The sequence below is a fragment of the Nocardioides sp. BE266 genome (genome assembly GCF_031457855.1).
Classification (GTDB): Bacteria; Actinomycetota; Actinomycetes; order Propionibacteriales; family Nocardioidaceae; genus Nocardioides.
The window spans coordinates 674,498-732,168 of the sequence record NZ_JAURTI010000001.1 but is presented as its reverse complement, the minus strand read 5'-3'; the positions used below and the strand labels follow the sequence as shown (position 1 = coordinate 732,168).

At 72.1% G+C, this 57,671-nt stretch carries 47 protein-coding genes (2 of these 47 running past the window's edge); 32 read left to right on the top strand and 15 right to left on the bottom strand.

The annotated features are described in order from the left end of the window. Positions 1-428, bottom strand: partial view of a helix-turn-helix domain-containing protein gene (locus J2X46_RS03495; RefSeq protein ID WP_310246930.1) — the start only. 1,882 nt of this gene lie to the left of the window's left edge; 428 of the gene's 2,310 nt are visible here — the first part of the coding sequence; the start codon lies at positions 426-428; its stop codon lies off the left edge, out of view. Positions 429-571: 143 nt separating this feature from the next. Here J2X46_RS03495 and pulA point away from each other — a divergent pair, with 143 nt between their 5' ends. Further along, positions 572-6,277, top strand: coding sequence for a pullulanase-type alpha-1,6-glucosidase (pulA, locus tag J2X46_RS03490; protein WP_310246928.1), 5,706 nt, complete (start codon positions 572-574; stop codon positions 6,275-6,277). A 57-nt stretch (positions 6,278-6,334) separates the two neighbouring features. On the opposite strand, the gene J2X46_RS03485 is transcribed toward pulA, so the two are convergent. The 3 genes from J2X46_RS03485 to J2X46_RS03475 all read right to left on the bottom strand — a co-directional run bounded on the left by J2X46_RS03485 (position 6,335) and on the right by J2X46_RS03475 (position 9,074). After that, a complete protein-coding gene (locus J2X46_RS03485) occupies positions 6,335-7,639 on the bottom strand; it encodes a citrate synthase (RefSeq protein WP_310246924.1) in 1,305 nt (434 codons plus the stop codon). Between the two features lie 110 nt (positions 7,640-7,749). Continuing rightward, the gene (locus J2X46_RS03480; RefSeq protein ID WP_310246920.1) at positions 7,750-7,896 is read right to left on the bottom strand and encodes a hypothetical protein; all 147 of its coding nucleotides are present in this window, start codon (positions 7,894-7,896) and stop codon (positions 7,750-7,752) included. A gap of 26 nt (positions 7,897-7,922) precedes the next feature. Beyond that, on the bottom strand, positions 7,923-9,074 hold the full coding sequence (locus J2X46_RS03475; protein ID WP_310246917.1) for an FAD-binding oxidoreductase: 1,152 nt from the start codon (positions 9,072-9,074) through the stop codon (positions 7,923-7,925). A gap of 236 nt (positions 9,075-9,310) precedes the next feature. Between J2X46_RS03475 and rplM the strand changes: the two genes are divergently transcribed. From rplM to J2X46_RS03455, 4 genes are all read left to right on the top strand, one after another. Further along, entirely contained in the window at positions 9,311-9,754 is a 444-nt protein-coding gene (gene rplM / locus J2X46_RS03470; RefSeq protein ID WP_310246914.1) for a 50S ribosomal protein L13, read from the top strand. A gap of 17 nt (positions 9,755-9,771) precedes the next feature. Beyond that, on the top strand, positions 9,772-10,272 hold the full coding sequence (gene rpsI, locus J2X46_RS03465) for a 30S ribosomal protein S9 (RefSeq protein ID WP_310246911.1): 501 nt from the start codon (positions 9,772-9,774) through the stop codon (positions 10,270-10,272). A gap of 106 nt (positions 10,273-10,378) precedes the next feature. After that, positions 10,379-11,725, top strand: a complete 1,347-nt coding sequence (gene glmM, locus J2X46_RS03460) for a phosphoglucosamine mutase (RefSeq protein ID WP_310246910.1) — start codon at positions 10,379-10,381, stop codon at positions 11,723-11,725. A gap of 106 nt (positions 11,726-11,831) precedes the next feature. Next, complete coding sequence (locus J2X46_RS03455; protein WP_310246907.1) at positions 11,832-12,824, top strand: hypothetical protein; 993 nt, start codon at positions 11,832-11,834, stop codon at positions 12,822-12,824. A gap of 7 nt (positions 12,825-12,831) precedes the next feature. Here the strand turns inward: J2X46_RS03455 and coaA are convergent, their stop codons facing one another. Then, positions 12,832-13,836 (bottom strand): type I pantothenate kinase, encoded by a 1,005-nt coding sequence (gene coaA / locus J2X46_RS03450; RefSeq protein WP_310246905.1) that lies wholly within the window; start codon positions 13,834-13,836, stop codon positions 12,832-12,834. 65 nt (positions 13,837-13,901) lie between these two features. On the opposite strand from coaA, the gene glmS reads away from it, so the two are divergent. The 9 genes from glmS (at position 13,902) to tsaD (ending at position 22,846) form a co-directional block, all read left to right on the top strand. Continuing rightward, positions 13,902-15,746 carry a glutamine--fructose-6-phosphate transaminase (isomerizing) gene (gene glmS, locus J2X46_RS03445; RefSeq protein ID WP_310246902.1) on the top strand — a complete coding sequence of 615 codons (1,845 nt, stop codon included), beginning with the start codon at positions 13,902-13,904 and terminating at the stop codon, positions 15,744-15,746. Positions 15,747-15,811: 65 nt separating this feature from the next. Next, positions 15,812-16,165 (top strand): holo-ACP synthase, encoded by a 354-nt coding sequence (locus J2X46_RS03440; RefSeq protein WP_310246900.1) that lies wholly within the window; start codon positions 15,812-15,814, stop codon positions 16,163-16,165. A gap of 5 nt (positions 16,166-16,170) precedes the next feature. After that, on the top strand, positions 16,171-17,577 hold the full coding sequence (locus J2X46_RS03435; protein ID WP_310246897.1) for an NAD(P)H-hydrate epimerase: 1,407 nt from the start codon (positions 16,171-16,173) through the stop codon (positions 17,575-17,577). A gap of 8 nt (positions 17,578-17,585) precedes the next feature. Beyond that, on the top strand, positions 17,586-18,758 hold the full coding sequence (gene alr / locus J2X46_RS03430; protein WP_310246894.1) for an alanine racemase: 1,173 nt from the start codon (positions 17,586-17,588) through the stop codon (positions 18,756-18,758). Next, positions 18,755-19,819, top strand: coding sequence for an alpha/beta hydrolase (locus tag J2X46_RS03425; protein WP_310246892.1), 1,065 nt, complete (start codon positions 18,755-18,757; stop codon positions 19,817-19,819). Before alr ends, J2X46_RS03425 begins: the two co-directional genes overlap by 4 nt. Beyond that, positions 19,816-20,706: a tRNA (adenosine(37)-N6)-threonylcarbamoyltransferase complex ATPase subunit type 1 TsaE gene (tsaE, locus tag J2X46_RS03420; protein WP_310246890.1), complete on the top strand. Its 891-nt coding sequence runs from the start codon at positions 19,816-19,818 to the stop codon at positions 20,704-20,706. Before J2X46_RS03425 ends, tsaE begins: the two co-directional genes overlap by 4 nt. Positions 20,707-20,716: 10 nt before the next feature. Next, positions 20,717-21,355 (top strand): tRNA (adenosine(37)-N6)-threonylcarbamoyltransferase complex dimerization subunit type 1 TsaB, encoded by a 639-nt coding sequence (gene tsaB, locus J2X46_RS03415; RefSeq protein ID WP_310246888.1) that lies wholly within the window; start codon positions 20,717-20,719, stop codon positions 21,353-21,355. Continuing rightward, positions 21,352-21,807 carry a GNAT family N-acetyltransferase gene (locus tag J2X46_RS03410; RefSeq protein WP_310246886.1) on the top strand — a complete coding sequence of 152 codons (456 nt, stop codon included), beginning with the start codon at positions 21,352-21,354 and terminating at the stop codon, positions 21,805-21,807. The genes tsaB and J2X46_RS03410 overlap by 4 nt, the downstream gene beginning before the upstream one ends. Next, positions 21,800-22,846, top strand: coding sequence for a tRNA (adenosine(37)-N6)-threonylcarbamoyltransferase complex transferase subunit TsaD (gene tsaD / locus J2X46_RS03405; RefSeq protein ID WP_310246884.1), 1,047 nt, complete (start codon positions 21,800-21,802; stop codon positions 22,844-22,846). The genes J2X46_RS03410 and tsaD overlap by 8 nt, the downstream gene beginning before the upstream one ends. A gap of 77 nt (positions 22,847-22,923) precedes the next feature. On the opposite strand, the gene J2X46_RS03400 is transcribed toward tsaD, so the two are convergent. From J2X46_RS03400 to J2X46_RS03385, 4 genes are all read right to left on the bottom strand, one after another. Continuing rightward, positions 22,924-24,345 (bottom strand): hypothetical protein, encoded by a 1,422-nt coding sequence (locus J2X46_RS03400; RefSeq protein ID WP_310246882.1) that lies wholly within the window; start codon positions 24,343-24,345, stop codon positions 22,924-22,926. Between the two features lie 3 nt (positions 24,346-24,348). Further along, positions 24,349-24,762: a hypothetical protein gene (locus tag J2X46_RS03395; protein ID WP_310246879.1), complete on the bottom strand. Its 414-nt coding sequence runs from the start codon at positions 24,760-24,762 to the stop codon at positions 24,349-24,351. Positions 24,763-24,845: 83 nt separating this feature from the next. Next, on the bottom strand, positions 24,846-26,060 hold the full coding sequence (locus J2X46_RS03390) for a hypothetical protein (protein ID WP_310246877.1): 1,215 nt from the start codon (positions 26,058-26,060) through the stop codon (positions 24,846-24,848). Continuing rightward, the gene (locus tag J2X46_RS03385) at positions 26,057-26,629 is read right to left on the bottom strand and encodes a SigE family RNA polymerase sigma factor (protein WP_310246875.1); all 573 of its coding nucleotides are present in this window, start codon (positions 26,627-26,629) and stop codon (positions 26,057-26,059) included. The genes J2X46_RS03390 and J2X46_RS03385 overlap by 4 nt, the downstream gene beginning before the upstream one ends. A gap of 162 nt (positions 26,630-26,791) precedes the next feature. Here J2X46_RS03385 and J2X46_RS03380 point away from each other — a divergent pair, with 162 nt between their 5' ends. Then, positions 26,792-27,910, top strand: a complete 1,119-nt coding sequence (locus J2X46_RS03380) for an S-(hydroxymethyl)mycothiol dehydrogenase (RefSeq protein WP_310246873.1) — start codon at positions 26,792-26,794, stop codon at positions 27,908-27,910. Beyond that, positions 27,910-28,542 carry an MBL fold metallo-hydrolase gene (locus J2X46_RS03375; RefSeq protein ID WP_310246870.1) on the top strand — a complete coding sequence of 211 codons (633 nt, stop codon included), beginning with the start codon at positions 27,910-27,912 and terminating at the stop codon, positions 28,540-28,542. The genes J2X46_RS03380 and J2X46_RS03375 overlap by 1 nt, the downstream gene beginning before the upstream one ends. Positions 28,543-28,548: 6 nt before the next feature. On the opposite strand, the gene J2X46_RS03370 is transcribed toward J2X46_RS03375, so the two are convergent. Beyond that, on the bottom strand, positions 28,549-29,202 hold the full coding sequence (locus J2X46_RS03370) for a helix-turn-helix transcriptional regulator (protein WP_310246867.1): 654 nt from the start codon (positions 29,200-29,202) through the stop codon (positions 28,549-28,551). A 379-nt stretch (positions 29,203-29,581) separates the two neighbouring features. Between J2X46_RS03370 and J2X46_RS03365 the strand changes: the two genes are divergently transcribed. Together J2X46_RS03365 and J2X46_RS03360 are read left to right on the top strand one after the other, a co-directional pair. Beyond that, complete coding sequence (locus J2X46_RS03365) at positions 29,582-30,040, top strand: hypothetical protein (RefSeq protein ID WP_310246864.1); 459 nt, start codon at positions 29,582-29,584, stop codon at positions 30,038-30,040. Positions 30,041-30,089: 49 nt separating this feature from the next. Further along, positions 30,090-31,880 (top strand): glycoside hydrolase family 3 N-terminal domain-containing protein, encoded by a 1,791-nt coding sequence (locus J2X46_RS03360; protein WP_310246860.1) that lies wholly within the window; start codon positions 30,090-30,092, stop codon positions 31,878-31,880. Position 31,881: 1 nt separating this feature from the next. On the opposite strand, the gene J2X46_RS03355 is transcribed toward J2X46_RS03360, so the two are convergent. Next, a complete protein-coding gene (locus J2X46_RS03355; RefSeq protein ID WP_310246857.1) occupies positions 31,882-33,057 on the bottom strand; it encodes a class I SAM-dependent methyltransferase in 1,176 nt (391 codons plus the stop codon). 229 nt (positions 33,058-33,286) lie between these two features. Here J2X46_RS03355 and groES point away from each other — a divergent pair, with 229 nt between their 5' ends. Together groES and groL are read left to right on the top strand one after the other, a co-directional pair. Further along, entirely contained in the window at positions 33,287-33,580 is a 294-nt protein-coding gene (gene groES / locus J2X46_RS03350) for a co-chaperone GroES (protein ID WP_056605525.1), read from the top strand. Between the two features lie 138 nt (positions 33,581-33,718). After that, positions 33,719-35,338, top strand: a complete 1,620-nt coding sequence (gene groL / locus J2X46_RS03345) for a chaperonin GroEL (protein ID WP_310246851.1) — start codon at positions 33,719-33,721, stop codon at positions 35,336-35,338. 72 nt (positions 35,339-35,410) lie between these two features. On the opposite strand, the gene J2X46_RS03340 is transcribed toward groL, so the two are convergent. Then, on the bottom strand, positions 35,411-36,970 hold the full coding sequence (locus J2X46_RS03340) for a hypothetical protein (RefSeq protein WP_310246847.1): 1,560 nt from the start codon (positions 36,968-36,970) through the stop codon (positions 35,411-35,413). 48 nt (positions 36,971-37,018) lie between these two features. On the opposite strand from J2X46_RS03340, the gene guaB reads away from it, so the two are divergent. Both guaB and J2X46_RS03330 read left to right on the top strand, forming a co-directional pair. Further along, on the top strand, positions 37,019-38,521 hold the full coding sequence (gene guaB / locus J2X46_RS03335; RefSeq protein ID WP_310246844.1) for an IMP dehydrogenase: 1,503 nt from the start codon (positions 37,019-37,021) through the stop codon (positions 38,519-38,521). A gap of 136 nt (positions 38,522-38,657) precedes the next feature. Beyond that, a complete protein-coding gene (locus J2X46_RS03330; RefSeq protein WP_310246841.1) occupies positions 38,658-40,658 on the top strand; it encodes a pre-peptidase C-terminal domain-containing protein in 2,001 nt (666 codons plus the stop codon). Positions 40,659-40,731: 73 nt separating this feature from the next. On the opposite strand, the gene J2X46_RS03325 is transcribed toward J2X46_RS03330, so the two are convergent. Both J2X46_RS03325 and J2X46_RS03320 read right to left on the bottom strand, forming a co-directional pair. Next, on the bottom strand, positions 40,732-42,477 hold the full coding sequence (locus J2X46_RS03325; protein WP_310246840.1) for a CHAP domain-containing protein: 1,746 nt from the start codon (positions 42,475-42,477) through the stop codon (positions 40,732-40,734). Between the two features lie 74 nt (positions 42,478-42,551). Continuing rightward, positions 42,552-43,772, bottom strand: a complete 1,221-nt coding sequence (locus J2X46_RS03320) for a GAF domain-containing protein (RefSeq protein ID WP_310246836.1) — start codon at positions 43,770-43,772, stop codon at positions 42,552-42,554. A gap of 112 nt (positions 43,773-43,884) precedes the next feature. Between J2X46_RS03320 and J2X46_RS03315 the strand changes: the two genes are divergently transcribed. From J2X46_RS03315 to guaA, 8 genes are all read left to right on the top strand, one after another. Beyond that, positions 43,885-45,711, top strand: a complete 1,827-nt coding sequence (locus tag J2X46_RS03315) for an NAD(P)/FAD-dependent oxidoreductase (RefSeq protein ID WP_310246832.1) — start codon at positions 43,885-43,887, stop codon at positions 45,709-45,711. Between the two features lie 67 nt (positions 45,712-45,778). Continuing rightward, the gene (locus tag J2X46_RS03310; RefSeq protein ID WP_310246830.1) at positions 45,779-46,702 is read left to right on the top strand and encodes an L-lactate dehydrogenase; all 924 of its coding nucleotides are present in this window, start codon (positions 45,779-45,781) and stop codon (positions 46,700-46,702) included. A 31-nt stretch (positions 46,703-46,733) separates the two neighbouring features. Then, positions 46,734-47,375: a TetR family transcriptional regulator gene (locus J2X46_RS03305; protein ID WP_310246827.1), complete on the top strand. Its 642-nt coding sequence runs from the start codon at positions 46,734-46,736 to the stop codon at positions 47,373-47,375. 139 nt (positions 47,376-47,514) lie between these two features. Continuing rightward, a complete protein-coding gene (locus J2X46_RS03300) occupies positions 47,515-48,624 on the top strand; it encodes a GuaB3 family IMP dehydrogenase-related protein (RefSeq protein WP_310246824.1) in 1,110 nt (369 codons plus the stop codon). 13 nt (positions 48,625-48,637) lie between these two features. Next, positions 48,638-50,350, top strand: a complete 1,713-nt coding sequence (locus J2X46_RS03295) for a glycerol-3-phosphate dehydrogenase/oxidase (protein ID WP_310246822.1) — start codon at positions 48,638-48,640, stop codon at positions 50,348-50,350. A 93-nt stretch (positions 50,351-50,443) separates the two neighbouring features. After that, positions 50,444-52,072, top strand: a complete 1,629-nt coding sequence (locus J2X46_RS03290; protein WP_310246820.1) for a succinic semialdehyde dehydrogenase — start codon at positions 50,444-50,446, stop codon at positions 52,070-52,072. 1 nt (position 52,073) lies between these two features. Continuing rightward, a complete protein-coding gene (locus J2X46_RS03285) occupies positions 52,074-53,783 on the top strand; it encodes a GMC family oxidoreductase (protein WP_310246818.1) in 1,710 nt (569 codons plus the stop codon). Between the two features lie 358 nt (positions 53,784-54,141). After that, on the top strand, positions 54,142-55,719 hold the full coding sequence (gene guaA / locus J2X46_RS03280) for a glutamine-hydrolyzing GMP synthase (protein ID WP_310246816.1): 1,578 nt from the start codon (positions 54,142-54,144) through the stop codon (positions 55,717-55,719). 9 nt (positions 55,720-55,728) lie between these two features. Here guaA and J2X46_RS03275 read toward each other — a convergent pair whose 3' ends face one another. Beyond that, the gene (locus tag J2X46_RS03275; RefSeq protein ID WP_310246814.1) at positions 55,729-56,547 is read right to left on the bottom strand and encodes a MerR family transcriptional regulator; all 819 of its coding nucleotides are present in this window, start codon (positions 56,545-56,547) and stop codon (positions 55,729-55,731) included. Between the two features lie 101 nt (positions 56,548-56,648). On the opposite strand from J2X46_RS03275, the gene J2X46_RS03270 reads away from it, so the two are divergent. Together J2X46_RS03270 and J2X46_RS03265 are read left to right on the top strand one after the other, a co-directional pair. Next, the gene (locus J2X46_RS03270) at positions 56,649-57,632 is read left to right on the top strand and encodes a magnesium transporter CorA family protein (RefSeq protein WP_310246812.1); all 984 of its coding nucleotides are present in this window, start codon (positions 56,649-56,651) and stop codon (positions 57,630-57,632) included. Next, positions 57,629-57,671 carry the 5' portion of a hypothetical protein gene (locus J2X46_RS03265; protein ID WP_310246810.1) on the top strand. The gene runs 284 nt beyond the window's last position, so the window shows 43 of its 327 coding nt (coding positions 1-43); the start codon lies at positions 57,629-57,631; its stop codon lies off the right edge, out of view. The genes J2X46_RS03270 and J2X46_RS03265 overlap by 4 nt, the downstream gene beginning before the upstream one ends.

The following is a 57,671-nucleotide window of genomic DNA, read 5'->3' as shown; positions in this document are numbered from 1 at the left end:
ACCGCGGTCGCCGCGGCCAGGGCCAGCCGGGTCTTGCCCACACCGCCGAGCCCGCTGAGGGTCACCAGTCGGCCGGCGCGGAGCAGGTCGGCGACCCGGGCGACGTCGTCGTCGCGTCCGACCAGTGGGGTGGCCGGCGCGGGCAGGTCGCGCGGGGTGCGGGCCGGTGCGGGATCGGTGGCCTGGCGCGGCGAGCGGGCCGGCACCGCGGCGAGCAGCCCGGCGCGCTGGTCCTCGCTCAGCCCGAGGGCCGTGGCCAGCGAACGGAGGGTGTGGGGGTAGGGGCGGGTGCGGGTGCCACGCTCGAGCGCGCTGATCGCGTGCGGGCTCAGCCCGGCCCGTTCGGCCAGCTCCTCCTGCGACAGGCCGGCGGCCTCCCGGAGGGCGCGCAGCAGCGATCCCAGCGTGCCCGCCCCGTCGGTCCCCACCACACCTCCCGTGCTCCCGCGGCGGAGTGTAGTGGGCGGAGCGGCGCCACCCGATGAAACTTCTTGCAGGCATTGCAAGCCTTCTCATCGGCCACCTACTGTGATCCACGCCACATTCCTCGGCCCACCTCTCGGGAGTCCCCGTGCGCCGCTCCGCCGCCCCCGCTCGTCGTCCGCTGCTCGCCCTCACCGGGCTGGTCACCCTGCTCGCCTCGCTCGCGCCGCTCGCGCCGGCGCGGGCCGACCACCGCGACACCCCGCCCGCCACGGTGACCCTGGCCGGCAGCCTCCAGAGCGAGGCCGGGTGCGCGTCGGACTGGACCCCCGACTGCCCGCAGTCGGGACTGGCCCGCCAGGACGACGGCACGTGGGCGCTGGTCACCGACCTGCCGGCGGGGTCGTACGAGTTCAAGGTGGCGATCAACGGCTCGTGGGACGAGAACTACGGCGCCGGCGGCGCCGCGGGCGGGGCCAACATCCCGCTGGTCCTCCAGCACGCGGCCCGGCTGCGGTTCTCCTACGACGACAGCACGCACCGCATCGCCGTCGCGCCGGCCGAGCAGCCGTCCGGGCGACCGACCGCGGCCGACCGGCGACTGGCCGCGACCTCGCTGCGGGCGCCGCTGACGCGCGAGAACTTCTACTTCGTGATGGCCGACCGCTTCGCCAACGGCGACCCGGCCAACGACACCGGCGGCCTCACCGGCGACCGGATGGCGACCGGTCTCGACCCGACCGACAAGGGCTTCTTCCACGGCGGCGACGTCAAGGGACTCTCCGACCGGCTCGACTACATCGCCGGCCTCGGCACCACCGCGATCTGGCTCACCCCGAGCTTCAAGAACAGGCCGGTCCAGGGCACCGGCGCCGACGCGAGCGCCGGCTACCACGGCTACTGGGTCACCGACTTCACCCGCATCGACCCGCACTTCGGCACCAACGCCGAGCTCAAGGCGTTCATCGACAAGGCCCACCGGCGCGGGATCAAGGTCTTCTTCGACATCATCACCAACCACACCGCCGACGTCATCGACTACCAGGAGCAGCAGTACTCCTACGTCGGCAAGGACGTCGAGCCGTTCCGCGACGCGTCGGGCCAGGCCTTCGACGACCGCGACTACGCCGGTGGTGACACGTTCCCCGAGCTCGACGCCGAGACGTCCTTCCCCTACACGCCGGTCTTCCGCAGCGAGGCCGACAAGACCGTCAAGGTCCCGGCCTGGCTGAACGACCCGACGAACTACCACAACCGCGGCGACTCGACGTTCGCCGGCGAGTCCTCCACCTACGGCGACTTCTCCGGCCTCGACGACCTCTTCACCGAGCAGCCCGACGTCGTCGACGGGATGACCGACGTCTACAAGACCTGGGTCGACTTCGGCATCGACGGCTTCCGGATCGACACCGTCAAGCACGTCAACCTCGAGTTCTGGCAGCAGTTCGCGCCAGCGATCCGCGACCATGCCCGCGCGATCGGCAACCCCGACTTCTTCGCCTTCGGAGAGGTGTACGACGCCAACCCGGCGTACCTGTCGACGTTCAGCACCGCGGGTCGGCTCGACGCGACGCTGGACTTCGGCTTCCAGGACGCCGGCACGGGCTTCGCGAAGGGCAACGCGACCACGCGGCTCAGGGACTTCTTCGCGAACGACGACTGGTACACCGACAGCGACTCCAACGCCTACGCCTCGCCGACGTTCCTGGGCAACCACGACATGGGTCGCATCGGGACGTTCCTCAAGGGCACCGACTCGGTGCTGGAGCGCGACCGGCTCGCACACGCGCTGATGTACCTCACCCGCGGCCAGCCGGTCGTCTACTACGGCGACGAGCAGGGCTTCGTCGGCGACGGCGGCGACAAGGACGCCCGTGAGGACATGTTCCCGAGCCGGGTCGCGTCCTACAACGACAACGACCTCATCGGCACCGACGCCACCACGGCCGACGCCAACTACGACACGAGCCACCCGCTCTACCGCACCATCCGCGACCTCGCCCGGCTGCGGAAGACCTACCCCGCGCTCGCCGACGGCGCGCAGCTGCACCGCTATGCCTCCAACAACGCGGGCATCTACGCCTTCAGCCGGATCGACGCGGGGGAGCGGCGCGAGTTCCTCGTCGCCCTCAACAACGCCACGACCGCGAAGACGGTGACCGTGGCCGCCGAGGTGCCCCGTGGCTCCTTCACGCGCGTCTGGCCGTCCGGCGGCGCGAGCCTGCGCACCGACGAGGAGGCCCGCACCCAGATCACCGTGCCGCCCCTGTCGGCGGTGGTGTGGCGCGCCGACCGCAAGATCCCCGGCCGCGGGTCCGCGCCCGCGATCCACCTCGAGAAGCCGTCTGCCGGCGGCACCGTCGGCGGTCGCTCGCCGATCACCGTCGGCGTGCCGGACGGCGGCTTCAACCAGGTCACGGTGGCCTGGCGTGCCGCCGGCGCGACCGACTGGACTGCGCTCGGCACCGACGACAACGCCCCCTACCGCGTCTTCCACGACGTCAGCGCGATGCCGAAGGGCACCTTGCTGGAGTACCGCGCGGTGCTGCGCGACAGCAGCGGCAACCTGTCGGTCGCGTCGTCGTACGCCACCGTGGGCGACCCGGAGTCGGAACCGACGCCGGGTGGCGGCGGGGGCGGCGGACCCGTCGACCAGCCGGCCGCGGTGTCGATGCCCGGCAGCCACAACAGCGAGATCGGTTGCAGCGGCGACTGGCAGCCCGACTGCGCCGAGGCGCAGATGTCGCTCGACGCCAACGACCTGGTCTGGAAGAAGACGGTCACGCTGCCCGCGGGCGGCTACGAGTACAAGGCCGCGATCAACGGCACCTGGGACGAGAACTACGGCGCCGGCGGTGCGCGTGGCGGCTCCAACGTCGCGCTCACCCTCGACAGCGCGCGCGACGTGACCTTCTACTACGACCACGCCTCGCACTGGGTCACCACCGACGCCAACGGCCCGATCATCACGCTGGCAGGCAGCTTCCAGTCCGAGCTGGGCTGCCCGTCGGACTGGTCGCCGGGCTGCATGCGCAGCTGGCTGAAGGACCTCGACGGCGACGGCACCTACACGTTCGCCGCGACGCTGCCGGCCGGCAGCTACGAGACCAAGGTCGCCCACGGACTGTCGTGGGACGAGAACTACGGCCAGGACGGCGCCCGCGACGGCGCCAACATCCCGTTCGACGTCCCCGCGGGAGGGGTCGAGGTGCTCTTCACTTACGACGTGAGCACCCACCGGCTGCAGGTCTCGACCCGCTCGGCCGGTGCCTCGCCCGACCTCACTAGGGCCAAGGCGCAGTGGCTGCGCCGCGACCTCGTCGCCTGGGACGTGCCCGACCCGGAGTCGCGGCGCTATCGGCTGCACTGGTCCACCGCCGGTGACCTCGCCGTCGACGCCGAGGCCGTCACCGGTGGCTCCTCGGTCCCGCTGACCTACGACCCCGAGGGCCTGCCCGACGACGTCCTTGCCGACTTCCCGCAGCTGGCCGACTACGAGGTCTTCCGCCTCGACCGGAGGGCCCAGCGCCGGGTGCCGGAGATCCTCACCGGGCAGCTCGCCGTGGCGTCGTACGACACCGGGGGCGCGCTGCACGACGCGACCGGCGTGCAGGTGCCGGGCGTCCTCGACGACGTGTACGCCGCCGCCTACCGCGCCAAACTCGGCGTGACGTGGCGTGGCAACCGGCCGACGCTCGCGGTGTGGGCCCCGACGGCCCAGGCCGTCGCTGCCAACGTGGGCGGCCGTCGCTGGCCGATGCGTCGCCAGGACGACGGCACCTGGACCGTGAGCGGCCCGGCCTCGTGGAAGGGCGCGTCCTACACCTACGACGTGACGGTGTGGGCTCCCGCCGCCGGCGCCGTGGTGACCAACCGGGTCACCGATCCCTACTCCGTCGCCCTCACCGCGAACTCGCAGTCCTCGCTGGTCGTCGACCTCGACGACCCCGCGCTGGCGCCGCCCGGCTGGTCACGCACGCGCGCGCCGGCGATCGCCCAGCCGGAGGACCGCAACGTCTACGAGCTGCACGTCCGTGACTTCTCGATCGGGGACGAGACCGTGCCTGCCGCCGAGCGCGGGACGTACCTCGCCTTCACGCACCCGGACTCCGCCGGCATGCGGCACCTGCGCCGGCTCGCGACCGCCGGCCTCAACACCGTGCACCTCCTGCCGGCCTTCGACATCGCCACGATCGAGGAGCGGCGCGCGGCGCAGCAGACCCCTGCCTGCGACCTCGCCTCGATGGCGCCGGACTCGACCGAGCAGCAGGCCTGCGTCGACGCGGTGCGCTCGCGCGACGGCTTCAACTGGGGCTACGACCCGCTCCACTACACGACGCCGGAGGGGTCCTACGCCACCGATCCGGAGGGCACGAAGCGCACCGTGGAGTACCGCCGGATGGTGCAGGGGCTCAACGCCGCTGGCCTGCAGGTCGTGATGGACGTGGTCTACAACCACACCGCCGCGTCCGGCCAGGACGCGAACTCGGTGCTCGACAAGGTGGTGCCGGGCTACTACCAGCGGCTCTCCGCGACCGGCACCGTCGAGAACTCGACCTGCTGCTCCAACACCGCCTCGGAGCACCGGATGATGGAGAAGCTGATGATCGACTCCGTGCTCACCTGGGCACGTGAGTACAAGGTCAACGGCTTCCGCTTCGACCTGATGGGCCACCACTCGCTCGAGAACATGACGCGCCTGCGGGCGGCGCTCGACCGCCTCACCGTCAAGCGCGACGGCATCGACGGGAAGGGCATCTACCTCTACGGCGAGGGCTGGAACTTCGGTGAGGTCGCTGACGACGCCCGCTTCGTGCAGGCGACCCAGAAGAACCTCGCCGGCACGGGCATCGGGTCCTTCAGCGACCGGCTGCGCGACGCCGTACGAGGTGGCGGCCCGTTCGACGAGGACCCGGGGGTGCAGGGCTTCGGCTCCGGCCTCTACACCGACCCCAACGGCTCACCCGCCAACGGCACGACAGAGGAGCAGCTCGCCGACCTGCTGCACGCGCAGGACCTGGTCAAGCTCGGCCTGGCCGGCAACCTGGCCGACTTCTCCTTCCGCGACTCCAGCGGCGCGGACGTCGTGGGCTCGGCGGTCGACTACAACGGCCAGCCCGCCGGCTACGCCGCCGACCCGTCGGAGACGGTCACCTACGTCGACGCCCACGACAACGAGACGCTCTACGACTCGCTCGCCTTCAAGCTCCCGCAGGGTACGTCGATGGCCGACCGCGTCCGGATGAACACCGTGTCGCTCTCGACCGTCGCCCTCTCCCAGGGTGTGGTGTTCTGGCACGCCGGCACCGACCTGCTCCGCTCCAAGAGCCTGGACCGCAACTCCTACGACTCCGGCGACTGGTTCAACCGGATCGACTGGCAGCGCCGGGAGAACACCTTCGGCTCCGGCCTGCCGCTGCGCGGCGACAACGAGGCGAAGTGGTCCTACATGCGACCGCTGCTGGCCGACCCGGCCCTCGACCCGGGCCCGGCCGCGATGGACGCCGCCCATGCCCGGGCGCAGGACCTGCTGCGGATCCGGATGTCGTCGCGCCTCTTCCGCCTCGGCTCGCTCGACGCGATCCAGGCCAAGGTGTCCTTCCTCGACGCCGAGCCGGGCGTGATCGCGATGCTCGTCGACGACACGGAAGGCACCGACGCCGACCCGGCCCGCGACGGGATCCTGGTCGTCTTCAACGCCAGCCCCGACGCCCAGACGGTCAGCGGCACGGGTGCCGGCTGGCGGCTCCACCCGGTCCAGGCGTCGGGCACCGACGAGGTGGTCAAGGGCAGCACGGTCGCCGCCGACGCGGTCACCGTCCCGGCCCGCACCACGGCGGTCTTCGAGAGGTGACGTACGACGAACGCCCCGGGCCTCACGGCCGGGGGCGTTCGTCGTACAGGTGGGTGCTTATGCCCAGCGCTCGCTGGCGGCGGTGAACGTGAGCTCGCGGTCGCCGGTGTAGATCTGCTTCGGGCGGGCGATCTTCTGGTCCTTGTCCTGCACCAGCTCGGCCCACTGGGCCAGCCAGCCCGGGGTGCGGCCGATGGCGAAGAGCACGGTGAACATCTCCGGCGGGAACTGGAAGGCCTCGTAGATCAGGCCGGAGTAGAAGTCGACGTTGGGGTAGAGCTTGCGCTTGACGAAGTACTCGTCCTCCAGCGCGATCTTCTCCAGCTCCTTGGCGATCTCGAGGAGCGGGTTGACCCCGGTGACCTCGAAGACGTCGTCGCAGGCCTTCTTGATGATCGTGGCGCGCGGGTCGAAGTTCTTGTAGACCCGGTGGCCGAAGCCCATCAGGCGCTCGTTGCCGCTCTTCACGCCCTCGATGAAGGCGGGGATGTTCTCCTTCGAGCCGATGCGCCGCAGCATCCGCAGCACCGCCTCGTTGGCGCCACCGTGCAGCGGGCCGTAGAGGGCGCCGACGCCGGCCGCGACGGCCGAGTAGGGGTCGACCTGCGAGGAGCCGACGGAGCGGACCGCGTTGGTCGAGCAGTTCTGCTCGTGGTCGGCGTGCAGGATGAAGAGCACGTCGAGCGCCTTGACCAGGCGCGGGTCGGCCTCGAACTTCGACTCGCTCATCTTGAAGAGCATCGAGAGGAAGTTGGCGGTGTAGCCGAGGTCGTTGTCGGGGTAGATGTAGGGCTTGCCCTGCGCGTGACGGAACGACCAGGCGCCGAGGGTCGGCATCTTCGCGATCATCCGCACGATCTGCATGTGGCGGTTGTCCGCGTCGCTGATGTTGCGAGCGTCGGGGTAGAACGTCGACAGCGCGCCGACGGAGGCCATCAGCATGCCCATCGGGTGGGCGTCGTAACGGAAGCCCTGCATGAAGGTCTTCACGTTCTCGTGCACGAACGTGTGGTAGGTGATCTCGTGCACCCAGGAGTCGTACTGCTCCTTGGTGGGCAGCTCTCCGTGGATGAGGAGGTAGGCCACCTCGAGGAAGTTCGACTTCTCGGCGAGCTGCTCGATCGGGTACCCGCGGTACTCGAGGATGCCCTTGTCACCGTCGATGTAGGTCACCGACGAGCGACACGAGGCGGTGTTGACGAAGCCGGGGTCGTAGGTGGCCAGACCGGGCTCGTCCTCGGTCAGCCTGATCTGTCCCAGGTCCTTGGCGGCGATCGTGTTGTCGTTGATCGCGATGTCGTACGTCTGACCGGTCCGGTTGTCGGTGACAGTCAGGGAATCCTTGGCCGCAACGTCGGTCACGTCGGCTCCTGTTCATACGTCTTTGTACGTCTGTGGGTGTCCCCTCAACTTAGTCCGGCCTCCGACACGACGGCGAATCAGGTGTCCACCCTGAGACCTGGACCACGGATTCAGCGGCCGGCCACCCGGTTCGCCAGCCGGGCCACGCGGCTGGTGCGCGGCAGGCCAGCGTCCTCGCGACGGTCGGCGGCGCGGTAGAGCCGGTAGAGCGCGTGCACGCCGGCCCAGCGCAGCGGCTCGGGCTCCCACCGGCGCACGCGGTGGTTGGTCCAGGGGAGCGCGGTCAGGTCCGTGCTCGCACCCAGTGCCAGGTCGCGGAGCGTGCGTCCTGCGAGGTTGGTCGCGGTGAGGCCCGACCCGACGTATCCACCCGCGTGCCCGAGACCTGTCGAGGGGTCGAAGGACACGCTCGCGCTCCAGTCGCGCGGCACGCCCAGCACGCCGCACCACGCGTGGTCGAGGCCGATGCCGGCGAGTGGGGGAAGAGAGTGGTCAGCGTCGCGCGCAACGACTCGACGGTCCAGTCCTGCGTGCGGCCGTCGACGTCGGTGCGGGAGCCGAAGCGGTACGGCACCCCGCGCCCGCCGAGCGCGATCCGCCCGTCGGCGGTGCGCTGGGCGTAGCAGTAGGCGTGCGCCTCGTCGCCGAGCAGCTCCTGCCCGCTCCACCCGATGCCGTCCCACTGGGCAGCGGTCAGCGGCTCGGTCACCACGATCGCGGAGTTCATCGGCAGCCAGTCGCGGCGGTGGCCGGAGAGCCCGGCCGTGAACCCCTCGAGGCAGCGGAGCACGACGGGCGCGCGGACGGTGCCGTGCTCGGTGACCGCGGCGCCCGGCTCGATGCGTACGACGCGGGTGTCCTCGTGGATCCGCACACCGAGCCCACGGACGACACCGGCGACCCCGGCCACGAGCTTCGCTGGCTGGACCCGCGCGCAGTCGGGGTCGAAGTGCCCGGCGACCGCACCCGCCACCCGGATCCGCTCGGCGACCTGCCTCGCGTCGAGCTCGCCGTCGAGCCGCTCGGCCTGAGCCTGCGAGCGCGCGACCGTCAGCACCCCGCTGCGCACGATGTCGGCGTCGATGCCCTCGCGGGCCGCGATCCCGATGACCTCGTCGACCGTGCCCCTCAGCGCGGCACGCAGCCGCGCGACGCCGTCCTCGCCGGCCACGTCGGCGTACGTCCTGGCGCTGCCGGCGAGCTCGCTGGACAGCCAGCCGCCGTTGCGCCCCGACGCCCCGAAGCCGGCGAACTCCGCCTCGAGCACCCGGATGTCGAGGGTGGGGTCTGCCTCGTGCAGGTAGTACGCCGTCCAGAGGCCGGTCAGGCCGCCGCCTACGATGGCGACGTCGCACGTGGCGTCGCCGGCCAGCCGGTCGGTGGGGGAGGGCAGCCCGACCTGCTGCCACCAGAAGGACACGCCGCCGTTGCGCACCGGCTCATTGTGGTACTGCGCCGTTTTGACCCCCGTGCTCGCCGCGCCGTAACCTTGCTGGTCGCGACTCCTGCCGCGTCCGCTCCCTCCGGGAACGGGTGCAGATCCGGACGTCATCCCTCGTCTCCGCCAGCGGAGCTCGGGAGCGAACCGGGCCGTGTTCGTCAGAAGCCGCAGCACCACAACCTGTCCCTCGTCCGAGGGTCAGGACCAACGAACCAGAACGGGATACCGCCGTGCGCACGTACAGCCCCAAGCCCGCTGACATCCAGCGTGAGTGGCTCGTCATCGACGCCACCGACGTGGTCCTGGGCCGCCTCGCCGTCCAGACCGCGAACCTCCTCCGCGGCAAGCACAAGCCGACCTTCGCTCCTCACATGGACATGGGCGACTTCGTGATCATCGTGAACGCGTCCCAGGTGGCGCTGTCGGGGACCAAGAAGACCACCAAGATGGCCTACCGCCACTCCGGCTACCCGGGCGGCCTCTCGGCCACCCCGTTCGGTGAGCTCCTCGAGAAGGACGCCCGCAAGGCCATCGAGAAGGCCGTGTGGGGCATGCTCCCGAAGAACAAGCTCGGTCGCCAGATGCTGAAGAAGCTCAAGGTCTACGCCGGCCCCGACCACCCGCACGCGGCCCAGAAGGCCATCCCGTTCGAGATCTCGCAGATCTCCCAGTGACGACTGAGGACTCACACATGACTGAGAACACCACCGAGGTCGAGGAGACCTTCGAGACCGACGCCGACGGCGTTGCCTACACGTCCGAGAGCGACGCGTCGGCCGACACCCCCGCCCGCCCGGCCACCATCGCGCCCGCCGGCGCGACCGGCCGCCGCAAGGAGGCCGTCGCCCGCGTCCGCATCGTCCCGGGCACCGGCGAGTGGACCATCAACGGTCGCTCGATGGACAGCTACTTCCCCAACAAGCTGCACCAGCAGATCGCGAACGAGCCGTTCGTGGAGCTGCAGCTCGAGGGTCGTTTCGACGTCATCGCCCGCATCCACGGCGGCGGCATCGCCGGCCAGGCCGGCGCCCTGCGCCTCGGTGTGGCCCGCGCGCTCAATGCCGTCGACGTCGAGGCCAACCGCCCGGCCCTGAAGAAGGCCGGCCTGCTCACCCGCGACGCCCGCGTCGTCGAGCGCAAGAAGGCTGGTCTCAAGAAGGCCCGCAAGGCCTCGCAGTTCTCCAAGCGCTGATCTTCAGCCTCACGAGGCCCGCACCGTCCCCGGACGGTGCGGGCCTCGTGGCATGTCCGGCCCTCAGTGCGGTCCCCGGCGCCGTTGGCACGTAGGCTCCGACGCCATGACGCGACTCTTCGGCACGGACGGGGTCCGGGGCCTGGCCAACGCAGATCTGACTGCGGAGCTGGCCCTGCAGCTCTCCGTCTGTGCAGCACACGTCCTGGCCGACCGCGGCGAGTTCGAGGGGCACCGCCCCTTGGCCGTGGTGGGTCGCGACACGCGCATCTCGGGACAGTTCCTCGAGGCGGCCGTCGTGGCCGGCCTCGCCTCGGCGGGCGTCGACGTGCTCCTGCTCGGCGTGCTGCCCACCCCCGGCGTCGCCTACATGACCGACCGCCTCGGCGCCGACCTCGGCGTCATGCTGTCGGCCTCGCACAACCCGATGCCCGACAACGGCATCAAGTTCCTGGCCCGGGGCGGCCACAAGCTCGACGACGCGATCGAGATCGCCATCGAGCGTCGCATGGGCGAGCCGTGGGACCGCCCCACCGGCGGGGCCGTCGGCCGGGTCAAGGTCTACGACTCCGCTGTCGAGGAGTACGCCGCCCACCTCGAGAGCACGATCACCCACCCGCTCGTGGGGCTCAAGGTCGTCCTCGACTGCGCCGAGGGCGCGGCCCACGCGGCCGGCCCGCGGGCGCTCGAGGACGCCGGCGCGACGGTCATCGCGATCCACGCCGACCCCGACGGCCTCAACATCAACGACAACTGCGGCTCGACCCACCTCGGGTCCCTCCAGGCGGCGGTGCTCGAGCACGGCGCCCACGCCGGCTTCGCGCTCGACGGCGACGCCGACCGGTGCCTGGCGGTCGACGCCGAGGGCAACGTCGTCGACGGCGACCAGATCCTCGCGATCCTCTCGCTGTCCCTCCTCGAGCAGGGACGCCTGGCCAAGGACACCGTCGTGGCCACGGTGATGAGCAACCTGGGGTTCGTGCAGGCGATGCGCGCCAACAACGTCGGCGTACGCCAGACGAAGGTGGGTGACCGCTACGTCCTCGAGGCGATGAAGGTCTCCGGCTACTCCCTCGGCGGCGAGCAGTCCGGCCACGTCATCCTCACCGACCACGCCACCACCGGCGACGGCATCCTCACCACGCTCCACGTGATGGAGCGGATGGCCACGACCGGCAAGTCGCTGGCCGAGCTCGCCGGCGTGATGACCCGCCTGCCGCAGGTCCTGCTCAACGTCTCCGGCGTCGACAAGTCGCGCGCCGACGAGGACGCCGTGCTGGCGGCGGCGGTCGCCGAGGAGGAGGCCGTGCTGGGGGAGCGGGGCCGCATCCTGCTGCGCCCCTCGGGCACCGAGCCGATCGTGCGCGTCATGGTCGAGGCCCCCACCCACGACGAGGCCCAGGGCGTCGCCACCCGCCTCGCCGACGTCGTGAAGACCCAACTGTCCCTCTAACCCCGATATCTGAGGACGCCCTGGTCGTCCTCGGCCCCTGATCACGTCCACCACGTCCTCAGATATCCGGGTGCGGGCACCGGGGACCGCGGCTACGGTCGCGGGCGTGGTCGACATCGAGCAGATCAACCCGCACAACGAGGCGGCGCTGCGCGCCTGGTGGGAGGTCGGCCACGCCGCGACGGCGTACCGTCCCGGCAAGCCGTGGCCGGTGTGGGAGATGAGCCGCGTCTCGCTGCCTGCCGAGAACCCCGAGCGCGGCATCACGCTCATCGGCGCCATCGACGGCCGGGAGATGGTCGGCGCCGGCCTGCTGACCCGCACCCTGCAGGACAACCTGCACTCCGCGATGGCGTTCGCCTACACCCGCCCCGACCGGGTGCGCGAGGGCATCGGCCGCCGCCTCGTCGAGGAGCTCGAGGTGGTCGCCGCCGGAGACGGCCGTACGACGGTCCAGAGCGAGGCCTACCTCCCGCCGGGCGGCTCCGGCGTGCCCGAGGCGTTCGCCACCGCGATGGCGTACGCCGTCGCCAGCCGCGAGTCGATCAAGGAGCTGAACCTGGCCGACTACCTCGAGCGCCGCGAGGAGCTCGCCGCCTCGGCTCCGGTGCCGGACGGCTACCGGATCCTCACCTTCGACACGGTCTGTCCGGAGGAGCACCTCGAGTCCTTCGGCCGGCTGCTGGGGATGCTGATGTCGGAGGTGCCGCTGGGCGAGCTGGACCTCGAGGACTCCGAGTGGACCCCCGAGCGGATCCGCGCGGCCGAGCAGCGTGAGGTGGCCATCGGCCGCCACGTGCAGACCGCGATGGCCATCGCCCCCGACGGCTCCGTGGCAGGGGTGTCCGACGTGCGCGTGGACGACTCCGACCCGGCCGCCGGGCAGGTCGGCATCACCCTCGTCGACCCGGCCCACCGCGGCCACCGTCTCGGGCTCGCGCTGAAGCTCGCGACCCACGACCTCGCGGTGGCGACGTACCCCGAGCTGGTCACCGTTGACACCTCCAACGCCGAGGTGAACACCTGGATGAACGCCGTCAACGAGGCGCTCGGCTACCGCACCATCGAGACCCTGCTGGAGCTGCAGAAGAAGCTCTGAGCGGGCCCTACAGCTTGCGGAGGCGGACGTACTTGACCGAGTGGTCGGCGTCCTTGCGGAGCACGAGGTTGGCGCGGGAGCGGGTGGGGGCGACGTTCTGCACCAGGTTGGGCTCGTTGATGGAGTCCCAGATGCGGGTGGCCTGGTCGACGGCCTCGTCGTGGGAGAGGGCGGCGTACTTGCGGAAGTACGACGCCGGGTCGCGGAACGCGGTCTCGCGCAGCCGCAGGAAGCGGTCGACGTACCAGCGCTTGATGTCGGTCAGCGCGGCGTCGACGTAGACGGAGAAGTCGAAGAAGTCGCTGACCGCGAGGCCCGTGCGGCCGTCCTCGCGCACCCGGGCCGGCTGGAGCACGTTGAGGCCCTCGACGATGACGATGTCGGGGCGCTTCACCACGACCTTCTCGTCGGGCAGGACGTCGTAGACCAGGTGGGAGTAGATCGGCGCCTCGACCTCGTCGCGGCCGGACTTGATGTCGATGACGAACTTGAGCAGCGCCTTGCGGTCGTAGGACTCCGGGAAGCCCTTGCGGTGCAGGAGGCCGCGGTCCTCGAGGACCCGGTTCGGCAGCAGGAAGCCGTCGGTGGTGACCAGTGCGACGTTGGGGTGCTCGGGCCAGTGGGCGAGCATCTGCTGGAGCACGCGGGCGGTGGTCGACTTGCCGACCGCGACCGAGCCGGCGAGCCCGATCACGAAGGGAGTACGCGGCGGGGTGACGCGGTGCAGGAACTCCTCCTGCTCGCGGTGGAGCCGGGAGTTGGCGGCGACGTAGAGGCTGAGCAGGCGCGAGAGCGGGAGGTAGACCTGCTCGATCTCACGCAGGTCGAGGGCGTCGCCGAGGCCGCGCAGCCGCACGATCTCCTCGGGCGTCAGGACGGTCTCCGCGGTGCCGGCGAGCTGCGCCCAGGCGGCCCGCTCGAGCTCGACGTAGGGGGAGACCTCACTGGTCGACGAGCTGCCGGTGGCGCTGCCGTTGGTGCTGCCGTGGGGCGGCGCCGGGACCTCGGACATGGGTGCGATTGTGGCACCGCGGCGCGATGCAGCCGTGCAGCGGCCTGCCGATAGACTCCTCGGCCATGTGCGGAATCGTGGGATACGTGGGTGCGAAGCCTGCCGAAGGCGTGGTCATCGAGGGCCTGCGGAGACTGGAGTACCGCGGCTACGACTCCGCCGGGATCGCCCTGATCGACGACGGCACGATCGTCAGCGACAAGCGTGCGGGCAAGCTCGCCAACCTCGAGAAGGCGATCGCCGACTCACCGCTGCCGCCCGTCACCACCGGCATCGGGCACACCCGCTGGGCCACCCACGGCGCGCCCACCGACCGCAACGCCCACCCGCACGTCGGCCGTGCCCGCCGCGTCGCGCTGGTCCACAACGGCATCATCGAGAACTTCGCCGAGCTGCGTGCCCGGCTCGAGGCCGAGGGCGTGGAGATGGCCTCCGACACCGACACCGAGGTGGCCGCGCACCTGCTCGAGGAGCAGCTCGAGACCGGCGTCGACCTCACGGTGGCGATGCAGAACGTCTGCCGCGGCCTCGAGGGCGCCTTCACCCTCGTCGCGGTCGACGCCCAGGACCCCGACCGCGTCGTTGCTGCCCGCCGCAACAGCCCGCTGGTGGTGGGTCTCGGCGAGGGCGAGAACTTCCTCGGCTCCGACGTCGCGGCCTTCATCGAGCACACCCGCGAGGCGATGGAGCTGGGCCAGGACCAGGTCGTCACCATCACCCGCGAGGGCGTGAGCGTGTCGGGCTTCGACGGCACCCCGGCCGAGGGCACCCGCTACCACGTCGACTGGGACCTGTCGGCCGCCGAGAAGGACGGCCACGACTGGTTCATGCGCAAGGAGATCTTCGAGCAGCCGCGCGCCGTCGCCGACTCGCTGCTCGGCCGCCGGAGCACCGACGGACTGCTCCAGCTCGACGAGATGCGCCTGTCCGACCAGGACCTCCGCGACATCGACAAGATCATCATCATCGCGGCCGGCACGTCCTTCTACGCCGGCATGGTCGCCAAGTACGCCATCGAGCACTGGTGCCGGATCCCGGTCGAGGTCGAGCTCGCGAGCGAGTTCCGCTACCGCGACCCGATCCTCACGTCCTCCACGCTGGTCGTCGCCATCAGCCAGTCGGGCGAGACCGCCGACACCCTGCAGGCGATCCGCCACGCGCGCGTGCAGCGCTCGAAGGTGCTGGCCATCTGCAACACCAACGGCTCGACGATCCCGCGCGAGTCCGACGGCGTCATCTACACCCACGCCGGCCCGGAGATCGGGGTCGCCTCGACCAAGGGCTTCCTCACCCAGCTCGTCGCCTGCTACCTCCTCGCGCTCTACCTCGCGCAGGTCAAGGGCACCCGCTACGGCGACGAGATCGCCGAGGTGATGGACCAGCTCGACCACATGCCGGACCACATCGAGACGGTGCTCGCGAAGTCCGAGGAGGTGTACGCCCTCGCGCGCGACCACGTCGACAGTCGCTCGGTGCTCTTCCTGGGCCGCCACGCCGGCTACCCCGTCGCCCTCGAGGGCGCGCTCAAGCTCAAGGAGATCGCCTACCTCCACGCGGAGGGCTTCGCGGCCGGTGAGCTCAAGCACGGCCCGATCGCGCTCGTCGAGGAGGGCCTGCCGATCCTGTGCGTGGTGCCGCCGCGCGGCCGCGACCAGCTACACGACAAGATGCTCAGCGGCATCCAGGAGGTGCGCGCCCGCGGTGCCCGCACCCTCTGCCTGGCCGAGGAGGGCGACACCACGATCGAGCCCTACGCCGACGTGCTGTTCACGCTGCCGAAGGTGCCGGTGCTGCTCCAGCCCCTCGTCGCCGTCGTACCTCTCCAGCTGTTCGCGTGCGAGCTGGCCTCGCAACTGGGCCACGACGTGGACCAGCCGCGCAACCTCGCCAAGTCCGTCACGGTCGAGTAGGGAACCCACCCCGCGAGAACGCGCTTCGCTTGCCTTCTCGCGGGGACCCCGGAAAGGAGTGGGGCATGCCGGTCATCGGCGTCGGCATCGACGTGGTCGACATCGACCGCTTCGTGCAGTCCCTCGAGCGCACGCCGTCCCTGCGGGGGCGGCTGTTCACGGACTCCGAGGCCAGCCGCCCGCCGGCCTCGCTCGCCGCCCGGTTCGCGGCCAAGGAGGCGATCGCCAAGGCGCTCGGCGCACCGACCGGGATGCACTGGCACGACGCCGAGATCGTCTCCGAGGAGACCGGCCGGCCGCGCTTCGAGATCCGGGGCACCGTGGCGGCGCAGGCCGAGGCCATGGGCGTCGCCCACGTCCACGTCTCGCTCTCCCACGACGCCGGCATCGCCTCCGCCGTGGTCGTCCTGGAGGGCTGAGGGCCGTGCTGCGCGCCCACACCGTCGAGCAGGTACGCCGCGCCGAGGAGGCCGCGATGGCGGCCGTGCCCGAGGGCACGTTGATGCAGCGCGCCGCCGCCGGACTGGCGACCGCCGTCATCGACCTGCTCGGCGGTGCGTACGGCAGCCGGGTGCTGCTGCTCGTCGGCGCCGGTGACAACGGTGGCGACGCGCTATGGGCCGGTGCCCGGCTGGCCGCGCGCGGCGCCCGCGTCGAGGCCCTGCTGCTCTCCGAGCAGGTCCGCGCGGACGGCCTGACGGCCCTGCACGCGGCCGGAGGCTGGGCGACCCGCGACCTCGACGAGCTCTCGACGACGCCCGACGTGCTGGTCGACGGCATCGTCGGCATCGGCGGCCGTCCTGGGCTGCGCCCCGACGCCGTCGCCGCCCTGGCCCGCTTCGAGGGGGTGCCGGTGGTGGCCGTCGACGTGCCGTCCGGGGTCGGCGTCGACACCGGCGAGGTCGACGGGCCGCACGTGCGTGCCGACCTCACCGTCACGTTCGGCACCCACAAGGTCGCCCACCTCGTCGATCCCGCGTCGGCCGCCAGCGGCGCGCTGCACCTCGTCGACATCGGGCTCGACCTGCCCGAGGCGGCGGTCGAGGCGCTTCAGACCGACGACGTCCGCGCGCTCCTGCCGCGGCCCGGGTGGGACGCGCAGAAGTACACCCGCGGCGTCGTCGGCGTCCGCGCCGGCTCGGCGACCTACCCCGGCGCGGCACTGCTCGCCGTCGCCGGCGCCAACGCCGGCCTCGTCGGCATGGTGAGGTACGTCGGCCCTGCCGCCGTCGCCGACCGGGTGCGTGCCGCGCACCCCGAGGTCGTGGGTGCCGGTCGCGTGCAGGCCTGGGTCGTGGGACCGGGAGGCGGCGACGACGCGGCTGCGATGCTGGCCGACGCCCGCGCCGACGGCGTACCCGTGGTGGTGGACGCCGACGCACTGCGCCACGTCGACGGGCCGTTGCCCGGCTGCGTGCTGACGCCGCACGCCGGTGAGCTGGCGGCGATGCTCGACGTGGCGCGCGAGGAGGTCGAGGCGCAGCCGCTGGAGCACGCCCGGGTCGCCGCGCGCCGGTGGGACTGCGTGGTGCTGCTCAAGGGCCACCACACGCTCGTCGCCGACCCGGGCGGCCGGGTCCGGGTGACCACGACCGGGGTGCCCTGGCTGGCGACAGCAGGGGCCGGAGACGTGCTGGCCGGGCTGGTCGGCGCGCTGCTCGCCGCGGGCCTCGAGCCCCTCGACGCGGCGTCGGTCGGGTCGTGGCTGCACGGCGCCGCGGCCACCGAGGCCGCGGACGGTGGTCCGCTGACCGCGAGCCGGGTCGCCGTCCACATCCCACGGGTGGTGCGCGAGACGCTGTCTCCCCCCGAGTCAGGGCTTTTGGGATGATCGTTCCCATGCCCGATCCCGTGCCGCACCGCGCCGAGATCGTCGTCGACGTCGCCGCCATCCGCCACAACGTGCGGATCCTGAAGGACCTGGTGTCCGCCGACGGGCCGGTCCAGCTGATGACGGTCGTCAAGGCCGACGGCTACGGCCACGGCATGGTCGAGTCGGCCGCCGCCGCGCGCGAGGCCGGTGCCGACTGGCTCGGCGTCGCCACGATCGACGAGGCGCTGGCGCTGCGCGCGGCCGGCGACCGCGGCCCGCTGCTGTGCTGGCTCAGCGCCCCTGGCGACGACTTCGCCGGCGCCGTTGCGGCGGGGGTGGAGGTCACCGCCTACACCGTCGCCGAGCTCGACGAGGTCGCGGCGATCGGCGGTGCGCGCGTCCAGCTCAAGGTCGACACCGGGCTCTCCCGTGGTGGCGCGGCCCGCGCGGACTGGGAGGCGCTGTTCGCCGCCGCGGCCGCCCACGGGGCGGCGGGCCGCGTGCGGGTCAGCGGCATCTGGTCGCACTTCGCGGCCAGCGACGAGCCCGCGCACCCGGCCAACGACGCCCAGGAGGCGGCCTTCCGCGAGGCGCTCCGGCTCGCGGAGGACGCGGGCCTCGACCCCGAGGTGACCCACCTCGCCAACTCGGCGGCGGCGATCCTGCGCCCGTCGTCGCACTTCGACCTGGTCCGCTGCGGCATCGCGTCGTACGGCCTCGACCCAGCGCCCGGCGTCAGCCCGGGCATCGGCCTCCGGCCGGCGATGACCGTGCGTGCGCGGCTGGTGATGAGCAAGACGATCCACGCCGGCGACGGCGTCTCCTACGGCCACACCTGGGTCGCCGACCGCGACACGACGGTCGGCGTGGTGCCGGCCGGCTACGGCGAGGGGATCCCGCGCGCCGCGGGCAACACCGCGTCGGTCTGGGTCGAGGACTCGCTGCGCCCGATCCGCGGCCGGGTGTGCATGGACCAGCTCGTCGTCGACCTGCACGGAGAGCTGCCGCCTGCCGGCACCGAGGTAGTCCTGTTCGGCCCCGGCGACCTGGGCGAGCCCACCGCGCAGGACTGGGCCGAAGCGGTCGGCACCATCAGCTACGAGATCGTCACGCGCCTCGGCGGCCGGCTGGTCCGACGCCACGTCGACAGCGACGCCGTCGGGGAGACCGCGGACGAGACGGAAGGGACCACCCGTTGAGCATCAAGGGCCGCATCTTCGGCACCGTCGTGGGCGCAGCCGGCCTGGCTGCCGCCGCCGGCGCGGTCGGCATCGCCCGCCAGAACCGGATCATCGGCAACCGCGCCGCCGGCGAGGACGTCGCGTTCGGTGAGCTGCACAGCGCGCCGCGCGTGGTGGTGGCCGACGACGCGGTCGACCTCCACGTCGAGATCGACGAGCCCGCCGACTTCGGCGGCCGGGCCTCGACCGAGGACGACCTGACCGTCGTCTTCGTGCACGGCTACTCGCTCAACCTGGACTGCTGGCACTTCCAGCGCGCCGCCTACCGCGGCCAGGTCCGCACCGTCTTCTACGACCAGCGCAGCCACGGGCGTTCGGCGCGCTCCGACGAGGACCACTGCACGATCGAGCAGCTGGGGCACGACCTGCGACGCGTCATCGAGGACACCGTCCCCGGCCGCTGCGTCGTCGTCGGGCACTCGATGGGCGGGATGAGCGTCATCTCGCTGGCCGAGCAGCACCCCGAGCTCTTCGGCGACAAGGTGGTCGGCGCGGCGCTCATGTCCACCACCGCGGGTGGGCTCGACCCGGGTCGCATCCTGTTCCCGATGCTGCCCCTCGGTCTCGGCGGCCGGTTCGTCGGCCGGGCCGTGCGCACGCTCGACATCGGCCACCTCGTCGTCGACCAGGCGCGCAAGTGGGGCCACGCCGTCGCTGACGTCTTCACCGACCGCTACGCCTTCGGCGACGACGTACCGGCCAGCATGGTCGAGTTCGTCTACTCGATGCTGAACTCGACGCCGTTCGCAGTCGTCGCGGACTTCTACCCGGCCTTCGCGACGCTCGACAAGTTCGAGCACCTCGAGCCGCTGAGCCGGGTGCCCACGTCGGTCATCTGCGGCACCGAGGACAAGATCACCTCGGTCGGCCACAGCCGCAAGCTGCACAGCCGGATCCCCGGCTCGAGCCTGCTCGAGTGCGAGGGCGCGGGCCACATGGTGCTGCTGGAGCGGCACAAGGAGGTCACCGCGGAGCTCGACGACCTGCTCTCGCTGGCCCAGGGACAGGCCCGGCCGTGACCGTCGTCGTACGCCGGGTCGGTCCGGAGGCGGCCGCCGAGGTCCTCGCGGTGGTGCGGGAGGCCTTCGGCGCGCGCCCGCCGCTGGACCCGCCGGCCGACGCCCTGGGCGAGGACGAGGCCTCGATCGCCCGGATGCTGTCCGTGCGCGGCGGCCTGGTCGCCACGCTCGACGGAGTGCCGGTCGGGTGCGCGATCCTCGACGTCGGCCCGGACGGGATCGTGCTGCGCCGCTTCGGCGTCACCCCGGCTGCCCAGGGCCAGGGCGTCGCGACCGACCTGGTCGAGGCGGCCGTGGAGGCCGCCACCGGTCGGTCCGCGGTGAGGGTCGTCGCACGCGAGGAGCTGCCCGAGACCGTCGGCTTCTGGGAGCGGCACGGGTTCGTGGTGACCGGCCGGTCCAGCCCCTACGTCGAGCTCGCGCTGTGGCTCGGAACGACCTTCGACACCCCCGACGCCGACACCATGCGCAGGCTGGGGGAGCGCGTCGGCACCAGCCTGGTCGCGGGCGACCTCGTCGTCCTCACCGGTGAGCTGGGTGCCGGCAAGACCACGTTCACCCAGGGCCTGGGCGAGGGCATGCAGGTGCGCGGGGGCGTCACCTCGCCGACCTTCGTCATCGCGCGGGTCCACCCGTCGCTGGTCGAGGGCCCCGACCTCGTGCACGTCGACGCCTACCGGCTCGGCGGCCTCGACGAGCTCGACGACCTCGACCTCGACACCTCGCTCGACTCCGCGGTCACGGTGGTCGAGTGGGGAGCCGGTCTCGCCGAGGGACTGGCCGAGGCCCGCCTCGAGGTGGTCATCGAGCGCACCGTCGGCGACGCGCCGGCCGAGGGTGAGCTCGACCCGCGGCGGGTGTCCCTGCGCTGGGTCATCGGGAAGTAACCTCGTCGCCGTGTTCCTCGCCTTCGACACCGCCACCCCGCTGGTCAGCGTCGCGCTCCACGACGGTGACCGCGTCGTGGTCGAGCACTCCTCCGAGCAGCCGATGAAGCACGGGGAGCACCTCGCGCCGCTGATCGCCCGCGCCCTCGACGACGCCGGGATCGTCCGGCAGGACCTGACCGCGATCGCCGTCGGCGTCGGTCCCGGCCCGTTCACCGGCCTGCGCGTCGGCGTCGTCACGGCCCGCACCCTCGGCTTCGTGCTCGAGATCCCGGTCTACGGCGTGTGCTCCCTCGACGCCGTCGCGCTCGAGGCGGTCGGCACCGGCGCCGCGTCCGGCAGCTTCCTGGTCGCCACCGATGCCCGGCGCAAGGAGGTCTACCTCGCGTCGTACGACGTCGACGGGGCGCGCCTCGAGGGCCCGGTCGTCACCAAGCCGGCGGAGGTCGCGACCACCGCCGAAGTGGCCGGTGCCGGACCCGGCCTCTACCCTGAGGCGTTCCCCCACGCGATCACCCCTGACCGGCCCAGCGCCGGCTGGATGGCGCACGGCGTCAGCGCCGAGCTGGTGGAGCTGCTCGACCCCGAACCCCTGTACCTCCGGCGGCCCGACGCGGTCGCCGGCGCACCCAGAAAGCCCGTCTCGTGATCCGTCTGGCCACCCTGACCGACCTCCCGGCCCTCACCGCGCTCGAGCAGGAGCTCTTCGGGGTCGACGCGTGGAGCGAGGCGCTGATCCGCCAGGAGATCGAGGGCCTGGGACGTCGCTTCCTGGTCGCCGAGGACCTGTCCGGCTACGCCGTGACGATGACCGCCGGCGACATCGTCGACCTGCTGCGCATCGCCGTACGCCCCGAGTCGCGCCGCACCGGCATCGCCTCCCGGCTGCTCGAGGAGGCGCTGGTCGACACCGAGGGTGCCTCGCGGATGCTTCTCGAGGTGAGCGTGCGCAACGCCGAGGCGCTCGGCTTCTACGTCGCCCGCCAGTTCAGCGTGATCGACGTCCGGCCCCACTACTACCGCGACGGCTCGGAGGCACTGGTGATGTGCCGCTGGCTGCCGGGCGCCGCGCGCGCCCAGTCCGCGACGGCCCATGACTGACGAGCCGCTCGTCCTCGGCATCGAGACGTCCTGCGACGAGACCGGTGTCGGCATCGTCCGGGGCCACACGCTGCTGGCCGACACGGTCGCCAGCAGCGTGGAGGAGCACGCTCGCTTCGGCGGTGTCGTGCCCGAGGTCGCCAGCCGCGCCCACCTCGAGGCCATGGTGCCCACGATCGAGCGGGCCGCCGAGACGGCCGGCATCGCGCTGAGCGACGTCGACGCGATCGCTGTCACCAGCGGGCCGGGCCTCGCCGGCGCCCTGCTGGTGGGCGTGGCCAGCGCGAAGGCGCTCGCCCTCGGCCTCGGCAAGCCGATCTACGGCGTGAACCACCTCGCCGCCCACGTCGCCGTCGACCAGCTCGAGCACGGGCCCCTGCCGGAGCCCTGCCTGGCGATGCTCGTCTCCGGCGGCCACTCCAGCCTGCTCGAGGTGACCGACGTGACCGTCGGCGTCGAGCCGATGGGCTCGACCATCGACGACGCGGCGGGGGAGGCCTTCGACAAGGTCGCCCGGCTGCTCGGGCTCCCGTTCCCCGGCGGCCCGCACATCGACAAGGCCGCCCGCAGCGGCAACAGCGTCGCGATCGACTTCCCGCGGGGTCTGTCGAGCCGTCGCGACCTCGAGCGGCACCGCTTCGACTTCTCCTTCTCCGGGCTCAAGACCGCGGTGGCGCGGTGGGTCGAGGCCCAGCAGCGCGAGGGTGCCTCGATCGACGTCAACGACGTCGCCGCGTCGTTCCAGGAGGCGGTGTGCGACGTGCTCACCCGCAAGGCGATCGACGCCGCCTCGAGCCGGGGCATCGAGGACATCCTGATCGGCGGTGGCGTGGCCGCGAACAGCCGCCTGCGGGCGATGGCCGAGGAGCGCGCGACTGCGAAGGGCATCCGGGTCCGGGTGCCGCGACCGGGCCTGTGCACCGACAACGGGGCCATGGTGGCCGCGCTGGGGGCCGAGCTCGTCGCCCGAGGACGTACGCCGTCGCTGCTGGACCTGCCGGCCGACTCCTCGCAGCCGATCACGACCGTCGTCGCCTGAGGCCGCGCCGGCCGAAAATGACGAGATCCCCGCCCGAGAGCGGGGACCTTCATCACGACTCCTGCTGGGGGAACCCCTCAGTCCAGGACGCCGGGTGCGACGTCGTCGTCGCCCAGCCAGTCCTGGTCGTAGACCAGGCTGTCACGATCTGCTGCCTCGTCACGCTCGCCCTTGCGGCCGCCGCGGCCGCCCGCCGTGCCCTGGCCGCCGGCGCGGGCGCCGCTCGAGCCACGGCTGCCGGACCGGCTGCCCGAGCCCGTGGAGGAACCGCGAGCGCCGCTGCTGCCGCCGCGGCCGCCGGCAGAGCCGCGACCGGACGTGCTGCCGCTGGAGGCGCCGCGGGTGGGGGACGACCCGGCACTGCGCGAGGCCGGGGTGCCCGAGGTCGCCGAGCGCGACAGGGAGCCGGCGCTGCCGGCCCGGCCGGTCGAGCCGATCGGCTTGACCGGGCTCGCGCCGCGCACGCCTGAGGTCGGGACCGCGCCGGGGCGCACGGCACCGGCCGCGAGGCCACCGGCGCCGCCCGCCGCGCCGAACGCCGCCGCGGACGTCGCCGCGGACGTCGCGCCCCCGGAGCCACCCGCGCCGCCGCTCGAGATCGGCGCGGAGACCTGCGAGCCGGTGGGCTGGTAGGTCGTGCCGTTCTGCGAGCTGCCGATCACCGTCGTCGTCGGCTCGGTGTGGACAGGAGTCGTCGTGGTGGGCGTCGTGGTGGTGGGCGTCGTCGTGGTGGTGGTCGTGGTCGTCGTGGTGGTGGTCGTGGTGGTGTTGTTGTTGTTCCCGTTGCCGTTCCCGTTGCCGTTCCCGTTGCCACCTCCGTCGATGACGAACTGGTTGCCGCCGCCACCGTTGCCGCCACCACCGGTCGCGGGCGGTGCCTGGGTGCCGGGAAGATAGGGGCCGCCGGGACCGGAGGGCACGCTCGGCGGCGGCTCGGTCGGGTCCTCCTGGCCGTGGATCTCCTTCATCGGCGGGATCGCGCCGAGGAAGGCGGCGTCCATCTGCTTGGTGAGCGCCAGGGACTTGGCCTCCTGCTTGTCGTACTGGCTCTGCCAGGCGCTGCGCTCGTTGGACCGGGCCTGCGAGGCGTCGGCCTGGGCCTGGATCTCCTCGGGCGTGGGCTCGACGCCGGGGGTGCCGGCGGGTGCCTGGTAGGGGGCCGGCTTGGTGCCGATGTCCTCGAAGCCGTCGCGCGAGTCGCGCGTGTCGGAGAGCTGCTGGCCGACCTGGCGCAGTGCCTCGCCGGCGGCCTGGAGCTGGTCGGCCTTGGCCGTCATCGAGGTGGCCGACTCCTCCATTCCGGCGCGGAGCGCCGGGCCCGTGAGCGTCTGCTCGCCGATGCGGAGCTCGGCCTGGCCGGCCGCCCGCTGGAATGCCTCGGCGACGATGCGCAGCTCGTCTGCCTTCTTCTTCCAGTCCCGGCCTGCGTTGGTGACGACGCCCTCGGTGGCACCGTCGAGGTAGGTGTCGAGGCGGAGTCGGTTGGGTCCCTTGGTCACGGCTCAGTCCTGGCTCTCGGTCGGAAGGGAACAGGTGTTGCCCGGGTCGAAGGTGGGGGCAGCGACGCACTGGGTGGAGGCCTGGATCAGGTTCATCGTCGCCGAGGTCTGCTCGGTCGTGCGCTCCATGTCCTTGCCGAAGAGCTCGACGGAGCTGGACATGCCCCGGATGCCCGCGGCCATCTTCTTCAGCTCCTCGCGGACGGCCTTGTGGGCCATCTCCACGTTGGTGCCGAGGCGGTAGCCGCCGGTGTAGGAGTCACCGAACGACGCACTGCTCACTGGGGTGACCTGGTCCTTCTCCATCCCCTCGGCAGCCGTGTCGAAGGACGCCATCAGGGACGAGATCGTCTCGGAGTCGATGTTGAGCCCGACCATCGTCTGGGTCAGCAGTTCCCTGTCTTCGAGCGGCAGCATGCTGTGTCCTTTCCCCCGTGTCACACAACCGAAACCCACTGTAAGCAGATGTTCGGGTCGCGGCAGCATCTTCGGGGGTGGAGCTAGCTGGGCACCGCCACCGCCAGTCCGGACAGGCCGGCGCTGGCGATGCCGATGCGCTGCACGGACCCGTCGAGGCCGAGGCGCATCATGTAGGACTTGTCGCCGACCCACAGCCGGGCCACCAGCGCCTCGTCGCCGACCCAGGTCATCTGCGTCCAGAACCCGCCGACCGTACGACGCGGGAGCGCCGCCTCGAAGGTGACGACCTCCTTGCCGGTCGCCGCGTCGAGCACCGTGATGTCCGGCGTGCCGTCCCCGTCGGACTCGGCGCGGGCGCCGACGACGTACCTCCCGGTCGCGCTGAAGGGGCCGAGCCGGCGGTCGCAGGTGGTCCAGCTGGGGTCGCCGCTGCCGGCGGCGTCCACGACACCGAAGCAGGTCCCCTCCGGCCGGATCTCGGTGATCCCGGCCACGACGCCGGCCGAGGCGGCGTCGGCCTGGACGAGCCCCGACACCTCGACGGGCTGGCCACCGCCGGCGACAAAGGTCTTCGGGTCGCCGATGTTGTACGTCGCCCGCACGGCCACGGTGTCGTCGGACACGAAGCCGAGCGGGATCACGGGCTCGTCCTGCGCCGAGGGAGCGAACCTCGTGTAGACCCACTCCTGACCACCGGTGGGGTCGGCGACGACGACCTGCCACTGGGTGCCGTCGTACTCCGACCAGGCGATCCGGCCGCCGTCCGGGCGCACCACGAGGCCACCAGTGGGGCCGCCGGCGTCGTCGACCTGGAGGTCGGGCCCCAGGAACTCCATGAAGGCGCCGGACTTGTCAGCCTCGTCGTAGACCGCCACTCCGGCCCAGCCGTCGAGGTAGGGGGTGACGGTGGAGAAGTCGTGCGGCAGGTCGTAGGTGCCGTCCGCGGTGATCAGCGTCGGACCGTCGACGTCCAGGAGCGGGACGGGGGCCTCCTCGATCACCTCGGCGCTCTGTGCGTCCACCTTGATGGTGCCCGACGCCACCTGCGGGCTCGGGCTCGGGGTCTGCGTCGCGGGCGGTACGTCGCTGCGCTGGCCCGGCCCCGTGGCCGAGAGCCCCATCGGGATCGCGATGGCGAGCACCGCGGCGACGGCCAACCCGGCAACCGTGCGTCGGCGGCGCTGGATGCGCCCGGCGCGGCGGCGTACGTCGGTGATGCTGAGGGGAGCGTGCTGCAGGGGGTCGACGCGGCGGTGGAGGCCGTCGTGGACCTGGTCCTCGAGGGGAGTGTTCATCGTGCCTCGTCTCCGGACTCGCGGGGGTGGAGCCCACTCGGATTGAGAGACTGGGGGGCGCGGGCGCGCAGCCCGGCGAGGGCGCGGCTGGCCTGCGACTTGACCGTGCCGACCGAGATCCCGAGGGTGTCGGCGATCTCGGCCTCGCTGAGCTGCTCGTAGTAGCGCAGCACGATCACCGAGCGCTGCTTGGGCGGCAGGGTCTGGACGAACGACCAGAGCACGCCGCCCATCCCGTCGTCGTACTCGTCGAGGGTGCCGGTCTCGGGCATCGTGTCGGTGGAGTGCTCGCGGCGCTTCCACGCCCGGCGCCACAGCGAGTTGTGCTCGTTGACCATGACGCGGCGGACGTAGCCGTCGAGGGCGCCGTGGTCGCGGACCTTGTCCCACGACAGGTAGAGCTTGGCGAAGGCGTTCTGGAGGAGGTCCTCGGCGCCGGCGTGGTCGCCGACGAGCAGGTACGCCGTCCGGTACAGGGCGGTCTGGCGCGCGGACATGTAGGCGGAGAACTCGGCGTCCTTGTCGGCCCGGCGGTCCTGCGCACCCATGTCGACGAGTGTCGTGCTCACCCTTCACCCCCGTTCGTCTTTCGTGTGGTGTGTCTGACGTCTGTTCTGCGTCTTCTGTTCTGCGTCGAACTGCAGTGAGGACGCGATCGCGGACACGGGGGTTGCAACTATTTGGTCGGGATTGGTTGGCTCGCGACAACGCGAAGAACACAGGAGGAACCGATGCAGCAGGTCAAGGCCGTCGTCGCGCTCGCCAAGGGCGAGCCGGTGCAGCTCACCACGATCAACGTGCCCGACCCCGGGCCGGGCGAGGCGGTGGTGCAGGTGCAGGCCTGCGGGGTGTGCCACACCGACCTGCACTACCGCGAGGGCGGGATCAACGACGACTTCCCGTTCCTGCTGGGCCACGAGGCTGCGGGTGTCGTCGAGTCGGTGGGCCCGGACGTGACCGGGCTCGAGCCGGGCGACTTCGTGGTGCTCAACTGGCGTGCGGTGTGCGGCAGCTGCCGGGCGTGCGACCGCGGTGAGCCGTGGTACTGCTTCGCGACCTTCAACGCGACGCAGAAGATGACGCTCGCTGAGGGGGAGATGGCTGGCACGGAGCTGTCTCCGGCGCTGGGCATCGGGGCGTTCGCGGAGAAGACGCTGGTGGCGGCCGGGCAGTGCACGAAGGTCGACCCGTCGGCGCGTGCTGCCGCGGTGGGCCTGCTGGGTTGCGGCGTGATGGCCGGCCTGGGTGCGGCGATCAACACCGGCAACGTCGGTCGCGGCTCGACGGTCGCGGTGATCGGCTGTGGTGGTGTGGGTGCGGCCGCGATCGCGGGTGCCGCGCTGGCCGGTGCCGCGAAGATCATCGCGGTCGACATCGACGACCGGAAGCTCGAGACCGCGAAGAAGCTCGGCGCGACCCACACGGTGAACTCGACGGAGGTCGACGCGGTCGAGGCGATCCGGTCGCTGACCCCGCCGCCGGACGGCACCGGGCACGAGGGTGGGGCCGACGTCGTGATCGACGCCGTCGGTCGCCCGGAGACGTGGAAGCAGGCGTTCTACGCCCGCGACCTGGCCGGCACGGTGGTGCTGGTCGGCGTACCCACCCCGGACATGAAGGTGCCCGACATCCCGCTCATCGACGTTTTTGGCCGCGGCGGCTCGCTGAAGTCGTCCTGGTACGGCGACTGCCTGCCCTCGCGTGACTTCCCGATGCTGGTCGACCTCTACCAGCAGGGCCGGCTCGACCTCGACGCGTTCGTGACCGAGGAGATCGGGATCGGGGACGTGGAGGCCGCGTTCGACAAGATGCACGGGGGCGACGTGCTGCGCAGCGTGGTGGTCTTCTGATGTCCACCAGGACCGGGCTCCGCGTGGACCACGCCGTCGTCTCGGGCACGTTCAGCCTCGACGGGGAGACCTACGACGTCGACAACAACGTGTGGGTCATCGGTGATGACGAGCAGTGCCTGGTCATCGACGCCCCTCACGACGTCGACGCGATCCTCGGGGTCGTGGCGGGTCGGGCGGTGAAGGCGATCGTGTGCACGCACGCCCACGACGACCATGTGCGCGTCGCGCCGGCGCTGCGGGTGGCGACCGGGGCGCCGGTCCTGCTGCACCCCGACGACCGGCCGCTGTGGGAGCTCACGCACGGTGGGGACGAGGAGGGCGCTGAGCTGTGGGACGTCGACCTGAGCGACGGGCAGTCCCTGACGATCGGCGGTGCCGCGGTGACGGTGATCCACACGCCGGGCCACGCGCCGGGCGCGGTGTGCCTCTACGTCCACGACCTGGGCTGCGTCTTCACCGGCGACACCCTCTTCGAGGGCGGGCCGGGCGCGACGGGGCGGTCCTTCAGCGACGCCGACCTGATCAAGGAGTCGATCCGTGCGCGGCTCCTCGAGCTCCCCGACGAGACGGTCGTGCACACCGGCCACGGACCCGACACGACGATCGGCGCCGAGCGGGCCAACGTCTGACCGAAGTCAGGCGCCCAGCCGGCCATGGGCAGCGATGGGGGTGGTCCCCGGTGGGTGAATCGCGTGCGCACGTAGTCGGCGCTCCTCCCGCAGCTCATCGAGGTGGAACGCCTCGGCGACCAGCTGGTGCCGCGCAGGGTGGTCCACCGGCGTGCCGTAGACGTCGCGAAGGATGCGCTTCCACCTGCGGTGGTGGTAGCGGACCGACGGCACCTCCCACTTCCGTGACCGTCCCCGCCACCACGGGCCCTGCCCCGTCATCATGGCGTCGCGCGGGGCCCACCAGCCCGTGACCTCGAGGTCGACGTGCGCCGGGTAGCGACGCCTGGCCCGGTCGCGACCTCCGTCGTCCCGCATGGGCTCCACCTCCTTCCCGGTCTCCTGGTCGTGGAGGCTGAGCCGCAGCCCCGCCAGTCTGAGCATCTCCAGCAGGACCGTGGCTCGCGGGCTCGTGCGCCGCGTCTCCCACCGCGCCACCTGCGACTGCGAGATGCCGAGCATCTTGGCCAGCCCCCGCTGTGAGACGTCGAGGATCCTCCGAATCCGTCGCACCAGCCCGGGGATCTCCCCGTCGAAGGGACCCATCAGGTAGTGGTCCACCTCGGCCTCGGTCCAGTCGGCCATCTCCGCGGGATCGACCCGGGTGAGCGAGATCGTCATGCCTGCTCCTCGTCGTGCTCGTCGTCGTACGCCCATCCGACCCACCCCCACCGACAACCCCGCGTTCCTCCTCCACAGCCCGCACTCGTCCACAGGCGTCGAGTGCCTTCGTGGCGCACAGCCCGCTCCTGACCACACCCCACCCGCACCGCTCCGTCCGGCCACCTCCCGTACTTGCAGCTGAGTCGCTGACGGACTCAGCTGCAAGTGCCGCCGGAACCCGTGCCGCACGCGGCGTTCCCTTGGCAGTGAGTCGCTCAGCGACTCAGGTGCAAGGGGGCGGCCGGCCGGTCGTCGGGGGGATGGGGGGTGGAGGGATGGGAGGTGGCGGGATGGAAACGGAGAGCACCGCGCCGGTACCCGGGGCTACGGTCGGGGCATGAGCAGCGAGCCGTTCGTCCCCGAGGACTTCGAGCCACCCCGGGAGCTGGTGACCGACGAGTTCCGGCTCGAGCCGCTCGGGCCGCAGCACAACGACTCCGACCTCGAAGCGTGGACCTCGAGCATCGAGCACGTGCGCGGCACGACCGGCTTCGTGGGAGGCAGCTGGCCTCCGGAGGGCGGCATGTCGTCCGAGGACAACCTCGCGGACCTGGTGCGGCACGCGGCCGACTTCGAGGCGCGCACGGGCTTCACGTTCACGGTCATCGACCCGGGGTCCGCCGAGGTGATCGGCTGCGTCTACATCTACCCCTCGAAGTCCGAGGGCCACGACGCACAGGTGCGGTCGTGGGTCACCGCGAGCCGGGCCGGGCTCGACGAGCCGCTGGCCGACGCGGTCGCCGCCTGGCTGGCCGCCGACTGGCCCTGGCAGCGCGTGGACCGGCACGGCCGGTGACGGTGGCACCTGCCACCATGGCCGGATGCGGAGCAGCATGACGAGAGGCGTGACGGCCAGGGGCACCAGCCTGCTGGCCACCCTGGCGCTGCTCGCCTCGCTCGCCGCCTGCGACGGGGGAGAGGACGATCCCCGCGACGAGCCGGCCGCCGAGAGCGCCGCGCAGGGAGAGGCCGCCACGCCGCAGACGCCGTCCGAGGAGCTCGGGCTGGCCGAGGGCTGGGGCCCGGACCGCGCCGAGCTGGACCGGGCCGCGGGGATCGTGCACCGGATGCGGCTCCCACAGCTGGCGGGGCAGGTCATCGTGGCCGACTGGCAGGGCACGGCGGCGCCGGTCGCGATGGTCCGCGACCTGCACCTCGGCGGCGTGATCGCCTTCGACTCCAACATCGCCTCGGCCGCGCAGGTCCAGGCCCTCACCTCCCGGCTCACCCGCAAGGTCGGCCGGAAGTGGCCGCTGTTCCTCGGCGTCGACCAGGAGGGCGGCGTCGTCGAACGGCTGCGTCGTGCCGCCACCCGCTTCCCGGCGTTCATGAGCGCCGGTGCCGCCGGCGACGTCACGCTGACCCAGCAGTCCTACGCCGCCAGCGGGGCCGAGCTGCGCGGGCTCGGCTTCACCGTCGACTTCGCCCCCGACGCCGACGTGACGTCCGGTCCGGGCGACCCGACCATCGGGTCGCGCGCCGCGTCGTCGTACCCCAGCACGGTGGCCGAGCACGTCGTCGCCGCGGCGAACGGCTTCGCCTCGTCCGGCATCCTGCCGGTGGTCAAGCACTTCCCCGGGCACGGCTCGGTCCCGGCCGACAGCCACGTCACGCTTCCTGTGCAGACCAAGTCGCGCAAGGAGCTCCGCACGACCGACCTGGTGCCGTTCCGCACCGCGATCGGCGCAGGCCTGCCGGCCGTGATGGTCGGGCACCTCGACGTGCGGGCCATCGACCCGCGCGTCCCGTCGTCCCTCTCGCGCAAGGTGGTGACCGGCCTGCTGCGCGACGACCTCGGCTTCGGCGGCCTCGTCGTCACCGACGCCCTCGACATGGCCGGTGTGACCCGCGGCCGCGACCCGGGTCGTACGGCGGTGCAGGCGCTGCGCGCCGGGGCCGACGTGCTCCTGATGCCGCCGTCGCCGGCCGTCGCACGGTCCGCCATCGTCCGTGCGGTGAAGGCGGGCTCGCTGCCCCGCCGGCGCCTGGACCAGGCCGCGGCACGGCAGATCGCGCTGCTGACCCACCTGGCCGGTCCCGGCGGCGCGACGCCCGGAGCGGCCAGGGGCGCCTCCCGCGCCCTGTCGGCTGCCGCGGTGACGATGGTCGCCGGCGAGTGCACCGGTCGCGTCGTCGGGCAGCAGGTCTACGCCTACGGCGATCCCGCCGCGGTCTCGGTCTTCACCGCGGCGGCTGGCCGTGCCGGTCTCGACGTGCTGCTGCGCAAGGCGACGCCGGCGCGGCTCGCCCGGGCGATCCCGAAGCCGCACCGCAAGCCGGGGGAGCGCCGCAAGAAGTACAAGTTGCGCAAGCGGGCGTGGAAGAAGGCGGAGGCCCGGCGCGAGCGACGCCTCGCCTCGTGGACCGCCCGCGAGGACGCTCGTCTGGCCGCCGGCACGCCCGTCGGCTTCACCGGCTTCCACGATGCGCCGGTCGACGGCGACGTGGCGGTCGCCACCGACAGTCCGTGGGTGCTCGGCCGGGTGTCCGCCCCCACGCGCATCGCGACCTTCGGCGACACCCCTGCCGCGATGGACGTGCTCGTCGAGGTGCTGCTCGGGAAGGCGCCAGCGCCTGGTCGCCTGCCCGTGAGGGTCGCCGGCGTCGAGCGCTCCGGGTGCGACTTCGGGGAGTGACTCAGAAGGGCTCGACCAGCAGCGCCGTGCCCTGGCCGGCGGCCCGGGTCAGCACGAGGGTCGCCTCGTTGTCGCCCTTGAGGGCCAACCGCTTGCGCAGCTCCTCGGGCACGACCTGGACGCCGCGCTTCTTGATCGTCAGCCGGCCGATGCCGCGCTCGAGCAGGGCCGCCTTGAGCTGCTTCTCGCGGTAGGGGAGGTGCTCGACCACGCGGTAGCCCCGGGCGAACGGCGTACGGAACGAGTCGTCGCTGGTGACGTAGGCGATGTGCTCGTCGACGAGCCCGCCGTTGACGCCGGCCGCCACTGCCGTGACGAGGCCGGCGCGGATCACGGCGCCGTCGGGCTCGTAGAGGAAGGCGCCGACGCCACGGACGTCCGCGCCGGGGTCGTCCTCGTCGGTGAGGGTGGCCAGGCCGCGGTCACCGATGACGGTCGCGCGCCGGTCGGTGGTCGACAGGTCGGGCGACCAGAGCACGGCCTCCTTGACCTCGCCGCCGTCGCTGACCCACTCGGCCTCGACGCCGGCGGGCACCAGGTCGTGGCCGATGCCCGGCGCGACCTTGACGAGCGAACGACGAGCCAGCAGGTCGAGGACCCACGGCCACGGCGGGGTCCAGCCCTCGACGTCGAAGACCCGGCCGCGTCCTCCGCGCCGGGCCGGGTCGGCGAAGGCAGCGTCGAAGCCCCGCGGGTCGACGGTGGTCGCGTCGCCGGCCTGCACCGCGCCGGGCAGCCCGAGCGCGGTCAGGTTGGCCCGGGCCATGGCGGCCCGGACCGGGTCGAGCTCGACGCCGGCGGCGAGCAGGCCCGCTCGCGCGAAGGCGATCAGGTCGCCGCCGATCCCGCAGCCGAGGTCGATCACACTGCCGCCGGGGATCGCCGCCGCCAGTCGCGCGGCGCGGTGGTCGGCGACGCGGGTGCGGGTGGCCTGCTCGAGCGCGTCGGGGGTGAAGAACATCAGCCGGGCGGCCTCCCCGAGCTTCGCGACCCCCTTCTCGCGCAGCTGCGCCTGGGTGGTGGCGGCGGCCGCCTTCTCGGCGTCGGGCTCGAGACGTCGTACGACGCTCGCGACCCGCACCGGGTCGCCGGCGTGGTCGGCCCAGGCCTGGGCGGCGTGGACCAGCAGGCGCCCGCCGTCGGTCGTCTGCAGCCACTCCAGCGTCTCGATCTCCACGTGGGCATCCTGTCAGGCGGTCCGTGACCAGCCTGCGCTAGCACTCGGTTGGGCAGAGTGCTAGCGTCTGTGCTGGCACTCTCACCCCGAGAGCGCCAACGCTCGTGAGCCTGGCACGACCCCCGCGACGGCGTGCCGCCCGGATCGCGAGCCCACGTCCTGGGAGCCCGGACACAAGGGTCCGGTCTCCTGAAGAATCTCGTGAAGAGAAAGTGGAGGTTGATCCGAAGTGTCGGTCAACATCAAGCCCCTCGAGGACCGCATCGTGGTCCAGACGCTCGAAGCCGAGCAGACCACCGCCTCCGGCCTGGTCATCCCGGACACCGCCAAGGAGAAGCCCCAGGAGGGCGAGGTCGTGGCGATCGGTCCCGGTCGCATCGACGACAACGGCAACCGCGTCCCGCTCGACGTCGCGGTGGGTGACAAGGTCATCTACAGCAAGTACGGCGGCACCGAGGTCAAGTACGCCGGCCAGGAGTACCTCATCCTGTCTGCTCGCGACATCCTCGCGGTCGTTTCCTGACGCACCTGGCATCCCGGCTGGCGGCGTTGCTCGCCGCTCGACGACCGCTCCGCTCCAAGGTCGCCTTCGCGGCGGCGCCTTGCCAGCCGGGCGCCAGGCACGTCAGGCCCCTTTTCCTTTCTTCCTAGGAGCACTTCGATGCCCAAGATCCTGGAGTTCGACGAGAACGCCCGCCGCGCCCTCGAGCGCGGCGTCGACGCCCTCGCCAACGCCGTCAAGGTGACGCTCGGCCCCAAGGGCCGCTACGTCGTCCTCGACAAGAAGTGGGGCGCCCCCACGATCACCAACGACGGTGTGACCGTCGCTCGCGAGGTCGAGCTCGACGACCCGTTCGAGAACCTCGGTGCCCAGCTCACCAAGGAGGTGGCCACCAAGACCAACGACGTCGCCGGTGACGGCACCACCACCGCCACCGTGCTGGCCCAGGCCATGGTCCACGAGGGCCTGCGTGCCGTCGCGGCCGGCGCCAACCCGATGGGCCTCAAGCGCGGCATGGACGCGGCGGCCGAGGCCGTCGGCGACGCGCTGCGCGAGGCCGCCCGCGAGGTCGAGTCCCGCGAGGACATGGCGTCCGTCGCCACGATCTCCAGCCGTGACAGCCACATCGGCGACCTGCTCGCCGAGGCCTTCGACAAGGTCGGCAAGGACGGCGTGATCACGGTCGAGGAGTCCAACACCATGGGCACCGAGCTCGAGTTCACCGAGGGCATGCAGTTCGACAAGGGCTACATCTCGGCGTACTTCGTCACCGACCCGGAGTCGATGGAGGCCGTCCTCGACGACGCCTACATCCTGCTCCACCAGGGCAAGATCTCCTCGATCCAGGAGCTGCTCCCGGTGCTCGAGAAGGTCATCGCCACCGGCAAGCCGCTCTTCATCCTCGCCGAGGACGTCGAGGGCGAGGCGCTCTCGACCCTGGTCGTCAACAAGATCCGCGGCACGTTCAACGTCGCCGCGGTGAAGAGCCCCGCCTTCGGTGACCGCCGCAAGGCGATGATGCAGGACATCGCGACCCTGACCGGTGGTCAGGTCGTCGCCCCCGAGGTCGGCCTCAAGCTCGACCAGGTGGGCCTCGAGGTCCTCGGCCAGGCGCGCCGCGTCGTCATCACCAAGGACACGACCACCATCGTCGAGGGTGCTGGCGACAGCGCCGCCGTCGAGGGCCGCGTCAACCAGATCAAGGCCGAGATCGAGAACACCGACTCCGACTGGGACCGCGAGAAGCTCCAGGAGCGCCTCGCCAAGCTGGCCGGCGGCGTGTGCGTGATCAAGGTCGGCGCCGCCACCGAGGTGGAGCTGAAGGAGAAGAAGCACCGCATCGAGGACGCCGTCTCCGCGACGCGCGCCGCGATCGAGGAGGGCATCGTGGCCGGTGGCGGTTCCGCCATCATCCACGCCGTCTCGGTGCTCGACGACAACCTCGGCCTCACCGGTGACGAGGCTGCCGGTGTCCGCGTGGTCCGCAAGGCCGCCGACGAGCCGCTGCGCTGGATCGCCGAGAACGGCGGCGAGAACGGCTACGTCGTGACCGCCAAGGTCCGCGAGCTCGGTGTCGGCAACGGCTACAACGCCGCGACCGGCGAGTACGGCGACCTGGTCGCCCAGGGCGTCCTCGACCCGGTCAAGGTCACCCGCTCGGCCCTCGTCAACGCGACCTCCATCGCCGCGATGCTGCTCACGACCGAGACCCTCGTCGTGGACAAGCCCGAGGACGAGGAGCCCGCGGCCGCCGGCCACGGGCACGGCCACGGTCACTGACCGACCCCGCTCCGCACGACAGGCCCGCACCGGACTCCGGTGCGGGCCTGTCGCATGTGGTACGCGCCGTCCTCACGTGCCCCAGATGGTCCGGTAGGGCGTGCGGCAGTCCACCTTCACGTCGATCGGGTCGACGGAGTTGAGGTGGTAGATCCGGTAGCGGTCGCACGCAGTGCGGATGAACTCGTACTTGCTGATCAGCGACCGCTCGATGGGTCGCGTGCCGAGCTCGCTCCACGTGTTGATGTAGGACGCCTCGACGAACCACGTCGGCGGGTTGCTGCCGGTGAGCACCTTGCGGAGGTCCTCGAGCCCGGGGTCGAGGGTGCGCATCGGCAGCGACCAGAGATAGGGGTACGGCGACCCGGCGCGGCTCGACCACTGGATGTCGGCGCGGCCGCCGTAGACCAGCACCCGGTCGCCCGGTCGGGCCGCCGCGGCGATCGCCTCGCCGGTGCGGATCTCCACCGGCACCCGGCCGGTCACCCAGGAGCCGGTCCAGGACGCGAGGGCGATCACGCTGGAGGCGACCACGAAGCCGACGCAGGCCGGCGACAGCCGTCGGCGCGAGAGACGGAGGTCGTCGTGGGCCACGAGCGCGGCCAGCGCGAGGGAGAGGGGAGGGATGAGCACGAACAGGTAGGGCATCCAGAAGCTGCCGCTCAGCGCCACCCCGACCAGGTCGACCGTCACCATCGCCAGCACCGCGACGACCGGCACCGCGTCGTGGCGCAGGAGCGGGCGCACCCGGGCGAGGAAGCAGGCGAGCACGAGCAGCATCCCGGTGCCGACGAAGACCGCAGCCAGGACCCCGATGCGGCTCTGGGCTCCCTCGGAGTTCTGCCCGGCGATGACCCGGCTGGCGTCGGAGCGGAAGGAGACGGAGGCGTACCAGAGCGTGTGGAGCCGCACCCCCGACGCGAGGGCCCACGCGACCACCACTGCGACCGGCACGGCGGCGCCCGCGGCCGCTGCGGCGGCGAACCTCCCAGCCGTCCGCCACGGGATGTGCCGCGACACCGCGGAGCCCACCAGCAGCACCGCCCCGAAGACGATGCCGCCGAAGATGCTCTGCTTGAAGCCCAGCGCCAGCACGGCCAGGGCGCCGGCCCAGAAGGCGTCGAGGGCCGACACCCGGCGCACGGCCCGCAGGGCGAGCCAGCACGACGCCATCACCAGCGGGATGCCGAAGACCTCGCCCTTGGCGGCGACCGGGTCGATCTGGGCGTTGCTCACCAGGGCCGCGGTGCCGACCGCGACCCACCCGGCGAGACGTCGTACGGAAGCGGGGTCGACGACGCCGGCCCGGCGGGCCATCTCCCGGGTCGCGGCCGCCGCGGCGAGGACGAGGAGCGAGCACGCGAGGGCGCCGACGAGGCGGTGGGTGTAGGCCCCGCCGACCCAGTCGGTGGCCCGCATCAGCCAGATGATCGGCGGCGGGCGGTCCACCCAGTAGTGGCCGTAGAGCGAGTCGGGCTCGGGGTTCAGGCTCCGCGCGACCAGGAGGAACCCGGCCTCGTCGGGGCGCAGCGGCCAGAGCAGTCCGGGGAACCGGGCGACGAAGGCGGCGAGCGCGGCGAGCCACACCACACGCCCCTGTCGGGTCACCTCGACCCGTGCCGCCGACCCCATGGCGAACACCCTCTCAGAGCACGCACGCCCCGCCCGTAGAATGGGCGCGTGGAGATCCCCGAGAAGTTCGCCGCCCTGGGCCTCACCTACGACGACGTGCTGCTGCTGCCGGGCGAGTCCGACCTCGCGCCGAGCGACATCGACACCACGACGCGCCTCACGCGCGAGATCTCGGTCAAGGTCCCGCTGATCAGCGCCGCGATGGACACGGTCACCGAGGCGCGGATGGCGATCGCGATGGCCCGCGAGGGTGGCATGGGCGTGCTGCACCGCAACCTCTCGATCGAGGACCAGGCCCGCCAGGTCGACCTGGTCAAGCGCACCCAGACCGGGATCATCTCCAACCCCGTTACGATCGGCCCCGACGCGACGCTGGAGGAGCTCGACCGCATCTGCGGGGAGTACCGCGTCTCCGGCCTTCCCGTCGTCGACCTCGACAACCACCTGCTCGGCATCATCACCAACCGCGACCTGCGCTTCACCCCGGTCGCGGAGTGGGCGACCACCAAGGTCACCGAGGTGATGACCAGCGAGGGCCTGATCACCGGCCCCATCGGCATCTCCCGCGACGAGGCGACCTCCCTGCTGCGCGCGCACAAGCGCGAGCGCCTCCCGCTCGTCGACGGCGAGGGTCGCCTCGGTGGCCTCATCACCGTGAAGGACTTCGTCAAGGGCGAGCAGTTCCCCCACGCGTCGTACGACGCCGACGGCCGGCTGCTCGTCGGTGCGGCCATCGGCTACTTCGGCGACGCCTGGGAGCGGGCGACGACCCTCATCGAGGCCGGTGTCGACGTGCTCGTCGCCGACACCGCGCACGGCCACGTCCACCTCCTGCTCGACATGGTCCGGCGGCTCAAGTCCGACCCGGCGACGAAGCACGTGCAGGTCATCGGCGGCAACGTCGCGACCCGCGAGGGCGCGCAGGCGTTCGTCGACGCGGGTGCCGACGCGGTCAAGGTCGGCGTCGGCCCCGGCTCGATCTGCACGACCCGCGTGGTCACCGGCGTCGGTGTCCCGCAGGTGACGGCCGTCTACGAGGCGTCGCTGGCGACCAAGCCCGCCGGCGTGCCCCTGATCGCCGACGGCGGCATGAAGCACTCCGGCGAGATCGCCAAGGCGCTCGTCGCGGGTGCCGACTCGGTCATGGTCGGCTCGATGCTGGCCGGCTGCGAGGAGTCGCCGGGCGACGTGGTCTTCGTCAACGGCAAGCAGTTCAAGTCCTACCGCGGCATGGGATCGCTCGGCGCGATGAGCAGCCGCGGCAAGAAGTCGTACTCCAAGGACCGCTACTTCCAGGCCGAGGTCACCAGCGACGACAAGATCGTCCCGGAGGGCATCGAGGGCCAGGTCGCCTACCGCGGCCCGCTGTCCGCGGTCGCCCACCAGCTCGTCGGCGGGCTCAACCAGTCGATGTTCTACGTCGGCGCCCGGACCATCCCCGAGCTCCAGGACAAGGGCCGGTTCGTCCGGATCACCTCGGCCTCGCTCAAGGAGAGCCACCCGCACGGCGTGCAGATGACCGTCGAGGCGCCCAACTACAGCGGCGCCTGAGGTTCCGACTTCGGTCTCTTCCCGAACTGGTCAGTAGGACCTACCTTGACCAGAGTCAGGGGATCGGGCCCCGCGACGATGCGATCCATCGACCACGATGTGCTCGATCCCGATTTCTCTCGGGAGGAGCGCTTCAGTGCGCAGAAACATCCTGGTCGCGACCGGCACCGCCGGCCTGCTGGCCGTCGTCACCCCAGCCCTGTCCACCGCCGCACCATCCGGTGACGACAGCATCACGCCGTCGCAGCAGACGGCCCTCGACCTGGGGTTCCAGGTCGCGCCCAAGGAGGAGAACGCCGCCTCGCTGACGGCGAAGGCCAACCCCAACCCGTACCTCGCGAACCTGCCGTCGCTCACCGACGCCAACTACTTCGCCTGGAACAAGCTCATGCACGCCAAGGCCGAGCAGCGGGCCGACTCGAAGCGGCTCGCCGCCAACCGCCGCGAGGCGCTCGGGTCCGGGCGCTCGCGTGTCTCGGCGAAGGCCGTGCTGACGCCGTTCGTCCACGACGAGGAGGAGCCCGACGGCACCGCGGGGTCCAACGACTCCCACGCCGACGCCGAGCCGATCACCCAGTTCGGCACCGCCGCCGCCAAGATGCCGGCCGTCCGCATCCTCGGCAGCCTGGCCCCGCCGCCGGCCAGCACGCCGCGCACCGTCACCACGACCGAGGACCAGGGCTCCATCCCGCTGGCCACGCCGACGGCCATCACCGCGGCAGGCGGCTCCACGGTCACCAACTCGGTGCTGGGCGACGGACCGCACGGCCCCGCCCCCGCCGGTGACGGCACCAACGACTTCGACTTCTACGCCGTCGAGGTCGGCGCCGGCCTCACCCTCACCGCCAACACCGAGGGCAGCGCGACCACCACCGACACGATCCTCGTCGTCTACGCCGCCGACGGCACGCCCGTGGCCGCCGACGACGACAGCGGCACCGGCCTGCTGAGCAGCGTGAGCTACAAGCCCGAGGCTCCCGGCACCTACTACGTCATGGTCGGCGGCTACGCCCTCGACCCGCTGCCGGCCGACCCGACCGACTCCGGCAGCGGCGCCGGCGGCGCCGACACCGGCAACTACCGGGTCTCGATCGCCAGCGCGAAGCTCGACGCCGACTACTACTCCGTCCGGCTCCGCCCCGGTGACACCATCGGCTCCACCGGCACCGGCGCGGCCACCGGCCTGACCGTGCGTACGCCGTCGGGCGAGGAGCGCGTGGGCGGCGTCGGCACCGACGCGTCCTTCCTCTACCCGCCGACCTCCCCGCTGCCGGGCGGCGGCAACACCGCCATCGCCTACGTCGCGGAGGAGGCGGGCTGGTACTCCGTCCAGGTCTCCGGCGGCACCGGCGCCTACGACGTCCTCGTCGAGGGCTACCGTCCCGGCACCCAGGGCGACCGCGGTCGCCGGCAGACCGTGCTGCTCGACTTCGCCCCCGGTCGCGTCAACACCGGCACCTGGGGCGGACCCGGCCAGCGCAACGTGTCGCCGTTCGCCGCCTTCGTCCCGCAGTGGGGCATCGCGCGCGCCGACGCGCGCAAGGTGGAGAACCGCATCGTCAACCAGGTGCGGCGCAACATCCAGGCGGAGCTCTCGGGCACCAACCCGACGGTCAACGTCGACGTGCTCAACGCCCGCACCAACCCGGAGCTGATCGGCCAGGAGAACGTCTCGCGGATCTACATCGCGGGCACGATCGCCGAGACCGGCATCAGCACGATCGGCATCGCGCAGTACATCGACCCGGGCAACTTCGGCCACCAGGACGAGGCGATCGTGCTGCTCGACGTGCTGAGCGCGGCGGCCGGACCGGCGTCGTCGCTCAACACCTACATGAACGCGACCAGTGACCGGATCGGGTTCGTGTCGGCCGCCGTGGCCAACGTGACCGCCCACGAGATCGGGCACACGATCGGCAACTACCACACCGACAACGCCGACGAGATCCACAACATGATGGACTCCGGCGGCGCGAACTTCGGCCAGAACCTCTACGGGGTCGGGCCGGACAACCTCGGTGGCACCGCGGACGACGAGAACATCGAGTTCGTGACCGACACCTACTCGCCCGCCGAGGGCTTCACCGGACTGGAGAACACGGAGAACGTCTCGTCGTGGGCCTACGCCGGCCGCTGACCTGACAGACGCGACGCGGCCATCCCCGCTCCGGGGGTGGTCGCGTCGTCGTACGTCCGGGTGGGTGCGACGGTCAGGGGGTGAAGCCGCCGCGGGTCGGCGAGATCTTGCCGCTGACGGCCGAGGCGGGCCGCGTGAGCAGGCGGGCCTGCGGGGCCCGCCGGGCACCGAGTGACACCACAAAGACGCCGCCGTTGCGGCGGGTCACCAGGCCGGGGGAGCGGGTCGGGTCGCCGGCGGACCGGAGGCGCGGGGCCACACGGGAGCGCTGTCCGGGGAGGGCAGCCCGCAGGTGCAGGGTGCCGCGTCGGTCGACGACCGCGACCACCAGTCGGCCGGCGACGTCGCCGACAGCCGGTGAGGCGTACGTCGACCAGTCGCCGTCGAGCGTCGCAGGACGGCTCCAGCGGCGGCCCGCGAGGGTGCGGACGGTGAGCACCCCGGTCGCGCTGACCTGGTGCAGCCGCGTGGTGCCGTCACCGGCCACGCTCAGCGCAGGCGTCGAGGTGATCGATCCGGCGGGCCCGGTGAGCCTCGTGAGCCGGCCGCGCTCGAGCGACTGGGCGTAGGTCCCACCGTTCACGGTGACCGCCACGAGCCAGGTGCGGCCCGAGGTGTCGCTGCCGAGGACCGGGGCGGTGTGGGTCGCCCACGAGCCTGCCTTGCCGACGCGGGCCGGGGCGCTCCAGCGACCCTGCTGCGTGAAGCGCCGGGTGGTGAGCGTGCCGTCCGGGGAGACCGCGGCGAGCACCGGGCGCCCGGTGCGTGAGAGGACCAGCGCCGGGCTCGACGTGGGTGCGGCGGTGCCGACCGTCCGAAGCACGAAGCGGGCACCGCGGACGGTGCCGGCCAGCGCCCGGCCGTCACGGGTGGTCGCCGCGACCCAGGGGCGGCCGCGGCGGTCGAGCGTGAGCGCGGGCGCCACGACGGGGGAGAACCCGCCGCGCGGGCCCACGACGCGGGAGCGGCGCCCCGGCTGGGCGACGCGGAGGGTGCCGCCGTCGTCGACGCGGGCGGTCCACGACTCACCGAGCCGGTCCGGCACGGACACCACGGGGCGGTCCGACCCGACGAGCGGCGACGGCGCCACGTCGTCGAGGTGGAGGTAGCGGAAGTCGCTGACCGGGACGGTGCGGGTTCCGTAGCCGCCGGGGAGCGAGTGGTTGTACTCCTCGATCGTCACCGTGCCGGGACCGATCGCGCTGACCCAGGCGACGTGGCCGACGCGGCCGGCGTCGGTCTGCGCGACCGCGCCGATCGCGGGCACGTGGTCGACGCGGTAGCCCAGCGCCCGGGCGGCGTCGTCCCAGTGCTCCGCGTTGCCCCAGTGCTGGCCGCCGAAGGAGTTGGAGAAGCCGGCCAGCCGGTTGCGCTCCTGGAGGCGCCACGCGACGAAGCTCGTGCAGTTGCGCAGCACGAAGCCCCACGGGTCGCCGATCGAGCCGTTGATCGCCCAGATCCACTTCGCGCAGGTCGGCTTCGGCCCGCGCGGGTCGTAGAGGTGGCCGCTGACCGGGTCGAGCACCGGCGGCGGGGGCGGAGGTGTCTCGACGGCGGGCGTCGGGTCGGCCTTGTCGCCGGGCTTGTCACCGGCGTCGGGGCCCTTCGCGGGCTCGGGTGTCGGGGTGGGGGTGGGCTCCTCGATCGGCTCCTGCGGCACGATCGGGCACTGGCCCTGCCAGGCGTACGGGTAGTCGTCGTCGGCGTGCGCCGCGGGCGCGGCCAGGCTCAGCAGCCCGCCGGCGACGCAGACGGACGCGAGCGTGCGCGCGATCGTTCGTTGCGGCCACGAGCCGTGCCGCTTCCCCAGGTTCCCCACGTTTTTACCGTAGGAACAGCGTCCGGACGGCGTGGCGACTTTGCCAAGGTGTGCACGACTTGTTACCGGACGCCTCAGGCCCCCGCGCGCCACCGTCGTACGACAGGGGCCGACGAGCGCGGCAGCGCCCCGGCCCGGCCGCCGCGGACCTCGGTCGCCAGGCCGGGCGCCAGCCGGTAGGGGCCGGAGAGCAGCAGGCTGCCGGCGAGCCGCCGCAGCCGCGACATCTCCGCGCGCACCGTGACGGTGCGGCGGGGGTCGTCGAAGAGGTCCTCGGAGAGCTGCCCGGCCGTGCGCCCGTCGTGGCCCGCCTCGAGCAGGGACAGCACGATCTCGGCGTGGCGCGGCGAGAGGGTGCGCGACCACGATCCGCTCGGGCCGGAGACGACCAGACGGGGGTCGCCGTCGAGCTCGAGGACGAGCGACGACGACGCGGGGTCGGTGGTCTCGCCCGACTCCAGCCGCAGCAGCCAGCCGCCGTCGAGCGGCTCCGCCGTGGCGTGGCCCAGCGTCGGCAGCCAGACCCGACCGGCCGCCAGCGGGTCGGGCAGCGCCACCCGCTCGGGGCTGCGGTTGCCGATGGCGGCGGCGAGGTGCCCGGCGTAGTCGATGGCGAGCGCGTCGCCGCTCAGCCCGGCCAGCAGCGGTGCGGCGCGGGCGCGGAGCCGGTCGAGGGCCGCGCGGTGGCGGGCCACGATCTCGGTGGACGTCATCTGGGCGGCGAGCTGGACCAGGGCGAGCTCGGCCGGGTGCATCCCGCGGCTCGGGCCGCTCACGTCGAGGACGCCGAGGGTCCGGCCCGTCCACGGGTCGACGAGCGGCGCGGCCGCGCAGCCCCAGCGCGTGTGCGACTCGACGAAGTGCTCCGGGCCCTGCACGTGCACGCCGGTGCCGAGCACGAGCGCGGTGCCGATCGCGTTGGTGCCGACGTTGGCCTCGGTCCACGCCGAGCCGCCGACGAAGCCGAGGTCGTCCGCGAGGCGTCGTACGCCGCTGCTGCCCAGGCGCCAGAGCACCCGGCCCTCGGCGTCGGCGACGACGACCAGCTGGCCGGCGTCGACCACGGGAGCCAGCGACTCGGCCAGCCGCGGCACGATGTCGGCGAGCCCGCTCGCGGCGCGGCGCCGCTCGAGCTCGGCGCCGTCGATGGGCGGGATCTCGGCGCCCGACCCGGGGTCGAGGCCGGCGGCCGCGACGCGCCGCCACGACGCGGCGATCTCGGTGCGGGGGAGGGGTGCCCGGGCGCCACCGGCGAGCGCGGCCTCACGGCTGCGGTGCAGGTCGCGGTCGGTCATGCCATGTCCCTGGGCTTCCTCGGGCCGAGCGGTTGCAACCTCTCGCAACCCTGTCGCCGCCCGGTGGAGGCGGTGTGTGCTCGGTCACACCAGCGTAGTTGAAGGAGAACCGATGACCCAGACCCTGGATCCCGTGACCGGCACCGACCCGCAGACCCGCGTGGACGCGTGGCTCGCCCGCTTCGAGGCGGCGCTCGCCGCCGGCGACGCGGCCGCAGGCTCCGCCCTCTTCGCGACCGAGTGCTACTGGCGCGACCTGGTGGCGTTCACCTGGAACATCAAGACCGTCGAGGGCCGCGACGGCGTCGCCGACCTGATCGGCGCGGCCGGCGCCCGGTCGGGCGCCTCGGCCTTCGCGACCAGCGAGCCGCCCGACGAGGCCGACGGCGTGGTGACGGCGTGGATCACCTTCGAGACCGGCACCGGCCGCGGCAACGGACTGCTGCGGCTGAAGGATGAGGACGGCGAGGACCGCGCCTGGACCCTGCTCACCGCGCTCTACGAGCTGAAGGGCCACGAGGAGCCGCGCGGCACCCACCGCCCGATGGGCACCCAGCACGGCGCGTTCAAGGACCGCGTCACCTGGAAGGAGCGGCGCCAGGCCGAGGCCGAGAGCCTCGGCTCGACCACCCAGCCCTACGTCCTGGTGATCGGCGGTGGCCAGGGCGGCATCGCCCTCGGCTCCCGTCTGCGCCAGCTCGGCGTGCCGAGCCTGGTGATCGACAAGCACCCGCGGCCGGGCGACCAGTGGCGCAACCGTTACAAGTCGCTCTGCCTGCACGACCCGGTCTGGTACGACCACCTGCCCTACCTCAAGTTCCCGGACAACTGGCCGGTCTTCGCGCCCAAGGACAAGGTCGGCGACTGGCTCGAGTCCTACGTGAAGATCATGGAGGTGCCCTACTGGTCGAACACGACGGCCTCCAGCGCCACCTGGTCGGACGAGACCCAGGAGTGGACCGTCGAGGTCGAGCGCGAGGGCAAGCCCCTGACGCTCCGGCCCAAGCAGCTGGTCTTCGCCACCGGCATGAGCGGCAAGGCCCGGATGCCGGACATCCCCGGCACCGACGTCTTCAAGGGCGACGTCCACCACTCGTCCGCGCACCCCGGCCCCGATGCGTACGCCGGCAAGAAGGCGGTCGTGATCGGCAGCAACAACTCGTCCTTCGACATCTGCGGCGCGCTGTGGGAGCACGACGCCGACGTGACGATGGTGCAGCGCTCCTCGACCCACATCGTCAAGAGCGACAGCCTGATGGAGATCGGCCTCGGCGACCTCTACTCCGAGCGCGCCGTCGCCGCCGGCGTCACGACGGAGAAGGCCGACCTGATCTTCGCCTCGCTGCCCTACCGGATCCTGCACACCTTCCAGATCCCGGCCTACGAGGCGATGGCGGAGAAGGACAAGGCCTTCTACGACCGGCTGGAGAAGTCCGGCTTCCGGCACGACTGGGGCGACGACGGGTCCGGCCTGTTCATGAAGTACCTCCGCCGCGGCTCCGGCTACTACATCGACGTCGGTGCCGCCGAGCTGGTGGCCAACGGCGACGTGCACCTGGTGCAGGGGCAGATCGACCACCTCACCGAGGACGCCGCCGTCCTCGAGGACGGTACGACGCTGCCCGCCGACGTCGTCGTCTTCGCCACCGGCTACAACTCGATGAACGGCTGGGTCGCCGACCTGATCGACCAGGACACCGCCGACCGGCTCGGCAAGTGCTGGGGCCTGGGCTCGGAGACCACCAAGGACCCCGGCCCGTGGGAGGGCGAGCAGCGCAACATGTGGAAGCCGACCCAGGTCGACAATCTCTGGATGCACGGCGGCAACCTCCACCAGTCGCGCCACTACTCGCTCTACCTCGCGCTCCAGCTCAAGGCGCGGCACGAGGGGATCGAGACGCCGGTCTACGGCCTCCAGGAGGTGCACCACCTGGGCTGAGCGACCTGGCAGGGGCAGGCCCCCGACAGCCCCTGTCCTCCGGCGGCGCCGCCTGCCACGATGAGGCGTGACCTCCGCGAAGATCGCCATCGTCGGCGCCGGCGCCGTCGGCTCCACGCTCGCCTACGCGTGCCTGGTCCGCGGCGTCGCCACCACCGTCGCGCTGCACGACGTCGACGCCGCGAAGGTGCGCGCCGAGGAGCTCGACCTCCGCCAGGGCCTGCAGTTCCTGCCGACCGCGCACGTCGAGGGGTCCGCCGACGTGTCGGTGTGCGCCGGGGCCCAGGTGGTCGCGGTGACGGCGGGTGCGAAGCAGCAGCCCGGGCAGACGCGGCTCGACCTCGCGGCGTCGACCACGAGCATGCTCCGCTCGCTGATGCCGGCCCTCGTCGAGGCCGCCCCGGACGCCCGCTTCGTGATGGTCACCAACCCGGTCGACGTGGTGACCTACGCCGCCCAGAAGCTGACCGGCCTCGGCACCGAGCAGCTCTTCGGCTCGGGCACCGTCCTCGACTCGGCGCGGCTGCGCGGGCTGGTCGCCGCCCGCTGCGGGGTCGCGGTGCAGAACGTCCACGCCTACGTCGTCGGCGAGCACGGCGACAGCGAGATCCCGCTGTGGAGCAGCGCGAGCATCGGCGGAGTGCCGGTCACCGACCTGCTGCCGGCCGAGGATCGCGACGCGATGGCGGCCGAGGTGGTCGGTGCGGCCTACGAGATCATCAAGGGCAAGGGCGCCACCAACTACGCGATCGGGGTCTCGGCCAGCCGCATCATCGAGGCGGTGCTGCGCGACGAGAAGCGGGTGCTGCCGGTGTCGACGCTGCTGTCGGACTACCACGGCATCAGCGACGTCTGCCTCTCCGTGCCGACCGTCGTGGGGTCCGGGGGAGCGGAGCGGCGCCTGGAGGTGCCGATGAGCGAGGCCGAGCTCGCCGGGCTGCGCGCCAGCGCCGACCGGATCCGGGGCACTGCGCGCGACCTCGGCTTCTGACCCGGGTGTCGCCTTCACCTAGGCTCGCGACGTGGAGGAGAAGGACGTCCCGGCGCGCCGCGCGTACGACGCCAGCGGTCGCCGCGCGGCGGCCGAGCAGCGGCGCCTCCACGTCGCCGAGGTGGCCGCGCGCCTCTTCGCCGAGCACGGCTGGAACGGCACGACCCTCGCGCTCGTCGCCGAGGAGGCGGGGGTGTCGGTCGAGCTGCTGACCAAGACGTTCGGCAGCAAGGCCGGCCTGTTCATGGCGGCCTTCCGCACACTCGGATTCGGGCACCGGGGAGGGCTGCAGTCCGCCTTCGCGGACCTGAGGCTCGCGGACGAGCCCGATCTCGACGCCCGGCTGGACCGGTTCGTGGAGTTCGTCACCGCGACCGTCGTCCGCATGGGTCCGCTGGTGTGGGTGCTGGGGCACGGCGCCGAGCAGGACCCGGTCCTGCGCGAGCTCGTGCGCGGCGCGCACCAGGGCCATGCCGTGATGTGCGCCGAGGTGGTCCACCTGCTGGCCGCCGGCGAGGCGGCCCCTGACGCGGTTGACGAGGTCTACCTGCTCACCCGGTCCGAGACCTACCTGACCCTCGCCCAGCACCGAGGCTGGACGCCGGAGCGGTACGCCGCCTGGCTGCGCCGGTCGCTGCGGACGGCCATCGACGGCCCACCTGCCGGACGCTGATCCGGAAATCGGACGCACGTTCACCACAATTGAGTACGATGGTCTCGGATCCAATTGTGGGGGTTGGGTTCTCGGGCTCATCGGGTCCGGTCGGGTGGGGGCCCGGCCGGACCTGCTGACCGCCGATAGGCTGCGCGCCATGACCGAGATCGAGATCGGCCGCGCCAAGCGCGGACGTCGGGCGTACTCCTTCGACGACATCGCGATCGTGCCCTCCCGGCGCACGCGCGACCCCGAGGAGGTCAGCACCGCCTGGCAGATCGACGCCTACCGCTTCGACATCCCCGTCGTGGCGGCGCCGATGGACTCGGTCATGTCGCCCTCGACCGCGATCGCGCTCGGCCAGATGGGTGGTCTCGGGGTGCTCAACCTCGAGGGCCTCTGGACGAGGTACGACGACCCGACCGGCCTGCTCGAGGAGGTCGCCGGGCTGACCGGCGCCGAGGCCACGCGCCGGATGCAGCAGATCTACACCGAGCCGATCAAGCCCGAGCTGATCACGGCTCGGCTCAAGGAGATGCGCGCCGCGGGGGTCACCGTCGCCGGCTCGCTGTCGCCGCAACGCACCAAGGACCACGTCAAGGCGGTCGTCGACGCCGGCGTCGACATGTTCGTCATCCGCGGGACGACCGTCAGCGCCGAGCACGTCAGCAGCCAGTCCGAGCCGCTGAACCTCAAGGAGTTCATCTACGAGCTCGACGTCCCCGTCATCGTCGGCGGCTGCGCGACCTACCAGGCCGCGCTCCACCTCATGCGCACCGGCGCGGCCGGCGTGCTGGTCGGCTTCGGCGGCGGCGCCGCCCACACCACCCGCACCGTCCTCGGCGTCGCGGTGCCGATGGCCAGCGCCGTCGCCGACGTCGCCGCGGCCCGCCGCGACTACATGGACGAGTCGGGCGGGCGCTACGTCCACGTCATCGCCGACGGCTCCATCGGCAGCTCGGGCGACATCGCCAAGGCGATCGCCTGCGGCGCCGACGCGGTGATGATCGGCTCGCCCCTGGCCCGGGCCACCGAGGCCCCCGGCCGCGGCTTCCACTGGGGGAGCGAGGCCACCCACGCCGACCTGCCGCGCGGCGAGCGCGTCGAGTTCGCCCCCGTCGGGACGCTGCAGGAGATCATGTTCGGCCCCTCGAGCGTGGCCGACGGCACGATGAACCTCGTCGGCGCCCTGCGCCGCGCGATGGCGACCACGGGCTACACCGAGGTCAAGGAGTTCCAGCGCATCGAGGTCGTCGTCCAGCACTGACACACTGGGTCGCATGACGCTTGCCAAGGCCCTCGACGCCGACCAGCGCGCAGACGCCCTCCAGCAGCTCGGCTCCGGCGAGCTCGACGTGCTCGTCGTCGGTGGTGGGGTCGTCGGCGCAGGTGCCGCGCTCGACGCGGTGACGCGCGGGCTCAAGGTCGGCCTCGTCGAGCAGCGCGACCTCGCCTCCGGCACCTCGTCGCGCTCGTCCAAGCTGGTCCACGGCGGCCTGCGCTACCTCGAGATGTTCGACTTCGCGCTGGTCAAGGAGGCGCTGGAGGAGCGCGGCCTGCTGCTCACCCGGCTCGCACCCCACCTCGTGCGCCCGGTGCCATTCCTCTACCCGCTCGAGCACGCGTGGGAGCGCCCCTACGTCGGCGCCGGCGTCGCGCTCTACGACGGCATGGCCATGACCGGCAAGTACGACATGGGGGTCCCGAAGCACAAGCACGTCTTCCGCAAGCAGCTCGCCCGGATGGCACCCGACATCAGGACGGAGGGCCTCCACGGCGCGATCCGCTACTACGACTGCCAGGTCGACGACGCCCGCCTGGTGATGACGCTCGCGCGCACTGCGGCCAACAACGGCGCCCATGTCGCCACCCGCACCAAGGTCACCGGCTTCCTGCGCGAGGGCGACCGTGTGGTCGGCGTCAGCGCGCGCGACCTGGAGGGCCAGCGCGACCTCGAGATCCGCGCGAAGGTCGTCATCAACGCGGCCGGGGTGTGGACCGACGAGGTGCAGGACCTCATCGGCGGCCAGGCGCAGCTCGACGTCGACGCCAGCAAGGGCATCCACATCGTCGTGCCGAAGGACCGGATCCGCTCGGAGTGCGGGTTCATCACCAAGACCGAGAAGTCGGTGCTCTTCGTGATCCCGTGGGGCCAGTTCTGGATCATCGGCACCACCGACACCGCCTGGGACCTCGACCTCGCGCACCCGGCCGCCAGCCGCACCGACATCGATTATCTCCTCGGCCACGTCAACACCCTGCTCCGCGACCCGCTCGACCACCGCGACGTCATCGGCGTCTACGCCGGCCTCCGCCCGCTGCTCAAGCCGATGCGCAAGGAGGGCGAGATGGGGGAGACCACCAAGCTCTCCCGCGAGCACACGGTCGCCAACCCCGTCCCGGGCCTCGTCCTGGTCGCCGGCGGCAAGCTGACGACGTACCGGGTCATGGCGCGCGACGCCGTCGACCACGCCATCCGGGGCTTCGACCACGCGCCGCCCTCGATCACGGACCGGGTGCCGCTGATGGGGGCCTGGGGCTTCGAGGCGCGCACCAACCAGCGGGTGGCGCTGAGCCGCTCCTCCGGCCTCGACATCGGCGTCGTCGACCACCTGCTCGGTCGCTACGGCGGGCTCGTCGACGAGGTGCTCGCGCTCATCGACCAGCGCCCCGACCTCGGCGAGCCGCTGGAGGGCGCGGAGCACTACCTGCGCGCCGAGGTGCTGTACGCCGTCACGCACGAGGGGGCGCGCCACCTCGACGACGTGCTGGCGAGGCGCACGCGGATCTCGATCGAGACCTTCGACCGCGGCGTCACGGCCGCCCGGCCCGCCGCCGAGCTGATGGCCGAGGCGCTCGGGTGGGACGACGCGCAGCGCGACGACGAGGTCGACCACTACCTCCGACGGGTCGAGGCCGAGCGGCAGAGCCAGCTGATGCCGACCGACCAGGAGGCCGACGAGGCACGGGTCAAGGCGCCCGACATCGTCTGAGCGCCCGTTGGACAAAACGGGCCGAAGTGTCAAATATTGGGATGAAGTGACCAACCGGTAGCAACGCTCGTCACACCGTCCTACGCTGCGAGGATGAGTGAGCAGACCCCCGCCGGCCCCGATCGTCGAGCTCCCATCACCGACGGCCCCGCCGACCCCGAGCACGACAGCACGGCCGCCTACGGCCTCGACCGCTCGTACGTCGCCGCCCTCACGCGCCGTGTGGTGAGCTCGACCGGCGAGACGCACGCCGTGGCCTCGCCGATCGGCGGCACGCCGCTCGCGCACGTCCCGCAGTCGAGCACCGGCGACGTGGCCGAGGCCTTCGCCCGCGCCCGCCGCGCGCAGGCCGCGTGGGCCGCCACCTCGCTCGACGACCGCGCGGCCGCGCTGCTGCGGCTGCACGACCTCCTGCTCGACCGCCAGGACGAGCTCATCGACCTCGTCGTGTGGGAGTCGGGCAAGGCCCGCAAGGACGCCTACCTCGAGGTCGCCCACCTCGCGCTGACCGCGCGCTACTACGCCCGCACCGCGCACGAGCACCTCGACACCCAGCGCGTGGGTGGCATGTTCCCGGTGCTCACCCGGGCCGAGGTCGGCCGCGTGCCCAAGGGCGTCGTCGGCATCATCTCGCCCTGGAACTACCCGCTGACGATGGCGCTCTGCGACGGCATCCCGGCCCTGCTCGCCGGCAACGCGGTCGTGGCCAAGCCCGACGCGCAGACCATGCTCACCGCCCTGCTCGCCGCCCAGCTGCTCGACGAGGCCGGCTTCCCGCCGGAGCTCTGGCAGGTCGTCGCCGGTCCCGGCCCCGAGATCGGCGGCGCGATGATCGCGGCGGCCGACTACATCTGCTTCACCGGCTCCACCGCGACCGGTCGCCTGATCGCGAAGCAGTGCGCCGAGCGGCTGATCGGCTGCTCGCTGGAGCTCGGTGGCAAGAACCCGATGCTCGTCCTGCGCGACGCCGACGTGCACCGCGCGGCGGAGGGCGCCGTACGTGCCGTGTTCTCCAACGCGGGCCAGCTCTGCGTCTCGATGGAGCGCCTGTTCGTCGCCGACCAGGTCTACGACCGGTTCGTGGACGCCTTCGTCTCGCGCACGCAGGCGATGACGCTCGGCGCCAGCCACCAGTGGAGCGTCGACATGGGCTCGCTCATCTCGCAGGCCCAGCTCGACACCGTCACCGCGCACGTCGAGGACGCCGTCGCCAAGGGCGCGACCGTGCTCACCGGCGGCCGGCACCGGCCCGACCTCGGGCCGTTCGTCTACGAGCCGACGATCCTCGAGGGCGTCTCGGCCGACATGGCGTGCTTCGGCAAGGAGACCTTCGGCCCCGTCGTCTCGCTCTACCGCTTCCACAGCGAGGACGAGGCGATCGAGCGGGCCAACGACGGGCACTACGGCCTCAACGCCTCGGTCTACACCCGCGACGGCGAGCGGGGTCGGGCGGTCGCCCGTCGGATCAAGTGCGGCACCGTCAACGTCAACGAGGCCTACGGTGCGACCTTCGGATCGCTCGGCGCGCCGATGGGCGGCATGCGCGAGTCCGGCATGGGCCGGCGGCAGGGCGCCGAGGGCATCCACCGCTACACCGAGGCGCAGTCGGTCGCGACCCAGCGGCTGGTGCCCATCGCGCCGATGTTCGGCATGTCGGAGGAGACCAACGCCAAGGTGCTCACCGCCTCGTTGCGGCTGCTGAAGAAGCTGGGGCGCGCCTGAGATGGGCACGCACTACGACGTCCTGGTCATCGGGTCCGGCTTCGGCGGCTCGGTCACCGCGCTGCGGCTGACCGAGAAGGGCTACCAGGTCGGCGTCCTCGAGGCGGGCGCGCGGTTCGAGGACGGAGACTTCCCGGCCACGTCCTTCGACGCCAAGCGGTTCCTCTTCGCGCCCGCGCTGGGCTTCTACGGCATCCAGCGCATCGACATGGTCAAGGACTGCATGATCCTGGCCGGCGCGGGCGTCGGCGGCGGATCGCTGGTCTACGCCAACACGCTCTACGAGCCGCTCGACGCGTTCTACCGCGACCCGTCCTGGGCGCACATCACCGACTGGAAGGGCGAGCTCGCGCCCTACTACGACCAGGCCAAGCGGATGCTCGGCGTCGTCCAGAACCCCCGCCACACGCCGGCCGACGAGGTGATGAAGCAGGTCGCCGACGAGATGGGCGTCGGCGACACCTTCCACCCCACGCCGGTCGGCGTCTTCTTCGGCGGGCCCGACGCGACGGCGGGGGAGCAGGTCGCCGACCCGTTCTTCGGCGGCGCGGGCCCGGCCCGCAACGCGTGCCTCAACTGCGGCGAGTGCATGACGGGCTGCCGCCACAACGCCAAGAACACCCTGGTCAAGAACTACCTCCACCTCGCCGAGCAGGCGGGCGCCGTCGTGCACCCGCTGACCACGGTGACGCGCGTGCGGCCCCGCGACGGCGGTGGCTACGAGGTCACCACGCGCTGGACCAAGGCCAAGCTGTCGCGTCGTACGGCGACCAAGGTGTTCACGGCCGACCAGGTGGTCTTCTCGGCGGCCGCGCTCGGCACGCAGAAGCTGCTCCACCAGCTCAAGGGCGAGGGCGACCTGCCCGGCATCAGCGACCGGCTCGGCATGCTGACCCGCACCAACTCCGAGGCGATCCTCGGCGCGCTCGCGCCGTCGGGCTCGACCGTCGACTACACCGAGGGCGTCGCGATCACCTCGTCGTGGCACCCCGACGACGTCACCCACATCGAGCCGGTGCGCTACGGCAAGGGCTCCAACGCGATGGCGCTCATGCAGACCGTGCTCGCCGACGAGACGCCCGGCACCTCGCGGGTGCGCACCTGGCTGCGCGAGCTCTGGGCGCAGCGGCGCACCGCCCTCGACCTCTACGACTTCAAGCACTGGTCCGAGCGGACGGTCGTCGCGCTGGTGATGCAGACGCTCGACAACTCGATCACCACCAAGGGCGTGAAGGGCCGCTTCGGCTGGCGGATGACCAGCGAGCAGGGCCACGGCCTGCCCAACCCGACCTACATCCCGGTCGCCTACGACGCCGTACGACGCATGGCCGAGGTGATGGGCGGGACGCCCGGCGGCAACGTCGGCGAGCCCTTCGACCGGCCGCTCACCGCGCACTTCATCGGCGGCTGCACGATCGGCGACACCCCGGAGTCGGGCGTCATCGACCCGTGGCAGCGGCTCTACGGCCACGACGGGCTCCACGTCGTCGACGGCTCGGCCGTCTCGGCCAACCTCGGTGTGAACCCGTCGCTGACGATCACCGCCCAGGCCGAGCGGGCCATGGCCTTCTGGCCCAACAAGGGCGAGGCCGACCCGCGCCCCGCACTGGGCTCGACCTACCGCCAGGTCGCCCCGGTGGAGCCGAAGAACCCCGTCGTGCCCGACGCCGCTCCGGGTGCCCTGCGGCTCCCGATCGTCGGCGTCAGCTGACCGGACCCATTGGCTGAGAATTCATCCGATCGGGCCGTAACCACGCCTCACAGGGTTCGTTGGGCCGGGTGAGGGGTCCGGCAGTCATGCTCCCTCCCAAGGGTCGGACTCCTCTTTCTCGGACGCTGTTCGTCAGCGGCTGGGAGCAACAGCATCAGGGCCCGGTCAACCCTCCCTCCCCGACCGGGCCCTGGTGCGTTTTCCAGGCGTACGCGGCGAAGCCGCGGCCGCCGTCGGAAAACGGGTCGAGTGGGCCCGGCGCGCGCGAGCGCAGCGAGCGGGAGCCGACGGCCGTATCGAGACACAACCCGGGTCGACCGAGTCGGGGAGTGCTCCCGTGCGTCGATAGACTCCGCTCGTGACGCAGCCTGCAGAGCACGACCTGGTCCTCGTCGTCGACTTCGGTGCCCAGTACGCCCAGCTGATCGCGCGGCGCGTGCGCGAGGCGCGGGTCTACTCCGAGATCGTCCCGCACACGATGCCGGTCGAGGAGATGCTCGCGCGCAACCCGAAGGCGATCATCCTGTCGGGAGGCCCGTCCAGCGTGTACGCCGAGGGTGCCCCCGGCATCGACGACCACGTCTTCACGGCCGGGGTGCCGGTGTTCGGCATGTGCTACGGCTTCCAGCTGATGGCCAAGGGCCTCGGCGGCGAGGTCGCCCACACCGGCGCGCGCGAGTACGGCCGCACCCCCGTCACCGTCTCCGAGGCGGGCACCCTGCTCGAGGGCCTGCCCTCCGAGCACAAGGTCTGGATGTCGCACGGCGACTCGGTCGCCAAGGCCCCGGAGGGCTTCACCGTCCTGGCCTCCACCGACGTCACACCGGTCGCCGCCTTCGAGGACGTGGACCGCGGTCTGGCCGGTGTCCAGTGGCACCCCGAGGTGCTGCACTCCGAGCACGGCCAGAAGGTGCTCGAGCACTTCCTGCACCACATCGCCGGCGCGCGCCAGACCTGGACGATGCTGAACATCGCCGAGGAGCAGATCGAGCGGGTGCGCGACCAGATCGGCGAGAGCGGCCTGGCGATCTGCGGTCTCTCCGGTGGCGTCGACTCCGCTGTGGCGGCCGCCATCGTGCAGCGCGCGATCGGCGACCGGCTGCACTGCGTCTTCGTCGACCACGGCCTGCTCCGCGAGGGCGAGGCCGAGCAGGTCGAGCGCGACTTCGTCGCCGCGACCGGCGTCAACCTCCACGTCTACGACGCCCGCGAGACGTTCCTCGCCGCGCTCGCCGGGGTCACCGACCCGGAGGAGAAGCGCAAGATCATCGGCCGCGAGTTCATCCGCGCCTTCGAGGCCGCCGAGGTCGAGGTGCTCGGCGAGGCGGCCGAGACGGGCGAGAAGGTCGGCTTCCTGGTGCAGGGCACCCTCTACCCCGACGTCGTCGAGTCGGGCGGCGGCGCCGGCACCTCCAACATCAAGTCCCACCACAACGTCGGCGGCCTGCCCGAGGACCTCGAGTTCGCGCTCGTCGAGCCGCTTCGCACGCTCTTCAAGGACGAGGTGCGCCTCGTCGGCGAGCAGCTCGGCCTGCCCGCCGAGATGGTCTGGCGCCAGCCCTTCCCCGGTCCGGGCCTCGGCATCCGGATCATCGGCGAGGTGACCGCCGACCGGCTCGACATCCTGCGCCGCGCCGACGCGATCGCGCGCCAGGAGCTCACCCGCGCCGGGCTCGACCGCGACATCTGGCAGATGCCGGTCGTGCTGCTCGCCGACGTGCGCTCCGTCGGCGTACAGGGAGACGGGCGGACCTACGGCCACCCCGTCGTGATCCGCCCGGTCACCTCCGAGGACGCGATGACGGCCGACTGGGCCCGCCTGCCGTACGACGTCATGGAGCGGATCTCGACCCGGATCACCAACGAGGTGGCCGAGGTCAACCGGGTCACCCTCGACATCACCTCGAAGCCGCCGGGCACCATCGAGTGGGAGTGAGCCGGCTGGCTACCCGACGGGCTGCTGCAGCTCGGTGACCCAGGCGTCCGGGTTGTCCTGCGGCTCCTCGAGGTAGACCTCGCGGCACGTCCCGACCGCGTGCAGGCCGCGCCGCTCGACCTCGGTCTCGAGGGCCTGCCAGGTCTCGCCGATGGTGTCCATCGCGCCGTGGTGGACGACGGTGACCGCGCGTTCGACCGCGGACAGCGTGGACACCTCGACACCCGCGATGCTCTCGGCCTCGGCGCGTGCGTCCTCGGCGATCGGGACGGCAGCACCGATGCCGGTGCGCTCCCCGCGCCCCTCGTACCAGGCGACGTTGGCGCCGGCGGGCTCGATGCCGGCGCCCATCACGCCGCCCATCAGGCGGCCGAACATCGGCCCGATCCGCGCTCCGATCTCCTCCACCCGCTCGACCTCGTCGGTGATCTGGGCGAGCAGGACCGCGGGCAGGGACTTGTCCTCGAACTGCAGGTCTGGCATTTCCATCTCCCTCTCGATGAGCCGGAGCCTCGCCTCGATCCGACCGAGCCTGGCCCGATCTGCCTCGATCGCGTCCACCAGCTCGGCATGCCGGGCGAGCAGCATGGCGCGCATCTCGTGCGCACCGACCTGCGCGTCCAGCACCGGCCCCATCTGCTCGAGGGTGAACCCGAGGTCCTGGAGCGCCAGCAGGCGGTGCAGCCGGTGGAACTGGGCGGCTGTGTACCTCCGGTAGCCGGTGGCGACGTCGACCGAGGCAGGCGGGAGCAGGCCGAGGGCGTCGTAGTGCCGCAGGCGGCGGACCGACACCCCGGTGAACCGGGCGAACTCTCCGATGGTCAACATGATGTCCCCGTTCTAGGCCCTCACACAGTGTCAGGGTCAAGGGCAGCGATCCCTCGTGAATTGCCGTCGCGCCGGCGGCGCGCTGGTGCCACTCTGGGGGGATGGACCTGTGGTTCGTGGATCCCGACGGGATCCGGCCCTTCGACGAGTCGCAGCTCCCGGCGCATTTGGAGCGGACCGACGGGTTCGTCTGGATCGACCTGCTGGCCGAGGACGAGCACGCCGAGCGGGTGCTGACGGAGGTCGCCGGCGCCCACCGGATGGTCGTCGCGGCCTGCCTCCAGCGCAACCACGTGCCGACCGTGCACGGGTACGCCGACCACGTCTTCGTCGTCCTGCACTCGCCCTTCGCCGGCAACGCCGGGCACGTGCACCTGCTCGAGCTCGACGAGCTGGTCGGGCGCCGCTACCTCGTCACGGTGCACGGGCCGATCAACCCGGTCGTCGACCCGGCCGAGTCGCTGCGGGAGACCACCGCCGTACGCAACAGGATCGAGCGCGGCACCTTCCGGCCGGCCTCCCCGGCCGAGCTCTCTCACGGCATCGGGTCAGCGATCGTGCGGTCGCAGCGCGACCTGGTCGCCAGCGTCGCGGAGAGCATCCCGGCGCTGGAGCAGCTGGCCATGTCGAGCGACTTCCGCCGGCCCGAGGAGCTGCTCGAGCGGCTCTTCCTCATCCGCCACGAGCTCATCACCGTGCGCACCATGGCGGCGCAGTCGCACGAGATCTACGCGCGGATCCGCGGCCTCGAGCGCATTGTGCCCGAGGCCGAGAGGGCGTTCGCCGGTGACCTCGCCGAGCAGTTCGACCGGCTGCGCAGCCTCGCCGACGGCGAGAGCCACTTCCTCTTCGGCGTCATCGACCTCTACCAGACGCGGGTCACCACGAAGATGACCGTCGCGATGGAGCGGCTGGCAGTCATCGCCGCGATCACCTTGCCGATCACGGCGCTGGCGAGCGTCTACGGCATGAACGTCATCGTCAACGACTCCACCCACGTGGGGCAGCTCGTCGTGGTGCTCCTCGTGATGGCCTCCATGAGCGCGCTCCTGCTGCGCTGGACCAAGAGGCAGGGATGGTGGTGAGCACGACGGAGCTCCTGCAGACCGAGTTCGCCGCAGCGG

Bases quoted from the DNA above. Each gene is read 5' to 3' on its own strand.
- J2X46_RS03340 (WP_310246847.1), bottom strand. From the start codon at position 36,970: ATGGGGTCGGCGGCACGGGTCGAGGTGACCCGACAGGGGCGTGTGGTG.
- tsaD (WP_310246884.1), top strand. From the start codon at position 21,800: ATGACTGACGAGCCGCTCGTCCTCGGCATCGAGACGTCCTGCGACGAG.
- J2X46_RS03370 (WP_310246867.1), bottom strand. From the start codon at position 29,202: ATGACGATCTCGCTCACCCGGGTCGATCCCGCGGAGATGGCCGACTGG.
- J2X46_RS03315 (WP_310246832.1), top strand. From the start codon at position 43,885: ATGACCCAGACCCTGGATCCCGTGACCGGCACCGACCCGCAGACCCGC.
- glmS (WP_310246902.1), top strand. From the start codon at position 13,902: ATGTGCGGAATCGTGGGATACGTGGGTGCGAAGCCTGCCGAAGGCGTG.
- rpsI (WP_310246911.1), top strand. From the start codon at position 9,772: ATGACTGAGAACACCACCGAGGTCGAGGAGACCTTCGAGACCGACGCC.
- J2X46_RS03380 (WP_310246873.1), top strand. From the start codon at position 26,792: ATGCAGCAGGTCAAGGCCGTCGTCGCGCTCGCCAAGGGCGAGCCGGTG.
- alr (WP_310246894.1), top strand. From the start codon at position 17,586: ATGCCCGATCCCGTGCCGCACCGCGCCGAGATCGTCGTCGACGTCGCC.
- J2X46_RS03375 (WP_310246870.1), top strand. From the start codon at position 27,910: ATGTCCACCAGGACCGGGCTCCGCGTGGACCACGCCGTCGTCTCGGGC.
- groL (WP_310246851.1), top strand. From the start codon at position 33,719: ATGCCCAAGATCCTGGAGTTCGACGAGAACGCCCGCCGCGCCCTCGAG.
- J2X46_RS03390 (WP_310246877.1), bottom strand. From the start codon at position 26,060: ATGAACACTCCCCTCGAGGACCAGGTCCACGACGGCCTCCACCGCCGC.
- glmM (WP_310246910.1), top strand. From the start codon at position 10,379: ATGACGCGACTCTTCGGCACGGACGGGGTCCGGGGCCTGGCCAACGCA.
- J2X46_RS03320 (WP_310246836.1), bottom strand. From the start codon at position 43,772: ATGACCGACCGCGACCTGCACCGCAGCCGTGAGGCCGCGCTCGCCGGT.
- J2X46_RS03295 (WP_310246822.1), top strand. From the start codon at position 48,638: ATGACGCTTGCCAAGGCCCTCGACGCCGACCAGCGCGCAGACGCCCTC.
- J2X46_RS03270 (WP_310246812.1), top strand. From the start codon at position 56,649: ATGGACCTGTGGTTCGTGGATCCCGACGGGATCCGGCCCTTCGACGAG.
- J2X46_RS03275 (WP_310246814.1), bottom strand. From the start codon at position 56,547: ATGTTGACCATCGGAGAGTTCGCCCGGTTCACCGGGGTGTCGGTCCGC.
- J2X46_RS03395 (WP_310246879.1), bottom strand. From the start codon at position 24,762: ATGCTGCCGCTCGAAGACAGGGAACTGCTGACCCAGACGATGGTCGGG.
- J2X46_RS03300 (WP_310246824.1), top strand. From the start codon at position 47,515: ATGACCGAGATCGAGATCGGCCGCGCCAAGCGCGGACGTCGGGCGTAC.
- J2X46_RS03440 (WP_310246900.1), top strand. From the start codon at position 15,812: ATGCCGGTCATCGGCGTCGGCATCGACGTGGTCGACATCGACCGCTTC.
- J2X46_RS03365 (WP_310246864.1), top strand. From the start codon at position 29,582: ATGAGCAGCGAGCCGTTCGTCCCCGAGGACTTCGAGCCACCCCGGGAG.
- J2X46_RS03285 (WP_310246818.1), top strand. From the start codon at position 52,074: ATGGGCACGCACTACGACGTCCTGGTCATCGGGTCCGGCTTCGGCGGC.
- coaA (WP_310246905.1), bottom strand. From the start codon at position 13,836: ATGTCCGAGGTCCCGGCGCCGCCCCACGGCAGCACCAACGGCAGCGCC.
- J2X46_RS03290 (WP_310246820.1), top strand. From the start codon at position 50,444: ATGAGTGAGCAGACCCCCGCCGGCCCCGATCGTCGAGCTCCCATCACC.